This window comes from Enterococcus moraviensis ATCC BAA-383, from assembly GCF_000407445.1.
GTDB classification, from domain to species: Bacteria; Bacillota; Bacilli; order Lactobacillales; family Enterococcaceae; genus Enterococcus_L; species Enterococcus_L moraviensis.
The window spans coordinates 807,402-865,072 of sequence record NZ_ASWB01000002.1 but is presented as its reverse complement, the minus strand read 5'-3'; the positions used below and the strand labels follow the sequence as shown (position 1 = coordinate 865,072).

Sequence of the window (57,671 nt, the reverse complement as noted above, 5' to 3'; positions counted from 1 at the left end):
TCGTTCGACCGATGTTGCTAATTATGCAAACGCCACCAGAAATAATTGATGATGCTCAGATTTTTATCTCGATTATTTTTTTCGGAATTTTTGGTGCAATGGCATTTAATCTACTATCAAACGTGATTCGTGCTTTAGGAGATAGTCGAACGCCTTTGTTATTTTTGATTATCGCTAGTATTATTAATGTTGTATTAGACTTGATTTTAATCATCAATTTCCATATGGGGGTTGCTGGTGCTGGTGTTGCGACTGTTACAGCACAAATCGTCTCAAGTATTTTGTGTGTAATTTATATTCGCAGAAAAATACCGAATCTTCAATTACGAAAAAAAGATTTCTCACTTGATAAACAAGAATTTCGAGCGCATTTAGCTATTGCTTTACCAATGGCTTTTCAATCTTCGATCATTGCGATTGGTGCGATCATTTTACAAGCGGCATTAAACAGTTTAGGGACAGACGTCGTTGCAGCTCAAGCCGCAGCTGGAAAAATCGAGCAATTTGCAACCCAACCAATGATGTCATTTGGTATTGCAATGGCAACTTTTACAGCACAAAACTATGGCGCAAAAAAATACAAGCGGATTCTCCAAGGGGTGAATCAATGTTTAGCAATGAGCATTGGGTTTAGTCTCTTGGCAGGAGGCATCGTGGTATTATTTGGTCAAAATTTGGTAACTCTTTTCATTAGCGGGAAAGAAACAGAGGTTCTGAATCTTTCACAAACGTATTTTAACGTTAATGGAAGTATGTATTGGTTGCTTGCAATTTTATTTATTCTTCGCTATACGTTACAAGGGCTTGGCCAAAGCGTTATTCCTACTTTAGCTGGAATTATGGAATTAGTTATGCGTTCATTTGCTGCAATCTTTTTGACTGCTTCATTAGGATTTGTTGGTGCCGCTTTAGCTTCCCCTCTTGCTTGGGCAGGTTCGGTGATTGTTTTACTGGCTTCTTATTTTAAATCAATAAAAAGATTAAAAAAATTAGACTATGAGCAAATGAGTACATCCTCAAAGATTTCATCCTTATAAAAAAACGATCCTCATACGAGGATCGTTTTTTTATACAGATTGTTTTCTTGGAAAATATTGACGCCATTTGGCTTTTAGAGAATTGGTCATTGGCTCTGACGCTTCTTTGACAGCACAATATTTATCGACCATAGTAACAATGTAACTTTCTTTGTACTTAGGCGGCGCAATTGTTGCACCCCACATATGCTTAATAATGATATCACGTTCTAAATCTGATAGTTCCGTTAGTTTCTCCGCATTTTTTACCGCAATTCTTGGATGCATATATGCATGAGATCCTTCGTCGAACTTAGTTGTACGCCAATCGTAGTAGAACAGATCATGTAGTAATCCAGCGCGAGCAGTTGCTCTTGCATCGCCATTCCATCGTTTAGCTAATTTATAACTATTATAAGAAACACTGATTGAATGATCTAAACGAGTTGAATGAACATGTTGCGTATAGTTCCCTAGACGCTGTACTTCTTCAGTTTCCAGTAAATCTTCCACATAAGACATATATTCTTGATCTGCACGCCATTTTTCAGTCATTAATTCTGGTTCCACCTTTTTAAAGAGTTAACATTTTTATTTTTACAAATTAAGAGAACGTCTTTTTTTAACTTGAAGAAAGTATAGCACCTTGATTTTACAAATACTAGGTATTTTGAATTCCGTAACGAAACTTTAATATTTCCTTTATACTTTTTCTACTACGAACGTCTATTTTTCATTTTGATGTTTTGCAAATTCAGCTTTGATTTCTATAAAGGATTGAAATAGTTGTAAAAACTGAAATAACTGCGCTCGATTTTCAAATTCTTCTCTTGTTTTCGGTAATTCTTTTTTACGATATACTTCATATACTTGATCAATTCGATCTAAAATGTCCTGTCCGTCATTATTTTCTGCAAAAGTTTCAGCAGTATATAATAATAACTCTTGAATATTCCCAACTTGTTCTGGCTCAACTGTGATATTTTCTAAAATTCGCAACATATCTTTTAAGCTGTTACTTTGTAACCGTCGCATTGTAAAATACTCGATATAATAATGATTAGAGGACATCAGTTGATTTTCTGCATGATTTTTTGCCCAATTCTCACCTGTCCGAATAAAGGCTTTTAAATCATTACATTTTTCAAATAGATTTCGTTCTTTAATGTGTTGATTCAGATACGCTGCCATATTGTTTAAAATTTTACGAAACATCGTCTCTATCACTTCTTGGTCTTCTTTTAGACGTTTTTCAGTATCCGGCATATAAAGATTCATCAATAACGCAAACCCAACGCCTATCGTCATTAATAAAAATTCATTTCCGATGATTATCCATGATAAGTCTTGTTCCACTAAATATTGTGTCACCAAAACTGAACTTACGACAATTCCGTCTGAAAGTTTAAAGTAGACAGCACTGGGAATAAATAAAAGTAAGTAAACACCAAAAGCAATCGCATTAAAGCCAAATAGCGTAAAACAAACATAGGCAATAAACGTAGCCAATGCTAAAGAAAGTAAGCGATACAATCCAGTTAATAAAGATGTTTTTTTCGTATTCGTAACGCTCAAAACAGAAATGATTCCAGCAGAAGCTGGGTATAATAAACCTAAACTTCCTGCAACGATCATTGATAACGTTGCACTTACGGCGGTTTTGACTGTTCGTAATCCAATTTTCATTTGACTGCTCCTCATAAAATGATTAATCTTTTGTTTTAATACTAGTAATTTTACCTCTATTTCGGTTATGATTAAATAGAAAACTGATTAAATGTTGATTATAGGAGAGAAAGCTCATGGAAGTCGGTCCTTTTCGTTTAGGTATGCGGACATTAAAAACGGCATTAGCCGTTATGTTATGTATCATTTTATTTAAAGTACTTGATAGAGGTGCTCCGATGATTGCAGCACTCGCTGCTGTTTTTTCACTACGACAAGATTTAACAACTAGTCTGACTTTTGGTAAATCTCGAATTCTCGGAAATACTTTAGGTGGCGGTTTAGCTATCGTGTACTTTTTAGTGAAGGATCTTTTTTCTAATGATTTTTTGGTAGAATTGTTTTTCCTTCCCTTTTTGGTAATCATCGTAATCGTTATTTCTGACGGTATGAACAACAATTCTGGGATCATCTCAGCAATCGCAACGCTATTACTGATTTCTTTAAGTATCCCACAGGGGGAATCGTTTTACTTTGCACTCTCAAGAGTGATTGATACATTTATCGGAACGTTTATTGGAATCGGGCTGAATTTTTTCTTTAAACCTAAACCAATTGAAGAAAAGCATGAAATTGATGAAGATTTAGCTGAGCTTGCAAAAAAAGAAAAGGAATTAGAGGAGCTCAAAAAGAAAGTACAAAAACAAGCAGAGATAGAAAAAGAACATACTGAGAGTAAAAAGTAAAAGAAGTGGCTAAAATCATACACGATTTTAGCCACTTTTTATTATTCTTTATCGCTAGATGTATCTTCACCATAAAAATTCACATTACTGTTTGTTCCTTTTTTAGAGAAGTTTTCGATCAATTCTTTAACATCTAAGCCTGTTGTTTCTTTTAATGTTTCTTGTGTTCCTGCTAATAAGTTTGTAGCGTAGTTTGTGATACGGTTTGCTCCCGCATTTTCACCACCGCCACCTGTATCAACAACTGAAATTTTATCAATATTGCTAAGTGGTTGCGCAGCTTCTTTCATTAATTGCGGTAACATTTCCATAACCATACTCAACACAGCTGCTTCGCCATATTCCTTGAAAGCATCGGCGATTTTTTGTTTCGCTTCGGCTTCGGCAGCACCACGCGCTAAAATCGACTCTGCTTCAGCTTGACCTGCAAGACGTGTTTGATTGGCTTCTGCTTCTGCTAAGGATTCTACACGGAAACGTTCAGCTTCGGCTTCGGCCACTTCACGGGCTTTTTGTGCTAAAGCTTCTTGCTCTTTCGCATAACGGTCCGCATCCGCTTTTTTCTTCACTTCTGAATCGTATTGTTTTTCACGACGAACGATTTCTTTTTCTTCCAACTCGATTTGTTTTTGACGCTCGATGACTTTAACTTCCATCTCTTGTGCAATAACTTCTTGTTGGGCTTTAGCTGTCTCTAAATTGTAGGCTTGGTCAGCTTTTGCTTTTGCGATATCTTGTGCTTCTTTATAGGTTGCTAGTTTTAATTCTTTTTCTTTTGACGCTTCTGCGATTTCAGTTTGACGTTGTAATTCTGCTTGTTGTGACTCTTTTTCTGCTTCGGCTTTTTTGATACGTGTTTCTTTCCATGCTTCTGCTTCAGCGATGTCTGCATCACGTTTTACTTGAGCGATCCTTGGTTTACCTAGGGAATCTAAATAACCATTTTTATCGCGCACTTCTTTGATCGTGAAGGATACAATGATCAGACCCATTTTAGCTAAATCTACACTGGCAACTTCTTGTACGCTTTGGCTAAATTTATCACGGTTTTGATAAATTTCTTCAACAGTCATTGATCCTAAGATCGAGCGTAAATGTCCTTCTAATACTTCTCGCGCTTCATTTTCAAGTTCTTCTCGTGTTTTACCTAAGAATTGCTCTGCAGCTGTCGCAATTTCTTCAACGGATGAGCCAATTTTGATAATCGAAGTACCATCACACATCACTGGAACTCCTTGTTCTGTATAAACCTCAGGCGTTGAAACATCCAACTTACTTGATAACAAGCTAATACGATTTGAACGTTGGAAGACTGGTAGCACAAATGCTCCGCCACCACGAACGATTTTTATTTTATTGCCACGCTCATCGGCATGTACATTTTTGTTTCCTAAGTAACTCCCACTAATAATCAATGCTTCATCTGGTTTTGCTGTTTGATATTTTGAAATAAAGACAATCAACATCATCAGTAAAATGAATACAACTAAAACAATTGGTCCTAAAATCCCTAACTCCATCTTCATCTACTCCTTCTTTTTTTATAATTGTAAACTTCCTTTGTAAGGAACTACATAACAAACCCGTTCTTTGATCTCAATGATTAAGACTTGCGCCCCGCATTCGATTGGTTGCTCTTGCGGTGCATAGAAAGCAGCTGGTCGGCTGATCGATCCTGTGACACTTTTCAATTGGATTTCACCCATTCCACTGACGGGAATCGGTGTTACAACCGTCGCTATATTCCCTTCCATATCTTTCTCTGAAATCGAAATGGTCGATTCTGCATTTTTCATTGGCATAAGTAGATAAAAGTTTAAGAAAAATACAAGAATAGACGCTAATACTGCACTAACAACAAATAGTGTTAAATGATTCCACCCAAGTAAATATTCTCCTAAGTAGCCAAATAATGAAGTAAATGCTAACCAAGGAATAGCTAACATTGGGTCGATCGGTCCGTCAAAATCAAAGACATCCCCAAAAATCACAAGTAAAACAGCAATTCCAGCACAAATGAACAATGTATATAGATAGATTGTTTCAATCGGAATACCTCGTATCACGTTCTCACTTCCTTTCCTCAATCCTTAGAGATACTTATATTTTACCAATATTTTGTACAAAAGGATAGCAAATCTTATAAAATCAGCCCAAGGATGTAGCTGAAAAAAATGAAACGAATAAATCTTATTAAAAAGATCATTCGTTTCATAGATTATTTTGTCTTATTCATTTGATTTCAATGCTTCGATCATATCAACTTTTTTTAATTTTCTATGCATGAAGCCCATCACTAATAACGTAAAGAACAAGGTGATCAAAGCAGAATAAAGGTAACTCAACCAATGAATGGTTGGTGAAAACATTAGCATATCAACTTCGACTGTTGTCAATACATAGCTGTGGACTAGTTTCCCAAAGAAGCACCCAAAGAAAATACCGATAAATGTTAAGATAATATTTTCTCGATAGACATACATTGTGACTTCGTTATCGTAAAACCCTAATACTTTAATCGTCGAAAGCTCTCTGATTCGCTCGGAGATATTGATATTCGTCAAATTATATAAGACGATAAATGCCAATAGACCAGAAACTGTAATCAAGACCCACACGACAATGTTCAAACTGTGGATCGTATCATCCAGTGCATCACTTGAAAACGACAAGAAGGAAACATTTAAGACTTTTGGATTTTCCATCAACTCTTTGCCGACACTACCTTCAACTTTTTCACTTGGCGCCTTATCAAAGAGTAGAAATTCTGTGTTGTAAACAGGTGTTTTTTTGACTATTTTTTCATAATAAGCTGGTGACATATAGGCAAAATGTCCCGTATAATTTTCAGCAATTGCGCTGATTTTCAGCTTGTATTCTTTATTATCACTGTCTTTCAAGACAAGTGTGTCCCCTGTTTTATAGTGGAATAAATTGGCTAATTTTTCGTTGATGATCACACCATCATCCGTCAATTGATATTTTTCACCAGATTGTCGATCATTGAATAAAATAAATTGATCGATTTCTTTTGGTTTTTCAGGCACATAAATGGACACATCTTGTTTTGCATTAGACTTGTTCGTTGTTTTTAATGATTCCACATAAAGCGGCATCGTTTCTTTCAAGCCGTCCACTTTATCTAAGACTGCCCGATATTTTTGCGTGTCTTTTTCAGCAGCCTCTTCTTTAAATGTAACGATCGCTTGATAGTGCCAAATCTTATTAAATTGAACTTCAACGATATCTGAAATGGAATCTTTCAAACCAAATCCAGTAATGATCAGCGCCATACATCCGGCAATCCCTAAAACCGTCATCAACATTCGTTGTTTATAACGGAACAGATTTCGTGCTGTAACTTTTTGAATAAAACTTAATCGATTCCAAATCGGTTTTATTCGTTCCAACCAAATTCGTTGTCCTGCTTTTGGCGCTTTAGGACGTAATAAGCTAGCTGGCGTACTAAATAAATCGATCCGTAATACAACCATAGCAGCTCCTGCTGTACATAACACTGCAACAAGTATTCCAATTAAACTGTAGCTTAAATACCACGGCGTAATAAAATCAGGAATATTGTATAACTGGCCATATGCATCAAAAATAATCGTCGGGAATAGATAATAACCCACAAACAATCCTAAAACTGCTCCGCATACACTGGCAATTGTCGCATACACCAAAAATTTAAAGGCAATTTCGCCATTTCGATACCCTAGTGCTTTCAAACTACCAATTTCCATCCTTTTTTCTTCAACCATACGTGTCATCGTTGTTAAGCTAACTAAAGCCGCAATTAAGAAAAAGAATATTGGAAATACGGTTGATAGTGAAGAAATTCGATTCGCATTGTCTTCATATTCCGAATACCCAGGGTTGTCGTCTCTTGTAAAATAATAATAGTCAGCTGCTTTTAAGTCAGCTAATTCTTTTTGTTTTTTTTCTAATTTTTTCTTTGCATCATTTAACTTAGGAAGTGTTTCTGCTTTTTTCTTTTGAAATTCAGCTAAGCCTTGATCGTAAGCAGCTTGGCCTTCATCAATTTTTGCTTGAGCTTCGTCTAATTTAGCTTGTCCTTCCAGTTTTGACTGTTCTAATTGTGCGCGTCCAGCTGCCAATTGTTCTTTTCCAGAGGCTAATTGGGCTTCTGCTTGCTCAATTTGAGCTTCAGCTTGGGCTAGTTGTTGTTGTCCTTGTGTATATTGTGCAATCGATTGATTAATAGTAGCAATTGTTTGGTCTAATGTTTGCAATCCTTGTGTAACAGGTGCTTGCTGATTAGACAACTCAGCCATTGCGCCATTGATTGTACTCATGACCACTGCAATGTTTCCTCTTTCGGGTTGGGCAATCAATTGATTTACAGCTGCAGAGATTTCATCAGGCCCACCTAGTGCTTGGACTCCCGCTTGAAGTTCTGGAGCAGCATCTGCAATACTATCTGCTAATGATTCATCTGGTACACGATCCAAAATTGCAACTGATGCACCTAAACTTTGATACCCATTTACCAATTGATTCAATGATTCATTCGATACCGCTAATTCATCCCGTTGTTGTTGTAAACTCGGTAATGTATTTTGACCTTCTGTCACTTGAGCTGCCGCTTGGGCTAATTCATTTTGTTTTTCGATAAGTAAATTTTTTTGTGCTGTGAGCTCATTTTCACCGTTTGTAATTGTCGTTTGGTTCACAGTAAGTTCATTCTCTGCTGCAGCTATTTGCTGCGTATAATCTGTTTGCGCTTGTGTTAATGCTTGTTTACCTGAGGCCAATTCCTGTTCGCTCGCCAACAACTTTGCTTCAGCTTCTTTTAACGCAGCCTCACCATCATCAATTTCTTTTTGGGCTTTTTCAAAAGCTGTTTTTGATTCTGCGCGAATTTCTTCCACTCGTTGTTCAGGACGTTTTTCCATTATCTGTTTTACAGAGGCAACGTCTTTTTCACGTTGTTCTTTGTATTCCGATGAATAGCTGTCAATTGCACTCAGCCCCTTAAAGGATACAAGAATTTCTGTATATGTCGAAAGATCCATATCTTCTTTAGGAACCACTGCAAAAAAATCTAATGAGCCTTTGCCAACTGTTGTGTTCCCTCTTGATGTATTTTCGATATACTCTGGGGATTGGACAAAACCGACGATTTTAAATTGCTCTTTTTTCAATGCCTTCTCTTTGTTATCTTCTTTAGAAAGCGTCAGTGTATCGCCAAGTTTGTAATGACCTCGCAATTGGGCAAGATCGTCCAAAACGATTTCTCCGCTTTTTTCAGGTAGATGACCGCTAACTACTTTGTAGTCAATCAAAGGTTGTTTTTGTTTTAAATCATAGCTAACAAATTTCACTGCTACATTGCGTTCGCTAACTGCAAGATCTTTCGTATATCTTGGATAAACAGTTTTTACATTTTTTACTTGTTTGATTGCCTCAATATCTTTATCAACTAAACCCAGAGTAGAGACAATACGAGCATCTGGCAATTTTTGCTTTTGATAGTAATTGGATGCTGTTTGCGTCATGTCAGGACCTGTGGCTTTTAGACCAACAAAGACCATCACACCAAGAAAAATAATTCCCATAATTGATATAAAACGTGCTTTTGATTGCTTGATTTCACGAAAACTTGTTTTTAGTAAGGCTGTTTTTTTCAACATTACCACCTACCATTCTATCTCTGATACAGGTTTTGGTTCTTCATTAATTGTCATACTGCGAACTTTTGCATCATTAATACGAATCACACGGTCTGCCATTGGAGCAATTGCAGAATTATGGGTAATAATAATCACTGTCGTGCCAGTGTTACGAGCTGTTTCTTGTAGTATCGTTAAAATTTGTTTTCCTGTTTCATAATCTAGTGCACCAGTAGGTTCATCACATAATAGTAATTTAGGGCGTTTAGCAATCGCTCTGGCAATCGTTACACGTTGTTGTTCCCCACCTGATAGTTGTGCTGGAAAATTATCTAATCGTGCTCCTAATCCAACAGAGGTCAAAACTTCTTCTGGATTTAACGCATCTGAGACAATTTGGGAGGCCAATTCAACGTTTTCTTTGGTAGTTAAATTGGGCACTAAATTATAAAATTGAAACACAAACCCTACGTCATTTCTGCGGTAGGTCGTTAATTGTTTTTCATTGAATTTTGCAATATCGGTCCCGTCGATGATGATTTGCCCTTCATCACAAGAATCCATACCACCTAAAATATTGAGTACTGTAGATTTACCTGCGCCACTTGGGCCTAAAATCACCGCAACTTCCCCCTTTTCTACAGAAAAAGTGATTCCATCGTTTGCAACAATTGTCGTATCTCCCATATGGTATCTTTTATATTCATTTATTACATCGATATAAGCCATGGTTATAAACTCCCCTCTCAAGGAAATTTTATCATAATAAGTGAAACAAGTCCTCTCACAAACAAAAACGTTTTTGATTTTTTATATTTTTTTCGTATAATAGAAGGATGACTTATTCACCATTTCAATTAAAGTCAGTTTTATTTCAGTTAGGAGAAAACCCATGGCAAGAAAAAAACAAAAACCGCCGTTTAGTCCTGCAATTATGCTTGGGGCAGTTCTAATCATTTTAGTATTAGGTGTATTCGGCGTCCAAGTTCCAGATAACATTCAAGAAATGTTTGGTATCCACACACAGCAACAAACGAAACCTAGCTCAACAAAACCCGTTACCTCTACAAATCCTGGTCCTAAAGAATTAGGAAAGGCAACTTTTTCAGCAAATGAGATGAAAGATAGCAAAAAAGGCTGGATTGATTACCATTCACTTGATTCGCTAAGTCGGGCAACTGGAGCGGATGCTTTATTAAAACCTGGGATGGTCAATACGGGAACTTCAGCGAATAAAGACATTCGTCCACCAGGCTTTGTCTCTGGTTTAGCACCAACAAACCACTCTCGTGGACACTTGATTGGTCGCCAGTTAGGTGGTTCAGGAGATGATGCTCGCAATCTTACGACACTATATCAAACTCCTGTCAACACCCCCTTTATGACTAAGTACGAGAACCAGGTTCGTCAGGCATTAGACAACGGTGAAACCATACGCTATCGGGTCACACCGATTTACGAAGGCACAGAATTGCTGTGCAAACAGATTGAGCTTGAAGCAAAAGGGCTCAATAAAAATACGACTGTTGATTTCCGAGTAACGATAGTAAATGAACAATAGCGCGTTATGATCTCTTTTAACGTTAATTCGAGGAGGCAACCTAATGGATTTTCAAAAAATCAAAGAAGAACTTACAGAAGCAGACCCACAAAGTTTTTTAGCTACGGTTTTAGAAAACGAACAGAATGAAGATGCTGTGGTTATTTTCAATCAAAATTTAGAGGAACAGTTCGAACAAAATGTTCAATACCTTGCTTCTGATGAGACCATTTCACTTGAAGATATTTCGACTTGGCAAGAAAAAGAATTTCTTGTTGTTGCCCAAACGATTGATGGCGATTATATAGCAGGTACCACTGAACAGACTTTTGTAATTCCTGTCTCATTATATAAGGCTGACATTGAAACATACAATCTTTTTTTAACCGATTTTTTTATTGATTATACAACTCATAAAATCGACTCTTCAATCTTACCAGGATACGAATAACACTAAAATAGAGTGAAAAACGAATCTAATTTCTTTCAGATTTGTTTTTCACTCTATTTAGTATGAATTCAACTTTTTATTGAATCCCTTTTGATCCAATATCCTTCCGATAAAACATTCCTTTTGTCTCTATTTTCCCCAATGCATCATACACAGTTTTTTGAGCCTCAGATAAAGTGTTCCCACTTGCCTCAACTAGGTAGACACGTCCTCCATCTGAAACAAGCTGTCCTTGCGTTTCTTTTACACCTGCATAATAAATTTGCGTTTCTTTTACATCAGAATAATCAGGAAGCGGATATCCTTTTTCATAAACTCCTGGATAACCTTGTGCTGCTACGCAAACACCTAAGCTATATCCTTCTTTTTTCCAATGAATAGTCGGCTGTTCGCCGTGTAACAATGTATCAATGATTTGGGCAAGATCGCTATCTAGACGTTGCAATACGACTTGTGTCTCTGGATCCCCAAAACGAGCATTAAATTCAATTACTTTCGGTCCGTTTTCAGTTGCAATCAATCCTGCATATAAAATACCTGTAAAAGGTCGATTTTCTGTGACCATTCCCTTAGCTGTAGGTTTTAGAATGCTCTCGATTGCTTCTTCTATCATTTCTTCGGGAATCTGGGGAACTGGGCTATAGGCACCCATTCCACCAGTATTTGGGCCAAAATCATTATCATATGCTCGCTTATGGTCTTGTGCAATTACCATAGGATACACTTCTTGATTTCGAACAAAAGCGAGTAAAGAAAACTCTTCTCCAACAAGAAACTCTTCCACGACAACTTTAGCGCCGCTAGCACCAAACTTATTATCTTCAAGCATATCCTTCAAAGCTGAAACGGCTTCTTCTACGGTTTCTGCCACGACAACACCTTTTCCCGCCGCTAATCCATCTGCCTTGATCACAATTGGTGCACCTTTTTCAACGACATATGCTTTAGCCGCTTCAAATTCAAAAAAAGTTTGATGATCTGCGGTAGGAATTTCGTATTTATTCATAATTTTTTTAGCAAAATCTTTAGAGCCCTCAATAAAAGCAGCGGCTTTTGTCGGTCCAAAAGCACGTAATCCTGCGGCTGTAAAATCATCCACAAGTCCATTTAACAAGGGGATTTCTGGACCAACGAATGTCCAATCTACTTTATTTTCTTTGGCAAAGTAGATCAATGCTTGATGATCATTTTCTTCAATATCAACTAACTGAATTCCCTCTTTTTTCATACCAGCATTGCCTTTGGCGCAAAATACAGTTGTCACTTTCGGACTCTGACAAAACTTTTGCGCGATTGCATGTTCTCTGCCGCCACTACCAATGACTAAAATCTTTAATCCCATCACAGTCTCCTTTTAATGTCTAAAGTGTCTAGTATCTGTAAACATCATTGCGATTCCATATTTGTCAGCCATTTCGATTGATTCCTGATCTTTGATGCTGCCTCCTGGTTGAACGATTGCTTTGATTCCGTGTTTTGCTGCGTATTCAACGCTATCACTCATTGGAAAAAAAGCGTCACTAGCTAGTACAGCTTCTTTAACCAATGGGCCAGCTTGATCAATGGCGATTTGAACTGACCCCACTCGATTCATTTGTCCAGCTCCAATCCCTAATGTCCGATGACTATTTGCAACAACGATTGCGTTACTTTTGACATGTTTGACCGCTTTCCAAGCAAAGTCTAAGGCCTTTATTTCATCATTGGTAGGTTGTCTTTTTGTTACAACTTGCCAATTTTCTGATTTTTCTTCCTTAATATCTTGATTTTGAATTAATAACCCACCTAAAACAGAAACTTTTTCGTCTTCTAGTGCTTGATGTTTTTTTGAGAAATCCAATGTCATCAAACGAAGATTCTTCTTACTGCTTAAAATACTAAATGCTTCTTCTGTAAAGCTCGGTGCAATAATCATTTCTAGAAATAGTTGATGCATTTTTTCCGCGGTTTCTTTATCTACCTCACAATTTAAGACAATGATTCCGCCAAAAATCGATACAGGATCTGCTTCATAAGCGGACAAATACGCTTCATTAATTGTTTCGCCCACTCCTATTCCACAAGGATTCATATGTTTGACTGCAACCACTGCTGGTTGATCGAATTCTCTTGAGATACGAATCGCTGCATCGGCATCTTTAATATTATTATATGATAATTCTTTTCCATGAAGTTGCGTTGCACTAGCAATTGAAAAAGAGACCGGCAATGCATCTTGATAGAAAGCAGCATTTTGGTGACTATTTTCTCCATATCGCAATTGTTGTTTCAAGTCATATGAAAGTGTTACTGTTTCTGGGGATTTTTCTCCAACTGCATCTGTTAAATAATTTGCAATCAATGCATCATAAGCCGCCGTATGACGAAAAACTTTCGCAGCTAGTTTTTGTCTTGTAGTCATTGTTGTTTCTCCTTCTACTATGATTTCTTCCAACACCGTTTCATAGTCTTTAGGATCTACAACCACCGTTACAAATTGATGGTTTTTTGCAGCACTTCTCAGCATGCTGGGTCCACCAATGTCAATATTTTCGATTGCTTCTTCTTGCGTGACATGCTCTTTTAAAATGGTTTCTTTAAAAGGATAAAGATTCACACAAACATAATCGATTGGTTGAATGTCATACGTCTCCATCGCATGCACATGGCTTTTTAAATCACGACGACCTAACAGGCCACCATGAATTTTAGGATGTAAGGTCTTCACACGACCATCCATCATTTCAGGAAAATCGGTTACCTCTTCAATCGAAATTGTTGGAATCCCTTCTTGATCTAAAACCGCTTTAGTCCCACCTGTAGAAATGATTTCTATCCCTTGCTCTACCAATCCTTTGGCAAATGAAATGACCCCAGTTTTATCGGAAACACTGATCAATGCTCTTTTCTTTATCATAAATGACTTTCCTCCAGTTGCGTTTTAATAAGTTTCGCCAAGACACTTGGAAACAGTTTATGCTCTAAAGCATGAATTTTCTCTTCTAATGATTCGAGTGTGTCAAAAGGTTCGATTTTCAGTTTTTCTTGCGCTATGATCGGTCCTGTGTCCACACCGTTATCAACATAATGGATCGTTACGCCAGTTTCTGTTACGTTTTCAGAAAAGGCATCTCTAATTCCGTGCAATCCGGGAAAATCTGGCAGGAGAGAAGGATGGATATTGATTATGCGATTTGAAAAAACTTCGAGCAATGTTGGCCCAACAATTCTCATATAACCTGCTAAGATTACCAAATCAACTTGTTCTTCTTCCAATAAGTGCAATAGTTCAGCTTCATACATCGCTTTTGACTCAAAGTCTTTAGGCGTAAATGAAAAAACTGGAATCGATAGCGTTTTTGCTCTTTGAATGACATACGCCTCTTTTTTATCACAAAACAACAACGCGATTTCTGCATCGATTTTCCCAGCCAAAACAGCTTCAGCAATTGCTTGGAAATTACTACCGTTTCCTGAGGCAAATAGTGCGAGCTTCATCATTACACCTCTTTAAAAACAATCGCTTGCTTCTTTCGTTTCGTGACTTTACCGATGATATAACTTGGCTCGTCTTGTTCCCTTAGAATTGTTTGAACAGCCGAAACTTTTTCTGGAGACACCGCTAAGACCATCCCGATTCCCATATTGAAAATTTCATACATTTCCATAGCTGGAATTTGACCATATTTCTCCAAGATTGTAAAAATCGGTAATGTCGGCCAACTGTTGAGTTGAATTTCTGCTGAGAAGTCTTCTGAAAACATTCTAGGTATATTCTCAATAAAGCCGCCACCTGTAATGTGAGCAATGCCATTCACTAATTCCTGTTTTATCAGTGGAAGTATTGCTTTCACATAAATTTTCGTTGGTGTCAAAAGCACATCTCCTAATTGCTGCTCATTTAATTCTGGAATAAGACTTTTGCCAGTAAATTGATGTTTTTCAAAGAGTATCTTTCTAACAAGTGAGTATCCGTTAGAATGAATGCCACTCGATGCCAACCCTAAAAGAATATCTCCTTCTTGGATAGTATCGCCTGTAACTAACTGACTTTTCTCGGCAATCCCTACCGCAAATCCTGCCAAGTCATAATCATTTCCGCTATACATCCCTGGCATTTCTGCTGTTTCGCCACCAATCAATGCAGCTCCAGCTTGAATACAGCCTTGTGCAACGCCTGCAACTACCTGTTCTAGTTTTTCTGGTTGATTTTTCCCTGTAGCAATATAATCTAGAAAATAAAGTGGTTCTGCACCTTGAGCAACGATATCATTCACACACATCGCGACACAGTCAATACCGATCGTATCATGTTTATTCTCTTGAATCGCGATCATCAATTTAGTCCCTACACCGTCTGTTCCCGAAATCAAGACGGGTTCCTTCACATCCACCGTACTTAAATCAAAGCAACCACCAAAACCACCTAATGATCCCATCACACCAAGGCGTTCAGTTCGTTTTACATGTTTTTTTATTCTTTCCACTACTTCATAGCCCGCTTCAACATCAACACCAGCTTTTGCATAGGCGTTTCCCATTATCCTACCTCCTATCGATTAATGAATGATTATTTTTTTTATTTTTGATCAGCTGTCACAAAACTGATTTTTTCTTGCAAGGATGATCGATATTTTTCTTCATAATCATATAACGGCGTTGGATAATCTCCATTGAAATATGCCATACAAAGGCCTGAATAAGGGGCATCGTATTTTAATCCAATTGCATTGATCAATCCTTGTTCACTTAAAAAGCTTAGTGAATCAGCTTTGATTAATGTCTCAATTTCCGAAACGGAATGATTTGCAGCAATCAATTCTTTTCTCGTTTGAATATCGATTCCATAAAAACAAGGATACTTTAATGGAGGAGATGCGATTCTTACGTGAACTTCTTTAGCACCTGCATCTTTAAGTAATTGTACAATTCGGCGGCTTGTCGTTCCCCGTACAATCGAGTCGTCTACCATAACCACGCGTTTTCCTTCTACAACGCCACGTACTGCCGAAAGTTTCATCCGAACGCCTTGTTCTCTCAGTTCTTGTGTGGGTTGAATAAAAGTTCGCGCAATATATTGATTTTTTACTAACCCCATTTCATAAGGAATTCCACTAGCTTCAGCATATCCACTAGCAGCTGAAAGGGATGAATTAGGGACTCCGACGACCATATCCGCCTCGACCGGTGCTTCTAATGCCAAGCGTTTCCCCATATTTTTTCTCGCTGTATGCACATTGATTCCAGCAATATTTGAATCTGGTCTAGCAAAATAAATATATTCCATCGAGCAAATCGAGTATTGTGTCGCTGTCGTATAGTGTTCAATTTTAAAACCTGAATCATCAATAATGATGACTTCTCCTGGTCCTACATCACGAACGAAAGTCGCCCCTATTACTTCCAATGCACACGTTTCACTTGCAATCACATATGCACCATTTTTCATTATCCCGATAGATAATGGGCGAAATGCATTAGGATCAAGCGCTGCAATCATTGCGTTTTCAGTTATCAGAAGATAGGCAAAACCACCCTTGACCGTTCGCAAACTTTCTTTTAGCTGTTCAATAAATGATGGTTTGTTACTGCGCCGAATTAAATGCATCAAAATTTCCGTATCAGAATTAGAATGAAAAATAGCCCCATCTCGCTCTAGTTCCGCTCGTAAGCTTTTCGCATTTGTCAGGTTCCCGTTATGGGCTAATCCGCATGCTCCATCGTAAAATTTAAATAAAAAGGGTTGAATATTATCTACACTGCCATTGCCTGCTGTGGCATATCGTACATGACCAATTGCTGTATTTCCTTTTAAAGAAGCAAGACATCGGTCATCTTTAAACACTTCTGAAAGCAAGCCCAACCCACGATGTCCATTTAACTTTCCCTCATCATTAGAAACGATCCCAGCTCCTTCTTGGCCACGATGTTGTAAACTATGCAACCCAAAATACGTTACTCGAGCAGCATCAGGATGTCCCCAAATACCAAAAATACCACATTCTTCATTTAAACTTTTTACTTCATAAGACATGGAATAGCTTCCTCCCACAACACCTTGGCTGTTTGCGTCAATACTTCTACTTTTTGATCCTCCATCTGAATAGTAAGCGTCTCGTCATCTGTAACAGTTCCAATCAGTTTCGCTTTATTGTTCATCAGCTTTTCAAATGCACATTTATTTTCTGGATTGACTGAGACTACAAATCGTGATTGGGATTCAGAAAAAAGAAATGACACCGGTGCATCTATCGCCACTTCAATTCCCAGCCCATTTTTAAATGCAGATTCTGCTAAAGTTACACCCAATCCACCTTCAGAACAATCATGCGCACTTTCAATCAAACCCTCTTTAATTGCCGTTAATACGAATTGTTGATTTTCTTTTTCGACAACTAAATTAAAATCCATTAGTTTTCCTTCAATAAATCCTAAAGTGATCTTTTGTAACTCACTGCCGTTAAAATCGGCTTTGGTTTCTCCTACGACATAAATCAAATCATCTGTTTGTTTAAACTCTTGTGTGGTAATATGCGCTAGATCTTCTATCAACCCAACCATTCCAATCACCGGTGTTGGATAAATCGCTTTGCCGTTTGTTTCGTTATACAATGAAACGTTTCCTGATATTACAGGTGTCTCTAAAACGTCACACGCTTTTGCGATCCCATCTGCTGAAGTCCAAAGCTCCCAAAACCCTTCTGGTTTATCTGGCGAACCGTAATTTAAGCAATCTGTAATGGCTAATGGTTGTCCCCCACTTGCTACAATGTTTCGAGCAGCTTCTGCCACCGCAATTTGACCCCCGATTTCTGGGTTCAAGTATAAGTATCGTGCATTACAATCTGTCGTCATTGCCAATGCTTTTTGCGTACCGCGAACACGCAATACTGCTGCATCACTTCCTGGTAAAACCACTGTATTTGTTCGTACTTGAGAATCGTATGTTTCATAGATCATTTTTTTAGAAGCAATTGTCGGTTGTTGCAATAAGTCCAACAACGTTTTTGTTCCATCAGTTATTTCTGGTTGAAAATCTGGAACTGATTTAAATTCTTTAATTCTCATTGGTTCTTGGCGTTCCTTGTTGTAAACGGGTGCATCTTCTGCCAATGCATCAACAGGCAAATTGGCCACTTCTATCCCGTTATGGTTCAAACGGTACAACCCGTCATCTGTTACTTTTCCAATGGTTACGGCATCCAATTCGTATTTTTGAAATAACGCAACAACCTCAGCCTCATGCCCTTTTTCAACACAAATCAACATTCTTTCTTGGGATTCTGAAAGCATCATTTCATACGGAGTCATTCCCGTTTCACGCTGCGGTACATCATCCAAATCTAAAATCAAACCCGAACCCGCCTTAGATGCCATTTCGGCGCTTGAGGATACTAAGCCAGCAGCGCCCATATCTTGGATTCCAACTAAAATATCTGAATGGTCTAAAATCAATTCCAAACACGCTTCTAGCAATAATTTTTCCATAAAAGGATCACCTACTTGGACTGCTGAACGCTGTTGTTCTTCACCTTCCACAAACTCTTCAGATGCAAAAGTTGCACCATGGATACCATCACGTCCAGTTTTTGCCCCAACATACATAATGGCATTCCCTACGCCTTTTGCCTGTCCTTTTTGAATATCTTTGTGATCGATTAGTCCAACACACATGGCATTTACTAACGGATTCCCTTCATAACACGGATCAAACGCCACTTCACCACCAACTGTGGGAATCCCAATACAATTACCATAACCACTTATGCCAGCTACAACTTCTTCTAAAAGATATTTAGTCCGTTCGTTGTTCAGCTCACCAAATCGTAAAGAATCTAAAATTGCAATCGGTCTTGCACCCATACTGAAAATATCTCGAATAATTCCGCCAACGCCTGTGGCAGCTCCTTCGTATGGTTCCACAGCAGAAGGGTGATTATGACTTTCCGCTTTAAAAACGACCGCTTGACCATCGCCAATATCAACAATTCCAGCACCTTCTCCTGGTCCTTGTAAAACATGTGGCCCGTCTGTAGGAAATTTTCTTAATACTGGTTTTGAATTTTTATATGAACAATGCTCACTCCACATTACAGAAAATAGGCCTGTTTCCGTATAGTTTGGCATACGACCTAATATATCTTCTTCAATCATTCTGTATTCTTCATCAGTTAAGCCCCATTGGGAATAGATTCGTTGATGTTTAATTTCTTTAGCCGTAGGTTCTTTCACTTGCATCATACGTTTGCCCTAACCTTTCCGTAGTTTTTAACAATTGATTGGAAAAAACGTAACCCATCTTCTGAACCGAGCAAACTTTCTACTGCACGTTCAGGATGAGGCATCATCCCTAAAACATTCCCTTTTTCATTGATGATACCTGCAATATTCTCAATACTGCCATTTGGATTTTCATCAGCATAGGTGAATACGATTTGATGATTTGCTTTTAACTTTTCGAGAGTGGATTCATCGCAATAATAATTCCCTTCTCCATGAGCAACTGGTAATTGAATTATTTCATCTTTTTGATAATCTGATGTAAAATTCGTTTGATTATTCACTACGTTTAACTGCACTGGTTTACAAACAAAATGCAATGACTCATTCCGCAACAAGGCGCCTGGTAAAAGTCCAGCTTCAGTCAATATTTGAAATCCGTTACACGTACCAAAGACAGGTTTTCCTTCATCAGCAAAACGGATTATTTCACTAATGATTTTTGAAAAACGAGCAATTGCACCACATCTTAGATAGTCGCCATAGGAAAATCCTCCTGGAATCAAAACACCATCAAAACCTGCTAAACTTTCTGCATCGTGTCGAACATACTCTGCCTCTTCACCTAAAATATTTTTGACAGCCCACAATAGATCCATGTCACAATTCGATCCTGGGAAAACAATTACTGCAAACTTCATCTTAGGCTTCCTCCTCGATTTCATAACGATAGGTTTCCATATTTACGTTAGCCAATAACTTGTCACAGATTTCCTCGATTACACGCTCAATTGGTTGCGTTGAATCGTTTACTTTGATTTCAAAATATTTGCCTATGCGGATCTCTGCGATTTCTTCAAAACCAAGTCGATGTACTGCTCCTTTAACGGCCTCACCTTGGGGATCTAAAACAGAATCTTTATACGTAACGTATACTTTAACATTGTGCATACTGAACAACTCTCCTTTTAGTTTTGGTTAAACACCTTTTCCAAACGATCTAAAACTTCTTGATATACCGGTATAAGTTCACCTAAGTTTCGACGATAAACATCTTTATCTAAGTGATCCTTTGTTTCTTCATCCCATAATCGACAAGTATCTGGTGTGATTTCATCTGCTAATAGTATTGTGCCGTCTGCCCGTTTACCAAATTCTATTTTGAAATCGATCAGTTGAATATCGATTTTCTTAAATAGGTCAATCAACGCTTGATTGATTTTATGTGCTTCTTGTTTGATTGTTTCAATTTCTTGTTCTGTTGCAATTTCTAAAATCTTAATATGATCCTCATTAATAATTGGGTCATCCAGTTGATCCTCTTTGTAATAAAATTCTAAAACGGGAAAAGCAAGGGGTAATCCTTCTGTGATAGCCAAACGTTTTGAAAAACTACCTGCTGAGACATTTCTAATAACAACTTCTAATGGAATCATTTCCAACGACTCCACTAATTGTTCGTGTTTAGATATTTTTTCAACGAAATGATTTTTAATTCCACTTTGATTAAATTGTTCAAATACAAGGGAAGTTATCTGATTATTTAATGATCCTTTCCCATCTACAAAGTCTTTCCGAACACCATTTAATGCAGTAGCCTGATCTAAATACTCTACTCTTAAAACGCCTGAATCCTTTGTTCCGTAAAGTTTTTTAGCCTTCCCTTCGTACAAAAGCGTGTTACTTCCTAACAAATCCCACACATCCTTTTCCGTATATTTTATCGTAGTAACCATATTTTAGTTCGTCTTTCTATTTGTTTATAGTTTAACAAGACTACTAGAACCCGTCAACATTTTATTAACTATATTAAACAACAACAACTAGATCGTTCGTGTTTAAACTTTAAAGTTTAAAAATATCTTGTAAGCATTTACAACTAATCAGAAAAGTGGTATGCTAATCGAAAATAGATTTTTAGAAAACTTCACTTTTGTTTTTGCTTTTGAGCAATGATTTTTTTAGGAGGGAACACAGAAATGACTAGCGATTATGACAGTTTAGCTCAGGATTTTTTGACAGGATTGAGACCTGAAGAAAGAACAAAATTGTATAATGATTTACTGGCATTAGAGACAGTTCACAAACTAAATCAACATAGTACTTACTACACATTTAAAAATTTAAAACGGGCTGTCCATCGTCGTTCAGAGCGACGAAAGCGCACATTCCGTTATATGAATAGCTTGAATAATGAATTGATCATACATCAAATTCATGAACAACATTTTTTCAAAAATAACTATTGTATCCATGTCTATTTTAATTCTCAAGAGTGCTCGTACTTATTGATAGATCAGCTGCTTTCTATGTTGAAAACTCCTACGTCTACACCCGTACGTACTTTCAAAGAAATTACCGTTTAATACTCAAATAAAAAAGAGACTAAATCTTCTAACGTTTTAGTCTCTTTTATTGCCCAAAGAAAGGAGTTTTTTCGTGGAAAAATTAAAAGTGATTGTAACCGTGGATCGTCCATTCGGCTATGTAGACTCATTTGGAAATACTTATCCAATCAATTACGGTTATATAGCTGGCGTTATCGGCGGAGATGAGGAAGAACAAGATGCATATATTTTAAATACTCCTCCTAAAAAATTGACTCACTTTATTGGTGTTGTGAATGCAGTCATTCATAGAAATGATGACAATGAGACAAAATGGATCGTCATCCCAGAAGGTACTACGATTACCGAAAAAGAAATCATTGAACATACGTATTTTGTAGAACAACACTTTGATAGTTACGTAACGATGCTTTGAGCAACAAAAAAGTAGCAGCTTCACCCTATAGTGAAGTTGCTACTTTTTGTTTTTTTATACTAGTCCGACACGTTCAAAAATAATGTCAACATTTTTCAAATGATAGTTATAATCAAACGCATCATCTAATTCTTCTTTTGATAAAATCGACGTGATTTTATCATCAGCTTCAAGCAATGGTCTAAATGCTGTTTGATTATCCCATGCATATGCTGTTTTCGGTTGTACCAAATCATAAGCTGTCTCACGAGCCATACCATGATCGATCAGTTTTAGCAAAACACGTTGGCTATAAATCAAACCATACGTAGCATCCATATTTCGTTTCATGTTTTCAGGAAAAACAGTTAGATTTTTTACGATCGTAGAAAAACGATTTAGCATATAATCAAGTAAAATCGTCGTATCTGGTATAATGATCCGTTCTGCTGAAGAATGAGAAATATCACGTTCATGCCATAATGTGACATTTTCATACGCGGTAACCATGTGACCACGAATTACACGGGCAAGTCCCGTCATGTTTTCAGAACCGATTGGATTACGTTTATGCGGCATTGCTGAAGACCCTTTTTGACCTTTTGCAAAAAACTCTTCCACTTCTCTTGTTTCTGATTTTTGCAATCCCCGAATCTCAGTTGCAAACTTTTCAATACTCGTTGCAATCAAAGCCATTGACGATAGGTATTCTGCATGTAAATCACGAGGCAATACTTGAGTAGAAATCTCTTGCGCTCTAATGCCTAAATGGTCACAAACATACTCTTCTACAAAAGGTGAGATATTAGCAAACGTTCCTACTGCACCACTAATTTTCCCCGCTTCTACACCTTTAGCTGCATGTTCAAAACGCTCAACATTTCTTTTCATCTCTGAATACCATAAGGCTAACTTCAATCCAAACGTTGTCGGTTCAGCATGAACACCATGGGTCCGACCCATCATAACGGTATGTTGATGTTCCTTCGCTTTTTCACCAATGATTGCTGTAAATTTCTTTAAATCGTCTCGCAAAATATCATTTGCTTGTTTCAATAAATAACCATAAGCTGTATCGACCACATCTGTACTCGTCAAGCCATAATGAACCCACTTACGTTCTTCACCTAACGTTTCAGATACCGCACGCGTAAAAGCTACTACGTCATGTCTTGTTTCAGCTTCTATTTCTAGTATTCGTGCTACATCAAATGATGCATTGTCACGAATTTTCTGCACGTCTTCTTTTGGAATATCTCCTAATTCAGCCCATGCTTCATCCGCTAAAATTTCCACTTCTAGCCACGCATTGTAGCGATTTTCATCTGTCCAAATTGCACCCATTTCAGGTCGTGTATAACGATCGATCATTGATTATTTGCTCCTTTTTTAATCCCAAATATTGGTTTGATATATGTCTTCTAATGTTTCAAAAATATCCTCTGTTAAAATTGTAATATGGCCCATTTTCCGATCTTTTTTAGCATCTGATTTACCATAATAGTGAAAATGCCAATCCGGTTTTTCGGCAATCACATCCATCGTTTCATAGATTTCGTCCCCTAAAATATTGACCATTACAGCTTCCGATAAAAGTTCAACTTCAGGTAGTGGCCAACCACAAATTCCACGAATATGAGCATCAAACTGGCTCATCGAGCACGCTTCAATTGAGTAATGACCCGAATTATGTGGCCTTGGTGCCAACTCATTAACATAAATACCACCATTACTTGTTAAAAACATTTCAACAGCTAATGTCCCCGCTAAATCTACCGCTTCCGCAATAACACATGCAATTCGCTGCGCTTCTTCAACTACATCTTCGTCTACTCTTGCCGGTGCAATTGTTTCATGTAAAATATTATTACGATGAATATTTTCAACGACTGGAAAAACCGTAATTTCCCCCTGTCCATTTCCGCTTACTAATACTGAGATTTCTTTTTCATATGGAATCCACGCTTCTAAAACACATGTTCCTTCTCTAAGGATATTCATCGAAGGTGCTAAGTCAGATGTACTATATAAAACAAATTGACCTTTGCCATCATAACCACCTCTAGTTGTTTTTAAGACACACGGATAACCAATTCCGTCGATTGCATCTTGAATGTCTGTTGGACTGACAATTGTAGCATATGGCGCAATCACAATATTATTTGCTTCTAAAAAAGATTTTTCAAGTAATCGATCTTGTGTAATCGCTAAAAGATCCGTTCCTTGAGGAATAGCCACTAAATCTTGAACCTGCATCAACGCCCCAACATCAACATTTTCAAACTCGTATGTTAAAACTTGTGCACGTTTTGCTAGTTCTTCTAAAGCTTCTATGTCATCATAATCAGCTAATAAATGCCAATCAGCGACTTGAGCCGCGGGACAATCAACTGTTGGGTCTAATACGCCTACACGAAAACCCATTTCTCGTGCGCTTAACGCCATCATTCTCCCTAGTTGTCCGCCACCAATAATACCGATCATCTGTCCTGGCAATAACGGTTTATTCAAGTTCATCACTACTTTCCATCACAGTTTCTTCAAGAAATTTTCGCTTAGCGTCTAATTTCCCTGCTAACTCTACATCATACATGGAAAGCATCTGAACTGCAAGTAGTCCGGCATTCTTCGCACCAGATTCTCCAATTGCAGTTGTTGCTACTGGAACACCACCTGGCATTTGAACAATAGATAATAATGAATCTAAGCCGTTCAAAGCTTTTGATTGAATTGGAACGCCAATTACTGGTAATGTTGTTTTAGCTGCTACCATGCCAGGCAGATGTGCCGCTCCGCCCGCACCAGCAATAATTACTTTGATACCACGGTCTCGTGCTTGCCCAGCAAATTCAAACATATAATCTGGTGTACGATGTGCGGATACTACCTTTTTTTCAAACGAAATACCAAATTCTTCTAAACAATCACATGCATGTTTCATTGTTGCCCAATCCGATGTACTTCCCATAACTACTGAAACCAAGATAGACATACTATTCTCCTTTACTTTCTCTACTATCTTTACATTTTATCAACGGCTAATGAATGTGTCAAAATAAAATCGAATATTATACTAATTTTTAATAATATCGTTCGTGTTTGTTTGACGAAAAAGAAAAACCGGAATTTTATCCGGTTTTTCTATCTATTATAATCCTTCAGCTGTTTCTTCACCTTTTAAGCCATTAAATAGTAAATTTAAAATGATTGCGGTTAAGCTACTCATTACAATGCCATTCCCTGTAAACATTCTAACTGTTTCAGGCATTTGTTGGAATAACGTAGGAATCATATTAAAGCCTAATCCAAACCCAATCGAAATTGCAATGATCAATAAATTTTTATCGTTGTTGTAATCTACTTTCGATAGCATACGCATGCCCTGAACAGCTACCATACCAAACATCACTAACATTCCTCCTCCTAAAACAGGTTCTGGAATGATTTGAGCAACTGCACCAACTTTTGGTAATAGGCCCAATGCAATTAAGAAGAAAGCCGAATAATAAATTGGTCGACGTGTTTTAATCCCAGAAAGCTGAACCAATCCAACATTTTGAGAAAACCCAGTATAAGGGAATGTATTGAATATCCCACCTAAAATTACAGCTAATCCTTCTGCTCGATACCCTTTTTTAAGCTCTTGTTCACCAATCCGTTTTCCAGTGATATCGCCTAAAGCAAAATAGACACCAGTCGATTCCACCATGCTAACGATAGAAATAATGATCATCAATACAATGGAAGAGACGTCAAATGTGGGCGTGCCAAAATAGAACGGTTGCGGAAAATGAAACCACGTTGCATCACCAACCGGAGCTAAATCCACTTGTCCCAGAATGGCAGCTAGAATTGTACCGCCGACTAAACCAACTAATACGGCAATTGATTTAATAAATCCTTTACCCCAAACCTGTACAACAATAATCAATCCAATCGTCACAAAAGCCAACAGTAAACTTGTGCTGTCACCAAAGTTAGAGGCGCTCGCTAGTCCTCCACCCATTTTTTCGACTGCTACAGGAATTAATGTCAACCCAATCACCGTGATTACTGTTCCAGTCACTAATGGTGGAAATAATTTTTTGATTTTAGAGAAAATACCAGAAACAAGAACAACGAAAATTCCGGACGCAATGATCGAACCGTAAATCGCCCCAACACCTTTATCATTTCCAATCATGATCAATGGCGCTACCGCCTGAATAGCACACCCCAAGACTACTGGCAACCCAATTCCAAAAAATTTATTGACTGTCAATTGCAGTAAAGTCGCAATTCCACACATAAAAATATCAATTGAAATTAAATAGGTCATTTGTTCAGAATTAAAATTTAATCCCGTTCCTATTAATAAAGGTACTGCCACTGCTCCAGCGTACATCGCCAAAAGATGTTGTAATCCCAATACAGCGGACTTACCATTACTTGTTTCTGGTTGAGTGTTCTGCTTTGTTTGATTTTCTTTTCCGTCCAAAGTTACGCATCCCCCTCAAGAAATTCGACTTCTCCATTTTGTAAAGAAGCAATACGCGCTAATGATACAACACGCATCCCCATTTCTTCCAGCAACTCTCGTCCATCTTGGAAAGATTTTTCAATCACGATCCCAATTCCATCTACTTGTGCTCCTGCTTGTTGGCACAGCTCAACTAATCCTTTAGCTGCCTGACCATTTGCTAAGAAATCATCAATTATCAATACTTTATCCTCACTAGATAGAAATTTTCTTGAAATGGATATTTGGCTTGTTACTTGTTTTGTAAATGAATAAACAGAAGAAGTCAGTAGCTCTTCATCCATCGTTAAACTTTTAGCCTTGCGGGCAAAAATCATTGGTACATTCAATTTTTTTGCAGCAAAAAGAGCGGGCGCGATTCCTGAAGCCTCGATTGTTACAATTTTTGTGATACCAGATTCTGCAAAAACCTCAGCAAAACGATAACCAATCGCTTCCATTAAATTTGGATCTACTTGATGGGTAACAAAACTGTCCACTTTCAGAACACCTTCACCCAAAACGCGTCCATCTTCTTTGATTCGTTGTACTAATTCTTCCATTTCATCCGACTCCCTCACCAATTTTTCTATCTAACATTTCCCATAAAAATAAAAAGACCTTTTCTGCGTAAGCAAAAAAGGGTCCTAGACTCTTTTTCACTTATAGACCAACATTTACGGTGTTGGGTAGAAACGATCATCCCTATCATGACCATATATAAGCTTCTTGTTATTAATATACAATAGTACAAAACTCTGAAAATTTCAATGAAAAAAATTATTTTTCATTGAAATCTTACAGAGTCTTTCTTGATTCTATCTTTTGTTTTCCAAATTTACGACTAATCCATTTCTACTTTTTAATGAATGCTGGTTTTCCACCAGTCGCTAATGGTGTATTTTTAGGTACTAATTTTATTTCAATGGCTTCTAAACGTTTAGATAAGCCTTGTGTTCCAGCAGATTGACCATTTCTTGTCCATGCTTGCCAGCCGTAATCTTGGGAATGTACACGATAGTGAACATCATATTTTGTCGCAACAGCTCCAGTTAACTGAATCTGAATAGCCTCTAATCGTTTTTTCTTTCCTGTAGTTCCGCTAAGTCCGTTATTAGACTTCCAACCTTGCCAACCAATATCTTGAATATGTGTCTTGTATTGGATAGTACCACTTAATGAAGGGTCAAGCTTCACTTGAATTCCTTCTAAGCGTTTTGATTTACCAACAGATCCACTTGTTTGACTACCTTGAACATAGTTTCCCCAACCAAAATCTTGTAAATGGGTTCTATAGTTTACTAGTTTTGCATTGGGATCAGGCGTTGTCGTAGTATTTTTTATTACTCTTACGGCAAAACTCGGCTTAAAGTACGTCGTCGAGTTGATTTTTACTTTTTCTTTTTCATTTGGTGCATGAATGTACTGACCGTTCCCAATCGCAATCGCTACATGATATGTATTTCCCTTGGCACCCCAAAAGTATAGATCTCCTGGTTGTGCTTGAGCAACACTGATTTGTTCTCCCGATTTTTCTTGAGGAATCGTATAATCACCAATATTTTTCCCTGTTACTTGTAAGAAGACATAACGTGTCAATCCAGAACAATCAAATACATGCGGTCCTTTTCCACCCCATGCGTAAGGCTTACCTAAATGTCTTTTCGCCTCGGTTACAATTTGTGTTTTTTGTGAAGCCGAAAAGGCAACTGCACTTCTTGCAGCTGGTTCTTCTTGAATATTTTCTAATGAAAAGTCCGGCATTTCTTGGATTTGCTGAATTTGTTCAGCTGTAAACCCTGATTCGACTGCCGCTTGATAACTTTCTTCACTTAATACTTCGGTCGCTTCAGTAGATGTAGCAGACCCAACAGCTGCAAATAAAACGGCAGATGCAGCAACCATATAACAATATTTTTTCATCATTCACCCAACTCCTAATCCATTTTCCTTAATCATAACATAAAATAGTTTCATTTAACTTTAGTAAAATCAGCTTATTCTATTTATAATATTTTTGTAATAATACCTTTTTATTAAATCAAATAAAAAATAATCAAAGGCAGTATAAACTAAATTATGCCATTGATTATTATCATATTCAATACTAAGTTATTTAAACCAATCAAATATCATTCTTTTTTTCTATATTTCTATACTTGTCCATTTTGTGACTAAATAATTCTCCATTGCTTGGTGGCGTATATGTGATCGCATTCGCACCAGCTTCAATTGTTTCTGTTATAGATCCATCAGTCGGTCCACCCGTCGCGATAATTGGCAATTTTGGGTATTTATCTCGGAAAAACTTCACAGTCTTCGCTGTATCTTTCCCAGCACTAATATTAATCATCGTAATCCCGGCTGCTATTTTATCGTCAATCGGTGTATGGATCGATGTCACCGTGCTTACAACTGGAATATCAACCACTTCGCAAACCATCTCAACTGTTTCAACGGGTGTCGGTCCATTCAGTACAACACCGATAGAGCCTTGCGCTTCTGCAAATAAACTCATGTAGGCTGAGCGTTGCCCTTGCGTCAGGCCACCGCCAACCCCAGAAAAAACGGGAATGTCTGCAGCTTCAATAATACTTTTCGTGATAGCAGGATGTGGGGTGAAAGGATAAACTGCAATCACCGCATTTGCATCCGTATTTCTTATAATAGCAATATCCGTTGTAAAAATAATTGATTTAATTTTCTTCCCAAAAATTCGAATCCCACTTGCTTTCGCAATAACTTTTGGCACTTGAACAATGTCTTGTTTTAACGGTGTCACAATCTCCGGTACCCATTTTTCTTCCATTTAATCCACTCCCTTTTACTCCTTTGATTAATGATCATATTGGTTAAGGTCATAACTTTCGATTACATGTATTACCTTATCTGCGTATGTTGGATCAGTTGCATACCCTGCCTCTTGTAAGGCTTGTGCAGCTTGCTTATAATTTTTTGCTAGCAGAACATTTTCATATAAACGGGGATTCCATGTTACGCCATCAACAAACAAACGTGTATGATCATCCATCGATTCTTCCCATGTATCATATACTCTAAAATCACCTTGAATAACGATCCATTCTTCATTGATATATTCACGCGTCTCTAGATTTACTTTTTTTTGCTCTCCATACGCTTTGATCCCAAACAAATTATTATACTTAGAGGCAAGAGTACTTTGACCCCAATTCGATTCTAAAATGCCTTGACCGATAATAATACTCGGCAAAACGCCATATGAAGCTTGTAATTCTTTAGCATGAGGGCTGATCCTATCAATAAACTGCTCTTTGGATATTTCCTCTTTTTGTTGAGAAGTTTCTTCTACTGTTTTCGTGCTGTCTGACAATACATTGATTGAAAAAATAAACACAACGCCAACTATTAACAATCCCGCAAAAAGCGCAGGTAGGTTTGTTCTTCTCGTTTTTTTCTTTCTATACCTTGGACTATTCATACATTCCCTACTTTGTTTTGTATTCAATCTTTTACTAATTTTATTAGTTTAAGATAATGGCTGACTGATTATATCAGTTTTTTTTGTGATAATCAATCAACTGTTGTTGTAGTCGTAGTTGTCGATGTTTTTGTTTCAGAGGTCGTACTTGGTATTATTGTACTTGTTTCTTTTGTCTGTTCACTAGTAGGATTGTCTGTTTCTTTCGGCGCTTGATGTCCAAAAAAAACAAAAATCACAGCGCCTAAGACGATAATGACAGATAAAATTCCTAAAATTTGTTTCACAAAAAAACTCCCTTACTTACTTATTCACCAACGTAAGTACCCATCAAATTTTCATTCACCCAATCAAGTAATTCTACTTTTGAGCCCTCTAATTGACCTTGTAAGGTAGCGGGCAATCGAAAGGTCACGATATCATCAAAGCCCCATTCACCATACGAAACAGTTACTTTTAAATCAATAAAAGCTTGTTCTTTTTCTTCATGATTTGTTTTTGACGGAATCAATTCTGCAATTCCAACTCCAGATTGAAGCCATTTTTTTGCGATAACCGTTTTTAATCGTTTATACTCTGAAACAGCAATATTTCTTTTTTCTGGAAATAGGATCGTTTGACGTAATACTTTTTGTGTCAGCATCCACTCATAATCTGAGAATAAGTTTTTAATTTTTTGCATTTCTTCATTGGTTAAATTGATTCTTCCTTTTTTCCAATTCTCCCAATTTTCTTTTGAGGTTTGGAGATAATCTGTATAAAAGTTCTCTTCTGTTTCAAATTGCTCTATAATTGCATCTACAAGAATATCTATGTACATTTGGTGCATATCTTTCGCCTCCTTTCCCTATTTTACTGAAAATTCTACAAAATTGCACCTCTTTGAATCACTTATTTCTGTATTTTAATAAACATTAAACTTCTCACATAATAATAAGATAATTCAGAAGTTCTGTCCAAAATAAACCACTATTAAAGCCTTCTCATGTATAATTAGGTTTGTACAAAAAACGGCAACTAAAAATGTTGCTACTTATATTATACAAGGAGGATCATCCATGAACAATTATAATTGGGGCATCATAGGTCTTGGAGACATTGCAACTAGTTTCGTTGAGGGTTTCCAACAAGAAAATAGTCGAATCACAGCAGTTGCTTCAAGAACATTAACTAAAGCACAAACTTTCGCTAAAGATCACGCTATTCCACTTGCATACGGTTCATTTGATGAACTACTGACAGATGACACGATTGATATCATCTATGTAGCTGTTCCAAATAGACAACACATCGAGCACATCTTAAAAGCATTATCAGCAGGCAAACATGTTCTTTGTGAGAAAGCGATCACGATGAATAGTGCAGAATTATCTGAAGCGATGAAATTAGCAGATGAAAAAGGGTTGATTTTAGCGGAAGCTATGACTATTTTTAATATGCCGTTGTATCATGAATTACGAAGTCAAATCGATTCTGGACGTTTTGGAAAATTAAAAATGATCCAGGCTCCTTTTGGCAGTTACAAAGAACCGGATCCAACAAACCGATTTTTCAATCCTGATTTAGCAGGCGGCGCTCTTTTAGATATTGGCACCTATGCAGTTTCTTTTGCTCGTTGGTTCTTTACTGCTCAGCCAAAAGTCGTCTCGTCTGTGATGCAACCATTCTCGACGGGTGTGGATGAACAATCCGCAACTATTCTACAAAACGAAGCTCAGGAAATGGCAACTGTTTCATTAAGTTTTCAAGCTAAAATGCCTAAGCAAGGTGTCGTTGCTTTTGAAGATGCTTATATCGTGATCAATGAATACCCACGAGCAGATGAAGCAAAAATCTTTTTTAACGACGGGACCGTAGAAACGATTGTTTCTGGCGATAGCAGCAACGCCCTAAATTACGAAATCACAAACATGGTCAATATGATTGAAGGGACACAATCCAATCGTTCACTCTTTTTAACGAAAGACGTTATCAATCTTCTTGATCAAATGCAACAAGCCTGGACTAAATAATGTTTAAACAAAAAACAACTCCTTGATGCTCAGTCAAGGAGTTGTTTTTTTGTTAAATTAGTTCTTTTTTATTTTACGATAGTAATACAATCCAACAAAGCTAATGAGTAAAAAACCTAGCCAAATAATGACTTGATTAGCACTCTCATTCATTTTTGGATAATTCCCTTTTTTATCCGTTGGCTTTTCAGGTTCTTTGTTATTTTGGTAATTTCCTAAAGAAATAACTTTAGGTTTACCCGCATTAGTTTCTGGAACCTTAAATTCAACTTGTCGGTCACTCAATTGATAACCTGCTGGCGCTTTTGTTTCCACAAAGAAATACGTTCCTGGCACTAGATTTTTAGCCTGAACATTTCCTTGATCATTTGAAACAAGTTGTGTTTGGATATCTTTACCATTCACATCTACAACTTTAAATTCTGCACCAGCCAATGGTTCTTTTGTTTCGCCGACTTTCATTAATTCAGCTGACCCTTGATAGTTTACCAAGGTATCGGTAATGGTTAATCCAGTTTTTTCGTTTGTTTTCTCTGTAATGACAACTTTGATTGGATCGGTATTGATGATATACCCATTTGGCGCTTTTGTTTCCACCAAATAATAAGCCCCAGGAGCGATTCCTTGTGCTTTTATATGTCCATCAACTGCATGAAGTTCCTCAGTAGACTTACCATTGGCATCAAGGACAGAAATAGGTTCTTTGGCATCGATTCCGTCTGGATCATTATCATCAGATAATGTCGCTCGGTTAGTAAATGAAATATCTCCACCGTCAGCTGGTATAGCACTCTTATCAATATCTGTCTAATACACAATACGATAAGCATCAGAAGTATCGCCTAAGATTTTCACATTGCCGTTTGCGTCAACCGTGTATTGACTCGGATCTAGTTCTTCTGCAACTTCTTTTACTGTACCATCTAAATTCATTACTAATTTGTAAACTTTAACTGATTTATATTTAATTCCATTTGGCCAATGTTCTGTCACTTCAGGATTTGAAAGTTCATTCATTCCTTGATTGATATCAACCGTCCATTCAACAGATGTTGGGTTTGGCGTTCGGTCAAATTGTCCATCTTTAGAAATCGAAGTTTCTGTTGCCGGTTTTACTGTTACATCCACAGGTGGAATATTATCTTCTGTCGGAAATGTGATTTGGTGATCCCCAGGTCCATCGATATGTTGTGTATCAAATTTTGTTTCAAAATTAAAATCACCATTAATATCAATTTCTTTTGTAACATTCTCTGTAAAAGTGATCGTCACTTTTCCATTTTCATCAATTGTATATGTTGCGTATTCTACACCGTCTGGGCCTTTTAACGACCCACTTTGAGGACCATTTATTTTCACTTCAGGTGGTAATTGGAATGTAAAATAATCTCCAGCTTTGATTTGTTCGCGGATCTCTTCTGGAATCGCCCAATCATAGTGAATATTTACATTTGCATCTGCTGGGATAGGAGATGTTAAGACGTTCCCATCTTTATCTGTATAAACAACATCCGCTCCAGTGATGATCGTGCCGTCTCCGCCTGGAAAATAATCACGAATATCTGTAGGCGTATCTGCTTTTGGAGAAACGTCTTCTTTTTTGGCTTCCTCTTTTACTGAAGTAGTTGTTTTTGTCTCTTGTGTTTCCGTTGTTTTATCTGTTTCTTTAACTGGTTGTGTTGATGAGGTTTCAGTACTTGCTATTTTCGTAGTCAGAACTTGTTGCCCATTCGTTACTTGTTGTTGATCAATCGGTTCTATAATGGTAAACGCTCCGTCACTTCCAGAGGGAACAGTTAATTCTATTTTATTTTTGCCTGTCGTATACCGTAGTTCAGTGTTTCCTTGCGCTACTACTTCCCCTTGCTCAACAAGAGAAATACCATCTGAAATAGTTAATTCTTTTTTCAATTCTTGCGCTTGTTCGTTCGTTGCCGTTCCTTTTATTTCTAGTGTGAATTTATCAGATCCTTCTTTTTTCACTTCAACACTATTTAATTGGATTATTTCCTTTACGTCGGTCAGCGTTTCAGCAACACTGATTATTGGAATAAAATATTGAATAAAAATCAATACCGTCATTATTCCGTAAATTATTTTTTTTCCATGTTTTCCAATCATTTCGATTCCCCAAAAAATGTCAGTAATATAGAGTATAATACTATGTGAAAAAAAATACTAAGGAAAAAGATATTTTTTCAAAAAAAGTACATTTTATTTAAATTAGAATTAAAAAAACGCTATGTTCATCATCATTTTCTTATAAATAAGCAAAAAAACAAGAATATAGTATTCTTGTTTTTTTGTTTATTATTCTTTTATTTATACAGCTTACATTTCATTTGGTGCATGCAACCCTAACAGACGTAAATCTTCTTTGATAATCGTTGCCATTGCATATACTAATGCGAGACGAGACTCTTTTTGTTCGTCATCCGTTAAAATTTTGACATGTGCATAGTATTTATTAAAAGCTTGGGCAACTTGAATTGAATGTTTTGCAATTACAGATGGTTCATATTTTTCGGCTGCTTGCATGACGACATCTGGGAATTTTTGTAATAACTTCACAACTTCCCAACTCTCTTTATCATTCAATGCATATTCTTTTGTTTCATCAATAACAAAATCAGCTTTTCTAAGAATGCTCATCGCACGAGCATGGGTATATTGAACATACGGCCCAGTTTCACCTTCAAAGCGAACCACTTCTTCTAAAACAAAGTCAAAATTATTCAAACGATCATTTTTTAGATCATGGAAAATAACAGAACCAATTCCCACTTGTTTCGCAACTTCTTCACGGTCTGGCAAATCAGGATTTTTTTCCATGATTTGTTTGTTTGCAAGTTCAACTGCTTCATTCAGCACTTCTTCAAGTAAAACGATTTTCCCTTTACGAGTTGAAAGTTTTTTACCCCCTTGTGTGATCAAACCAAAAGGTATGTGGTGCATATCTTTTGACCAATCAAAGCCTAGTTCATTTAAAACTGCCTTCAATTGTTTGAAATGGTTACTTTGTTCATTTCCGACAACATAAATAGCCTTGGCAAAGTCATAGTTTCGTTTACGATAGACAGCTGCTGCTAAATCGCGTGTGATGTAAAGTGTTGCACCATCTGATTTTTTAATCAAAGCTGGATTTAGGTCATACGCTGTTAAATCAACGATTTCTGCGCCTTGATTTTCTTGTAATAAATGCTTTTCTTCAAGCATCGTTACGATTTCATCCATTTTATCATTATAGAAAGCTTCACCATTATAAGAGTCAAAAGTAACTTCTAACATTGAATAAATTTTATCGAATTCTTTTAATGATTCTGTACGGAACCACTGCCATAATTCAGTTGCTTCTGCGTCGCCTTCTTCTAGTTTCTTAAACCAAGCACGCGCTTCTTCTTCTAACTCTGGTTGTGTTTCCGCAACTTCATGAAACTGTACATATAAGCGTAATAGTTCAGTGATAGGTGCTGTTCTCACAGCTTCTTCTGTACCCCATTTTTTATAGGCTACGATTAATTTACCGAACTGCGTTCCCCAATCACCTAGATGATTGATGCGAATTGGATTGTACCCAATTTTTTCAAGAATAAACGCAATTGAATTTCCAATAACTGTTGAACGTAGATGCCCCATTGAAATTGGTTTGGCAATATTTGGAGAAGACATATCGATTGGAACATTTCCTTTAGCTCCGACAGTACTGTCTCCATAGTTGCCTTTTTCTTTGGCAATTTGACCAATGACTGCTTGGCTGACCATTTCTTTGTTCATAAAGAAGTTCAAGTAAGGTCCTACTACTTCGATTTTTTCAAAGGCCGTTCCTGCAATTTTCTCAGCTAAGTCAGCAGCAATTTGTTGCGGGGCTTTACGATACACTTTAGCAAGTGAAAACGCTGGAAAAGCAACATCCCCATGATCGACTGATTTAGGGTTTTCCAATAATTGTGTAACCGTTTCTAAAGATAAATCTTCTTTTACCACGTCAAAAATGGCTTGTGCTACGATTTCTTTGTTGTTCATAGATATCCTCCTAATGGTTTAAGGCATAAACAGCCCTTTAGATCTTTTTTTATTATTTTTTTGTTGATGGTTGACATGCGCTGTACTAAAGATATCAATTTTATGCCAAGTATTGTTCGTCATCTGCTACTCGTCGTTCTTCAAGTCTTAGAGCCTTAGATATTGATGCGTTCAAGGTGGCGCGTGGTGTGGCTAGTTTATGGCCGAGCCAATCATCGTGATTCACAACAAAAAGTCCCTGGTGTTTAAAAACACCAGAGACGAGATTTTCCCGCGGTACCACTCTAATTGTTCGTTCTTCTAAACGAACCCACTTAATCTATTAACGGTAGATAGCCGTCTGCTTGTGCAGATTCTCCAAAGTACGCTTCCTTCATTTAATTATTTTCGGCTCTCACCTGCCCGAAATCGCTTTGACAATTTAGTATGAAGTACTCTCTTTTTCATTGAATCACTATTAAACTGCGTTCATTATAGCAAATATTTTAGTTCATGCATAGTCTTGTCTATCACTTTTTTACTCTTAAATCGACATAAAAGTCAAACTAGGGTCAGCATTTAAATGATAATCAGCAATATGCCCTTTTTCCGCTTCGACAAAAGCAGCTGCCCCAATCATAGCTGCATTGTCACCGCATAATTTAAGAGGTGGTACAATAAACGTTACACCTGGAAGTTCTTTGGCAACCTCTTCACTAAAACGATCACGCAGTCCTTTATTGGCTGCTACACCGCCAGCCATCACTAATTGTTTCACAGGATATTCCTTACACGCTCGAATCGTTTTATCGACTAATACATCGATTACACTTGCTTGAAAACTAGCCGCAAGATCTTTGACACTTAATTCTTCATCACGCTGTTGGGCATTATGAACTGTGTTAATAAATGAACTTTTCAATCCACTAAAACTAAAGTCATAATTGTCTTCTTTGATCATAGCTCGAGGAAAATGGTAAGTGTCTTGCCCAAGATGGGCTAACGCATCGATTTCTTTTCCACTCGGATATGTCAATCCTAAAACTCTTCCTACTTTATCATAGGCTTCACCAGCTGCGTCATCTCTTGTTTCACCAATAATTTCAAAAGAACCCGTTTCTTTCATATAGACTAATTCTGTGTGACCACCACTAACTAATAAAGCCATCAAAGGAAACTGTAGCGGTTCAACAAAATGCGCAGCATATATATGCCCAGCCATATGATTGACTGGTATCAACGGTAAATCATGAGCCCAAGCAAATGCTTTTGCCGCAGAAATGCCAATCAATAATGCCCCCACTAAACCCGGTCCATAAGTAACTGCAACACCACTCAACTCTTCTGGCTCTATCTGCGCTTCAACGAGCGCCTCTTCAATACATACTGTCATTTCTTCCACATGATGACGACTCGCAACTTCAGGTACGACACCACCAAAGCGCTGGTGGCTTTTTACTTGAGATGCTACGATATTCGACAAAATTTTTGAACCGTCTTCAATAACCGCAACACTTGTTTCATCACAGCTACTTTCAACAGCTAAAATCAACTTTCTTTCCTTATTAAAAAAAGTCATTGGTTCACTTCCTTAACGTTTAAACACATTACAATGCCAGCTTCTTTAGGATGATTGTAATAATTTTTCCGACGATTGATTGTGTTGAATCCTTTTTTTTCATATAACGATTTTGCCTGTACATTTGATTCTCGGACTTCTAAAAATACCTGAGAAACTTCTTGCTCAAGGACGTAACTAATCATTTGATCAATTAATTGACTACCATATCCTTGCTTTTGAAACGCTTTTTGGATGGCCACATGTGTGATCTCTACTTCATCTAAAACTAAATGAAAACTGATAAAACCAACCCACTGATCCTCCATTATCAATACTAGGTATTCACTTGATTTTTGAGCCAAGTCATCAGCAAATTGTGTCAGTGTCCAAGGTGATCCATGCTTATATGCAGACTCACTCAAGTTCCAAATTTGTTCCGCCAATTGATACTGCGGCATTAGCTCTTCTTTAAAATAATACATTCTCTCACTCTTCTTTTAAAAATAAAATCATCTCTAGTGCATCTTCATTGTCTTCTGTGTAATATCTAGGCTTGATTGTATTGGAGACAAATCCTAGTTGCCGATAGACACGTTGCGCATTTTTGTTGCTAATCCGGACTTCTAAAGAAATCGTGTCACATTCATTACTTTTAGCAAACTCAAGCACTTCTCTTATCAAAAAACTACCGATGCCACTTCCTTGATGTTGGGTTGCGACCGCAACATTTGTAATATGAGCATCTTTACCGAAAATACGACAGCCGATAAATCCAATCGTTTTTCCCTCTTTTTGAATGAGTAGATAGAGATGTGGATCAGATGATTGAAGCTCAACTAAAAATGCCGTTTTAGTCCATGGCAATTCCCCCGCATAAACTTCTCTTTCAATAGAGAGTAAGTCTTTGATATCATCGAGAATGATCGCGCGCACAAAATAGTCCTGATCCGAAATTTTTATGCTTTTTTCATCATATGGACGGTTTTTAAAAAATATTCCCAAAATGCTATGAAGAAGATTAAATTTTTTCAACATAATTTTCTACCTCAGGTGTATGGTCTTTTAGCCAATTCTCTTCCGCTTCTACTCGTTTTAAATAATCAGGTAAAAAGTTGTGGACATCTACTTCTGGCTCAGCCACTCTACCAAGCTCAGCAAGTACTGCAGCATTGGGTATTTGCCATTGAGGAATGGTACAAATTTCAGCATCAGGAAGACTTGTTTCAATCAAGTCTCTAAATTTCTCTACATCTTCTCCAACAAAATAAACCTGTTCAAATTCTTTCAACGCTTCAAGCAAAGCTTCCATCGAAATATGCTGGTCAGCGATAACAGTCGTTAAAACACCATCGATTGTTTCATACGCTCCAGCATAGACATTGTTTCTTCGTGCATCAAAAATCGGAACGATAACGCCTTTTTTATTGAGACAATTTGCAGCCAATGCTTTCAAACTCGATATCCCAACTAATTCTTTCTTTAATGTATACGCAAGGGTTTTGGCAGTTGTCACGCCAATTCTTAATCCAGTATAAGAACCCGGCCCTTTTGCTACGACGATTCGATCAATATCGGCTGGTGATAATCCGACATCTTTCATCAATTGTGTGATCGCCGGCATTAATGTCAGGCTATGATTTCTTTTCACCGTAATTGTATAGTGTCCTATTATTTTCTTCTCTTCACAAACAGCAATTGTTAAGGTTTGATTCGAGGTATCGATTGCTAAAATCCGCACAAAAAATCCCTTTCTTTCATCATGTAGTTGGTTAATTGTAGCATATTTTTATTCGTTCGTAAAAAAACGAGACATTAAAAAGAAAGTGGGACAAAATCGCAGGTTGCGTTTTGTCCCAATCTTGACATTTACTTTAGATTTGTCTCTAAATAATCGATCAATGGTTTACTGATATTAGTTGCTGTATCATTCTTTCTAGAATCTTCCACCATGATCATTGCTGAAAATTTGTTATGGCTTCTATCCATTGCTAACAGGAAACTATTTTCTTTCCCAACTGTATCTTGTTTATCCTTTATTTCGGCGGTACCCGTTTTGGCTGCTAATGAAAAATCAGGATTATACATATTATGGACATAGCCTGTTTCATCTTCAACACTGCCAAGAAGATCAGTTACGATCGTATTTGCTGCATTTGAACTAATAACATTTTCTTTGGTTTTGGTTTCTTTATTCAACTCGATTTTTGGATATACAAGTTTTCCTTCATTTTGGAATACAGTATACATTGCTGCTTGTTGGATCGGTGTTATTAATAATTGGCCTTGACCGTAACCTGTATCTGCTAGTAAAATATCCGAATTGAACGTTTTTTCATTTGAAATTTGAGCTGGATTCATTGGAATCGCTAGGTCTAATTTTTCACCAAAGATAAATTTTCCTAACCCTTTTCTAAAGGTATCTTCTCCCATACGCAATGTTTGTTCTGCAAAATAAATATTATCAGAATTGACTAAGGCTGTTCGTAAGTTGACAGGACTAGCTTCTTTCACACGCGTTACATAGTAGTCTCCCCAAGAAGCATCTTTTTGCCATTTCAATCCATTGATTGCAATCTCTTCATCTGGCTTCAACGTTCCTGCATCTAAGCCAATCCCACCAGTAATGGTTTTAAATGTGGAGCCTGGTGCATAGCCAGTTGCAAATCGTGCAGTGAATGGTAGATTTTCGTTATTCGCATAAGCATCATAATCAGCTTGGGAAATACCGTGTGTCATTTTATTAGGATCAAAGGAAGGGGAACTGGCCGCAGCTAATAGATCTCCTTGTTGTGGATCCATGATTACTGCGCTACCTGGACGATTCACAAAAATATCGTACGCTTGTGATTGCACATTTTTATCAATCGTTAGTTGAATTTTTTCACCATCTTTTTTATCGACTTTTTGAAGAATACTTTTTGCGTTTCCTTGCTCATCGGTAATGGTTATGTTTCCACCATCTTGACCTCGTAATTGCTTATCAAATGTTTGTTCCAAACCAACTTTACCAATAGTACCTGAACTACTCAACGATGGATCTTTTTCAATATCTTCTGCTGTGATCGTACCAACATACCCCACTAACTGAGCCCCAGCTTCTTTTAATGGATAGTAACGGACTGTCGCATCTTGAGATGCCGCCCCTTGTGGTAACGTTGTTACTGAATCAAATGAAATGGTTATCGGGACAAAGTCACCTGCCTTGACCCAATCTTGATCAAGTTTTTGTTCGATTTCATCAACTGGAACTTTGAATTGATCACTGAAAGCCTTGATATTGTTTGTTTTCTCTTGGCCTTCTCCAAGTTTACCAGGATCGATCCCTACCTGATCAAACGTTTGATTTACCGCTAGACCTTCACCATTACGATCGACGATTTCACCTCTTGTTGCAGTATCGATACCGATTGAAATTTTATCTTGTCCGGCCATTTCCGGGAAGATTAAATTAGGTGCCCATTCTATTTTATAACTTTCTCCCTCTTTTTTGATTGTGGTTTTATAAGCTAAATCTTTTAAATTGCCTAATGGCGTTGTCATGTCCAACTTATAAGTAAAGGTGTATTCTCCCTCTTTTTCTTGCGTTACCTTCACTTCTTTACTTTTGATTCCTTCAGCTTGAATACCAGAAAAAACGGTTTGGTATTTTTCTACAACTTTTGCATTATCATAGCCACTCTTTTTAACAGTTGCTTCATTTAATAATTTAGGAAATTGATCAAACTCTTGTTTTGAAAAATAGTTTAAAAAAGATTTCGCAGATTTTTCGGCTTTACTCAGCTCCTGATTTTTCTGCCACGAGCTATAAGCAAAATAACCACCTGCCAATGCCGCCACTACAACTACACCACTAATACCTAAAACTATTGGTTTGTTTGATTTTTTATTCTTTGCTCTTTTCACTGTCCACTCCCCCAAATCTCTTGATTCAATCACTTTTTATCTATTATACCTTATCCAACAGTTTCTACGATAGAAAAAGATAGGTTTTAGCAAAACTATAAAAAATAATGTCTAATTAATATATTTTTAGTTCTCTTATTCACTTTTGTTTCAATCTCAAGTGGTATTTATCTTCTCCCTACTTATGGTATACTATTTTTACTTATTACTTTTTATCTATGAGAGCTGAATAAGCTAACTAGGATCAAATTTTTAGGAGGAATTTAAGATGGGAATTATAAAAGCGGCAACAAGTGCGATGAGCGGCGGATTAGCGGATCAATGGATCGAGGTTATTGAACCTGATAATATGAGTGACACCACGGTTATGACCAAAGGAGTTTTTGTTCGCAAAAATGATAAACGTGGCTCTAATCGTAAAGGAACTGAGGATGTGTTAACTGATGGCTCTGTGATCCATGTTTATCCAAACATGATGATGATTTTAGTTGATGGCGGAAAAATCATTGACTATTCAGCTGAAGAAGGCTACTACACAGTCAAAAACGATTCCGCTCCTTCTGCATTTAATGGCTCGATGAAAGAAGCGATTTCTGAAACATTTGATCGATTTAAATTTGGTGGCGTAACACCTCAAAAACAACAAGTTTTTTACATCAACTTACAAGAAATCAAAGGAATCAAATTTGGTACCTCCTCACCGATCAATTATTTTGATAATTTTTATAATGCTGAACTATTCCTACGTGCACATGGGAATTACTCAATCAAAATCACTGATCCATTATTATTTTTCTCAAATGCAATCCCTAGAAATAAATCTCAAGTAGATATCAATGATATCAACGAACAATATTTAGCAGAATTCTTAACCGCCTTGCAATCTGCCATCAATAAAATGTCTGCTGATGGCGAACGTATTTCTTATGTGCCTTCTAAAAGCTTAGAACTAAGCAAATATATGGGACAAGTACTGGATGATCAATGGCGCGAATTACGCGGTATGGAAATCGTTTCTGTTGCTGTCGCAAGCATTTCTTATACTGACGACTCTACAAAACTAATCAACATGCGGAATCAAGGTGCCATGCTTAGTGATGCCAGTGTTCGCGAAGGATATGTTCAAGGATCGATGGCTCGCGGAATGGAAGCTGCTGGAAATAATGAAGGCGGTGCTATGAATGGCTTTATGGGCGTCGGCATGGGCATGAATACAAGTGGAAACTATTTTGCACAAGCTTCTCAAACCAATCAACAACAACTGCAAGAAAAACAAAATCAACAACATGCACAAGGTTCTGAAAACACATGGACGTGTCCGCAGTGCGGGACTGAAAATAACGGTAAATTCTGTTCTAATTGCGGAACGCCAAAACCAACGAATGAAAAACCAAAATTAGAAATGAAATGTAATGAATGTAGTGAAATCGTTGATCTATCAAATGGTATTCCAAAATTCTGTCCACATTGTGGCAAACCGTTCCAAGGAATCCCTTTGTAAAGGAAACATGATTAGGGCTGGGCAACCGTGTCCTGTCCTTTTTCTACTTGTAAAACAAAATACACACGCGCAAATTGATGATGTACATTAGCTATTTGAAGAAAGGAATACTCATGACCGATACATTTACACACAAATGCCCAAATTGTGGCGGTCCTTTATTATTTGATCCTAAAGACCAAAAATTTCATTGCGAATACTGTTTAAGTGTCTATACAGAAAATGAAGTAACTGCCTATGAAAAAGCGCAACGAGAAGCACACATCGAAGAAGACATTGGTCAAACTTCTGAACCTGAATTAACTTTCACCGATGAATCGCAGGCCAATGAAATGACAGACGAAAACAACAATACATTTGAAGAGTCTGATACTTCTGATCCTGCAGCAGATGATGCTATGGAAGTATTCGATTGTCCCAGTTGCGGTGCACAAATCGTCACTGATGCAACTACTGCTGCTACTTATTGTTATTATTGCCATAATCCAGTAGTTTTAGCAGGTCGATTGACGGGAAAATTTCTTCCTGAAAAAGTCTTACCATTCTCTATTGAAAAAGAAGAAGCAGTTGAAAAGTTTTTAGCATGGACAAAGAAAAAATGGTTTATCCCAAAAGATTTTTTCAACAAAGAACAGATCGACAAAATGACAGGTGTCTATTTTCCTTATTGGGTGGTCGATGCTGAGGTGGATGGTCAAATGAATGGTTTAGGAACGACTATCCGAGTTTGGCGTGTTGGCGACTTAGAATATACGGAAACAAAACAGTTTGATATTGAACGTCGCGGAAAAATCTCATTCAAAGAATTGATCAAAAACGCTCTTTCTAAAAACGTACAACAAAAAATGGTCGAAGCTGTTCAGCCGTTTTTACTAGATAAAGCCGTGTCTTTTAAGAGTCAATATTTAGCAGGATTTCAGGCTGAAAAACGTGATATCGAATATGAAACGATTCAAAAAGCAATCCATGATGAACTGGAAGATTATTCTGAATCCTTGTTACGCGACACAGCTTCTGGCTATACCACACTGACAAAACTACGAACAGACATCGCCTTTGATACTGAAAAAAACAACTACATGTTACTACCGATTTGGGTAGTGACATACCGTAGCAATGAACAATCTAAAAAAGTTTATTACTATGCCATGAATGGCCAAACGGGTAAAGTTAGTGGTATTTTACCTGTCAGCTATAAACGATTAGGCTTGTTTACACTAGGTATCTTTGCTACAATCTTGGCAATTTTCTTGATTGGAGGCTGGTTTATATGAGAAAAATCGGTTTTAGTCTTTTGACTTTCATTTTTCTATTATTGAGTTTTTCTGTCCAGGTTCAAGCAGCTGAAAATTCAGTTGACGATCAGGCTTCACTGTTCACATCAGAAGAGGTCGCTCAGTTAAAAGATGCCATTACACCAATAGAAGCGAAAACAAAAGCAACTGTTTTTGTAGTAACCAATACTGACAACGATCTCGATTCTACACGATTTGCAGATTATTATATGCTAGATCGTATTGGAAAAAATCAAAACGGCATAACATTTTATATCGACATGAACCAAAGAAAGTTTATTATTTCTACATCTGGAAATATGATTGATTATTTGACTGATCAAAGAATTGAACAGGCGTTAGATGATATTGAACCAAGTATGAAAAGTGGAAATTATTTCCAAGCAGCGCAAAGTTTTTTGAGTAATACTAGTTACTATTTTGACCAAGGGGTTCCTGGTGGTCATTATCGTATTGACACAGAAACGGGCAAAATCACTCGTTACAAAGTGTTGACTACATCAGAAATTGCGATTGCATTTTTTGCGGCAATCGTTTTAAGCGGTCTTTTCTTTGCTATTAGTATTTCAAAATATCAGTTAAAATTTGGTACTTACAAATACCCATTCAGAGAGAAAACAACCCTTAATTTAACGAAGCGAAATGATGTATTAGTTAATTCCTTTGTCACAACTCGTCGTATTCCGAGAAACAATTCTAGTGGTAGCTCTGGCGGCGGTGGTAGTGGCGGTAGTAGTACACATTCGTCAGGTGGTGGAACATTTGGCGGCGGTGGTCGTAGCTTTTAAATAAAGGACAGCCAAAAGAGGCGTAACACACCTCTTTTGGCTTTTTTGTTTCAATTTGTACTATTTTGAAAGAAACGAATGAAAGAATATATGAAGACAGTTAGTCTTTACTATTGGGTAACGTCCTGCTCTTTACAATCGAAACAATATTTTCTTAAAGTTATGCTATTAACTGTTAAAGTCATCTTGTCATTTGACCTTATTCAAGGTAGTATAGAGTCAAACATCCCTACAATTAATTTGATTCAGCTATTATTTTATTAGGGGCTTTTATAACTATTATTATATAAAGTGAGGATATATTGATGAAAAAATTACTAAGTTTAGGTGTATTAACAATATGCAGTGTTGCATTAGTGGCTTGCAGCGGGAATAGCAACTCCTCGAAAGACAAAAAAGAAGAGCAAGCGACATCTGAAAAGAAAAAAAGCAGCGCCTATTTTAAAGACGATACCTTAAAGATTGACATGGCAACACTAAAAATACTATCCACTGAAGTCTTACCTTCAGATACAACTTTGTATAGAGAAAAACCACAACTTGTCATCACTTATGAAGTAACAAATGATAGCGATGAACCCATTTCTGCTTCCACCGTTTGGATTGCTTGTATGGACATAACGCAAGAAGCTGAAAACACGATCAATAAATTAACTGTTGGTATGACACCGCAAGATGAAAAGTTCGCTGAATATACTGAGCACCAATTAGATGATATTAAACCTGGCGGTACTGCAAAAGCAATCATCTCGTACGACCTAGATGATACAGAAACACCTGTCAATTTAAAAGCCACTCAAGGCATGGCAGGAAAAGAACTTGGCCAGAAAAAGATCGAGTTGAAATAAGTTTATATTTAACTTAGTAATTAAAAAAATGTGCCAGCAATTAAAACTGCTAGCACATTTTTTTAACAATAGACTGTATAAGAGCTGTAGTATAAAATCTTTTCTTATTTAAAGACTTATTCCAATCTTCTTTTCATGCCTATAAAATCATTATAAAAAAGACTTTTAATCACTTTATTAATAAACTTGATAAAAATCTCGCATAAAATCCCCAGTGCAAAAATCACTACTATTAGTATCAGCATGTAAAATAGACCTAATTTGACTCCTCTATCTTCAAAAACTTGACTGATATTTAGATAATCTTTTAGGTTAATCCAACTTTCTGCATTATCTATTGGAACAACTGAGCCTTTGCCAGGGTTATCGCTCAAGACTTTCGTTGAAACATCTTTTAATATACCTAATCTATTGGGTAACGGAATTCCTTTAAATTGGATCCCTCTAAAAAAAGAAGACTCATGTAAAAGATAGACGGTAAATGTAGTAGCTGATATAGCATTGATCAGTCTGTTATTCCCTAACTTTAAGCGACTAACAAGCTCAAAAATACTAACACTACATAGCGTAAAGAGGATACTTGGAGAACGTAACACATTTGTAAACGGAGACCTTGCAAATTGCATACTAGGATCCTTATAAAAATCTCTCATACTTATATTTAAATTTACTTTATACTGAATCACTTGAATAAAGAAAAAAGCCAATAGACAAATGATCAGGGTGGTCGCTTTTACATCTTTTAATGGATCATATAGCCGAATAAAACCACCTATAGAATATACTAGAATCCCAATCGCAAAATTTTGTACTTTTAAATTTGTAAGAATATTAAAAAATTCGGTAAAACTTAAAAGTAACGTAACGACCAAAAGGAAATTCAGATAATTTCTTTTGGTCAACCCAGCAAGGAAGTCATTCAAGACGTATTTGGCAAACACAATAATAAAAATATAATATCCGATAAACCACCAACCATTTAATGCCATGTGAATATTAGAATTCGACGACACTGGCATATCAAATCGATCAAATACAAATGAAAGACCCAATAAAATAATTGCTAAAAAATAAGAACGATTCAATAACTTGATTCCTGGTTTCACAACATTGATATTTTTTTTACTAATCAAAAAATATCCAGTTATTAAAATAAATAAGGTATTTCCAATTTGGCCAAAAGTATAAATAATTTGAATTGTCTCTAAATGATAAAAATTAGAACCATCTTCAGGATTAACTAATGCGAATCTATTATAATCCATATGATGTAATACTAAATGGTACGCAATAATCCCTACCATAGCTACTATTCTCAAGAGTTCAAAATTCGACTCACGCGTTTTTTTTACGTTCCCTTCCATATGCATCTCCCTCAAACAAAAATACCACTTAATCATTGTTGATTATAACATACCAAAAACGTAAAATCTATTTCTAATAGAATTCTTTACCTAACACTAATTAGCGTCCAAGAAGAGGAATTGACCAGTTCAGCCCCCCATAGGATCTCGATTTATCTTATTCGCCTTCTTCGTTTTTTGGCAAATAAAAAACAGACTCGGAAGTCTGTTGTAAACTATTTCAATCAGACACATGGCGGCACCTACTTAGTGCTGCTTCCTTCCGGATCTGACACGCTTCGTAAGCCCACCATTGTCCTAGCCTTTCGGCAAGATTTAGTATACCGCATTTTTAAGTGCTTGGCTAGTCTTTCTTTTGATTTTTTAAAAGTTTCTTTTCTTCTCTAAGTTTTTTAAAGAAATTGGAAAGTAACTCGCCACATTCGTTTTCCAAAATGCCTGATTCTACATAAGCCACATGATTAAAGCGTTCGTCTTCCAATAAGTTCATTAACGTTCCCGCGGTCCCACCTTTAGGATCGTTTGCTCCATAGTATACCTCATTGACTCTAGAAAGGATCATTGCACCACTACACATTGGACAAGGCTCTAATGTAACAAAGAGTTGGGCACGTTCTAAGCGCCAGTTTTCAATTGCTGCACAGGCTTCTCTAATGGCATACATTTCTGCGTGAGCACTGGCATCTTGGCTTTGTTCTCTCAAATTATGCCCGCGACCAATGATTTGTCCATCTAACACGACAATTGCACCAATGGGAACTTCGTTCATTCCCTCTGCTATTTTCGCTTCTTTGATAGCCTCTAGCATAAATTTTTCTTTTTCTTCTATTGTTAGACTACTCGTCTTTTCATTCAAGCGATTTCCGCCTTTCATTCTTTATACTTTTGTCTTATTCATGGTACAATAAATCAGTGAGGTGTGTCTATGACAATTGAAGAATTACTTGAATTGTATCCTACAGGGAAAATTCAGCAAACAAAAGCAACAAACGAAGCTCTGTCACTACCAATTGATGGGCGCTATTTTATTCTTGATAAAAAAGAATTACAGGAAACTGAAATCCGTTTATTAGATTCACTATTCCCTTCCAAAGAATATTTCGTAGATCAAAAAAAACATCCTTGGTTCCGTTACTTATTTGATCAAACGCCGATTGACATTGAAGGTAGTTTTCGTATTCTGCAGTTTCAAATCAAAAAACCGAAAGCATTTTTGCAATCCGAATGGGAAAATAGTATTCATGACATCTTTCCTAATTTAGATGACTTCTTTTTCACAAGTGAAAATGATGGCGCTTTAATTGAAAAATACGCTAAAAATCATTTTAACTTAGAAGAATTACAAAGTATATTTTTAACATTGGATGCTGATTTTGATTCTTCGACAACCGTTTTTGTTGGAAACTATTTCTCAGCCAATGAACAATTGCCGTTATTATTCCAAGAAGAACAGCATATTTTTAAAACTGAAGCCGAAACTATACGCGGAAAATCAACATTTTCTTTGACTGATGTCGCATTGCATTACTTTACAAGCGACGCTATGAATCGAAGTAACATCATTCAAAATTTCTCTAAAAAACTTGTTTTAACAGCTGAAATTCAACAAATCGTTCTTGCTCTTTGGCACAATCAAGGAAATATCAGTTCAGCGGCTAAAGCTTTATACATGCATCGTAATACGCTTCATTATCGAATCGAAAAATTTTATGAGCAAACCGGTCTATCCTTAAAACGAATGGATGATCTTGTATTTTGCTATTTACTGATCACGAAATAAAAAAAGCAGACAAGACATCTTAACGATGCTTGTCTCCTTTTTACATCATTTCTTCAACGAAATTAACGAAACGGTCTTTTAAATTCTCTGTATTATCTTTTAAAGATTCTCCGTAAGAAGAGATTTTTTTTCTGCCGTCTTTGACTTTGCCTAAAACAGTCATCATAGAATCAAGCTCATCATCAGATAAATCATCGACAATCCCCAGCAATTTTTCATTACCGCCGAATTTATCGTTCACAAATTTTTTCGCTTTGAAGCGATTTGAAACGTGATATACTTTTTTGACGATTTTCTCAGAGGCAATTACCGCTACTGATACACCTGCTACTGCAGCAATACTTAGACCAATACTAATTTTTGTTGATGTTTTCATTCTTTTCAGCTCCTTCTTACTCTCTATTCTTATGATAACATACTCTTAAAAATTGAGGTAATAAAACAAAATATTCGCTACTTTTAATCGCGGCGATTGTTTCCACCAAATAAAATAATTAAACGAAGCAATTGTAAAAAAGTAGCTAAAGCTGCTGCTACGTATGTCAATGCGGCCGCAAATAGAACTTTTCTAGCCATCGGCACTTCTTCTTCTGTTAAAATATTGCCATCAGATAAAATTTTCAAGGCTCTGCGTGATGCATTAAATTCCACTGGCAAAGTAACTAGTTGAAAAAGCAACGCCAATGAAAAGGCAAATATCCCAATATTGATTAAGGTTTGATTCCAGCTAAATAATACACCAATCAAAATAATTGGAAACGATAACGCAGAACCAAAATTTGCGACTGGAACAATCGCAGCACGGATTTTTAAAGGACTGTATCCAGTATGGTCTTGTACGGCATGCCCACATTCATGCGCTGCAACACCGATTGCTGCAACAGATGTTGATTGAGCCGTTGCTTCGGATAAACTTAATATTTTAGTACCAGAATTGTAATTATCTGTTAAATCACCCGCAATTTGTTGGACGCCAACATTGTTGATTTGTTCTTGTTGCAAAATATATTGTGCTGCTTTTGTCCCTGTTACATTGTTTTGACTTCTAATTTTATCATATTTTTTAAACGTACTATTCACGTAAGCTGATGCAGCCATTGAAATCAACAAGCCTACAATGACTAAGATATACGTTGGATCAAATATTGCATAAAAAGGCATCATTCTTCATTCCCCCTACTCTTTTTTATATTGTATCATGAGTTTCTAAAAAAAGTGTAACTATACCTTGACGAATTTATGAACTCTTCAATTGCGTCTCTAACAAAACTGTCACATTATTTTAAGCTAATTCTATGGCATCTTTCTTAAAAAAAAGGCATACTACAATCAAGAGGTGACGATATTGAAAAAAATGCTATTTTTTATCCTTCCATTCATTCTTTTAACTGCAGGTGTCTGGTTTGGGTATGATTATTATTATGGTGGTAAAGATTATTATACGCGTGTTGGAGCGCCCGATGAAGTGAAAGCTGGAAAGTTTTCTAATGGCGAAAAATATACGGAATACATATACACACAAAACGCTTTTAATAGTAAGGGTGAAAAGACCGTTCAAAAAACACATGAAATAAGAGATGCACCATTGCGGATCAATGCCTATTTGAAATTAAAGGTCAATCCTAGAAAAGGCGTACTTAGTTGGGAAGAAGTTTCCGAAAAAGATATCCCAAAACAGGCGCTAGCAAAAATGGATAAATGATCATCATAAAAAACCCCTTCATCAAGTTGATGAAGGGGTTTTACTATAACTGATTACTGATTTTTTCGATATTTTTCAAAACAATCGATACCGTTCCATCAGGATTATTGACAAATTCAATCAAATCACCATTTCGATAAACCTCAATCGGTACAATCAATTCTATGCCGTTACTCATTTTCAATTTTTGTTTACCAAATTTCTTCTCTGATATTTCTCTGGCCTCACGAACTGGTGGTGTTTTGTCTACGAATTTTGATTCGTTGACCTCTTCTTGATACGCCATCCGAGCAGAAATATTCTCTTTAAACACTAATTCCGCGACTTGTTCGTTGTCGATTGTCCCAGTCTCTTCAATACTTTCATATACAGCTTCTTTTACCGAGGCAATCAACTCAAATTCATCCTCATTGAATTTTTTCCCAATTCTTTTCACTGCTTTTTTTATTTCTTTCATATTCTCTTCAATCGACGGTGCAGGTTGTGACTCGATGACTTTTTCTGAGAAATACCACACTTTTTCACCTGAAAACTCATAACGCTTTTCTAGCAATTCATAAGCTAGCGTGTCTAAGTTCACAGTCATTCCTTCATCAGGTTTCTGTGTTTTCGAAGGTAAAATAGCTCTATTGATAATCAATTTATTGTATACTGCTTCATCTTCATAATCTACATAATGCGTATAGCTTTCTTTGTAGTTTAGTTTGATCATAGCTAAATGCATCACCGTATCTAATTCATATAAAATAAAAAGAACATCCGCACTTGGCGCATCTTCACTACCTGAGTAGACATCATACCAATGTTGTGCTAACTGCTGACTTTTTTGAACAAAGTCATTTGGAATTCCTCGCATTTTATCAACAAATGCACTTTCTTCAGCTAAAATCCCTGTTTTGGTTTGGGCTGTCGAAAGCTTCGTAATTTTACTAGTTAAATAAACACGAATATATTCTGTCGTTAAATCTAGTTCTTTTGCTGAAAATACCGGCGTTCCGGTTTCACGATCAATGATGTGTAAAATTGCACTTTTTAAATAAATATCCATCTGTCATTCTCCTTTTAGTAAGCCCTATTTAGTCTACCTGAAAGAGGCCAAAAAGCCAACTATTTTATGAATAAAAAAGGATTAGGACATTTCTGTCCCAACCCCTGTACAACTTACATCGATTCAGTTTTTCTTATTGATTTTCTTCTACAAATAATTTTCCTGTTGCTTCATCGACAGGATCAAGTTTATTGAAAATACCTTTTACTCTAAAAATGTACGTCAACACAAATGGTACAACTACAGCGATGAGCATTGCTCCTAAAAATGGTACATAATATTGTGGAACGATGGATAAGATACCTGGAAGTCCTCCTACACCAATACTGATTGCTTTAACATCAAATAGTGTAGAAAATAGTCCTGCGCATGCAGACCCAATCATTCCAGCAACAAAAGGATAAATGTATTTCAAATTAATCCCAAACATCGCTGGCTCTGTAACTCCTAAGTAACAAGAAATCATCGCTGGAATCGATACTTGTTCTTCTTCTTTATTTCCTCTATGCATAAAAACAACTGCCAAAACAGCAGATCCTTGCGCAATATTAGACAAGGCAATCATCGGCCATAAATTTGTTGATTGAAAATCGGCAATCAATTGTAGATCGATCGCATTCGTCATGTGATGCAGACCGGTAATCACTAATGGCGCATACATAAAACCAAATACAGCACCAAACAACCAATTAAGTGACGATGTTAAACCGGCATTCACGATATCTGAAATCCAACTTCCAATAGCCCAGCCAATTGGACCTAAAATTACATGAGCTGCCAAGACTGTTGGAACTAAAGCAAATAATGGGACAAAAATCATTGAAACGGCTTGTGGTATAACTTTTCTGAAAAATATTTCTAAATAAGCAAGTAAAAATCCTGCCAACATTGCTGGAATAACTTGGGCTTGGTATCCAATCATATTCACATGAGCAAAACCAAAATCCCAAAACGGAATATCCGCTGCTGCAGTACTTGCAACAGAATAAGCATTTAATAATTGCGGTGAAACTAATGTAATCCCTAAAACAATCCCTAGAATTTGAGTTGTTCCCATCTTCTTAGTGATACTCCATGTAATACCAACTGGCAAGAATTGGAAAATAGCCTCACCGATCAACCATAGAAACGAATTTACGCCACTCCAAAATTGCGAAACCTCAACAATTTTCTGACCATCTAAAAAGCCAAATGGAATCCCTTCCAAGACATTGCGAAATCCTAGAATCAATCCTCCAATAACTAAGGCAGGTATCAGCGGTGTAAAAATTTCAGCTAAAACCGAAATTGCTCGTTGTACTGGATTAAGATTTTGTTTTGCGGCCGCTTTCCCTTGTTCTTTGGAAACGCCTTCAAGTCCAGAAATAGCAGAAAACTCATTATAAAATTGCGGAACCTCATTTCCGATAATTACTTGAAATTGCCCTGCATTTGTAAATGTCCCTTTGACCGCAGGAATTTTTTCAATTGCTGTTGTATCAGCTTTACTTGGATCATTTAAAACAAAACGCATGCGTGTAGCGCAATGTGAAACGGCGGCTATATTCTCTTTTCCCCCTACATCTTCTAACAGTGCTTTTGCATCTTCTTGAAACTTACCCATTTCCTTTGCTCCTCTCTTTTTAACTTGTATATACAATTCAGCTGTATTTGTATAATACTTTATTATTTAAAATTTTACAAGCGTTTTCTTTTTAAAACAAAAAATTTTTTTTGCTTTTAATTTAGACTCTAATTCCAAATCTTTCTATCTTTAAACTAAAACGAAAAGATCCTTTTTCAAATTACTGGAAATTATTCTACAAAATGGTACACTTGGATTTATAAAATAAAAAAATAAAACTGTTTTTTTGACAGTTTTTATAACAGAGGAAAAGATGAAAAAAAATAAAATCGCAAATAAAATAAAAAAACGGTTATCTGCTGTTCAAGTTTTGGCTTTAGGATTTATTGTGTTGATTTTCGTTGGGGGAACACTTTTATCTTTACCGATTTTTTCACGTAGCGGTACTGCAACACCATTTATCGACGCCTTATTTACAGCCGTCTCTGCTGTTTGTGTAACAGGCTTAACAACGCTGAATACGGCTTTACATTGGAATGCGTATGGTCAATTGATCATTATGATTTTGATTGAAATCGGCGGTTTAGGTTTTATGACAATGCCTGTAATTTTGTATTTTATTTTACGAAAAAAAATTACTTTGAGCACTCGTATATTGTTGCGAGAAGCGCTTAATTTAGATGATATGTCTGGCGCTTTCCGTTTGATGATGTATGTTGTTAAGTTAGCAACCTTGATTCAACTAGCTGGAGCTATTTTACTTTCAATTGAATTTGTTCCTGAATTTGGTTGGAGAAAAGGCCTTTTCTATGGTCTTTTCCATTCCATCTCAAGTTTCTGTAATGCTGGCTTTGATTTATTGGGTGACAGTTTGACCCCTTACCAAGCGAAACCGTATGTTTTACTTGTTGTTGCGGCTTTAATTATTTCTGGTGGGCTAGGCTTTATTGTTTGGCAAGATTTACTACAGTTTAAAGAGCGACGAAAGTTTTCCCTACACACAAAAATTGCATTGATCACTACTGGATCGCTATTGCTTGGTGCATTTATCATTTTTTTCCTTACAGAACATAACGCTGCTGATTTAACAACTGGAACGAATTTTTTCGACCGTCTAGCGAATACTTTCTTCATGTCAGTCACACCGCGAACGGCAGGTTATTACTCAATTGATTATATGCAAATGACGAACGCAGGATTGATCACAACCATTTTCTTGATGTATGTTGGTGGTACATCAGGATCAACTGCCGGCGGGCTTAAAACAACAACATTTGCTGTATTGGTTATTCAGATCGTATCTATTTTCAAAGGCCGTACACGAGCTGAATTTCAAGGCAGAACGATTCGAAACAGCACAGTTTTTCGTGCGTTGACGTTGTTTTTTATTACATTGACCTTATGTGTAGTTTCAATTATGCTTTTAACGATTACTGAAAATATTCCAGAATCGTCTGGCATAGAATATGTTGCCTTTGAGGTATTTTCGGCTTTCGGCACAGTGGGACTGACAATGGGCTTAACACCTGATTTAACTGATATAGGCAAAATTATTATTATGTTATTGATGTATATTGGGCGTGTGGGCATTTATACTGTTGGTTTTTCATTATTAACAAGAAATCAAAAACAACAAGCTAAATTTAAATACCCTGAGGAAAGTGTTATGATTGGATGATAGTCAACATAAAAAAAGAGCCTGGGACATAACTAAAATAGTTATGTTTCAGGCTCTTAGTATTCGAATAAACGGTGAGCTCAGAAGTAACTACTACACTTTTCTTCGATCAAATCAAACCTAAGTGCTAAAGCACTAAGATTTGAAGGCTTCTTATCTTTTTTGCTAACAAAAAAATCCCACCTTCTAATGAAGATGGGAAAAGGAGTTTTACTCTAAAAGAGTAAAATGAAAAAATAAAAAGGGTTGTTGTTGGTATGAATTTATAATACTATTTTTTAAAATAATAATCAAATAATAAGCTCTTTTAAATACAACAAAGAAAAATAAACATTATAATTTTCATCAAAAAATCCCATCCTCTAACGAGAATGGGAAAAGGAGTTTTACTCTAAAAGAGTAAAATGAAAAAATAAAAAGGGTTGTTGTTGGTATGAATTCATATTAACTTCAAATAAAAAAAATATCAACTAATAACCCTCGAAAAGTCGAAACTTTTTTTATTCAATATATTCCAAAAAAATAGAAAAAAGCGATCCAATAATTATTGGATCGCTTCTGAAGTCTTCAATTAGTTTTTAACGATGTTTACTGCTTGTGGTCCACGTTGACCTTCTTCAACATCAAATGATACGCTTTGGCCTTCATCTAATGTTTTGAATCCGTCACCTTGGATTGCTGAAAAATGTGCAAACAAATCAGTTCCGTTATCTTGAGTGATAAAACCAAAACCTTTATCTGAGTTAAACCATTTCACTGTACCTGTATTCATAATTATGTTCCTCCTAGTGCTTTTAGCACGATTAATTTTTTGCAATACCTTTGTGATAAAAAAAAGAGGAATTAAAACACCCTTACGAATGAAATGACCTATTAATTTAAATTACAATTATACTACATTTCTTATTATACGATGTTGTACTATGGATGTATAGCTATTTCTTCATTTATGAGAAAACACTAATATTGTAATTACTTTAGGAAAAAGAAAAACCCACCTCTGTTGAGATGGGTTAAGGATAGTTATTTGTTAAGGTATTGATTTTTCAGACTTACTAAGTCTACTATAAAATACACGTGCATGCAATCACATATTTATTTTATTTAAGTCCATTTTCTTTCATTCACGCTTCGTTTCATACCTAGCATAAAAATAAGATTTCTACTCTTTTAGCGTTTCGTATAGTAAATACGATCTAACGCGATTGTTGTTAATAGAAATGCTTTTTGATCTTGTGCATCATCAATTTCAATGTGGTATTCATCTCCACCTAAGGTCAATTTTCTTTTATCGATATCACAAAGAATTTTATCATCTAACGTAAACTGATGACTACCTGTCATGCCATATCCAAGTTTTACTTCCCCGATGGGTGATTCTATATTAAACTTGTAACTAAAAATATTTAAAGAACGAGACATAGAGACAACTTTCTCTTCTTGAACTAAAATATGGTATTTTTTGAAATTGTATCGTAGGAATGAACCGATAATACTTAAAAAGTTGACATTCGTCTCACATTTCGCTAGTGTCTGATCTTCTAGATCCGTTATTTCAAAACGCTCTCTACCAAGAAAACTTCCTTTGACTTTATATAATGGACTACCTGATCCATCTAAGATTTCGTATGTCGGTTTTAGTGCTACCAACTTTTGTTTAATAATATATTTCATCTAAAAACTCCCTTTTTAAATTTCATCTACTATAGCGATTTCTGTGCAGTTTAATAAATTATATTCATCATCATAGACATACAAGCGAACAGGATTGTCCGTATCAATTAATTTAAACGCCTCATAATAAGGCATTTCTTCACCAGCCTCTAACGTATCTCGATTAAGCGCTTTCGAATCTAATTTTTCATTATTTGAATCTAAGATCGTCGTTTGTAAAACCTCGTTATTCTGCTTAAAAACAACATACGTTTTCACTGGCGAGTCCGCCATATATTTTCTTTTATTTTTGAAATTATAATAGACTACTAAACTAGGTTCCTTATACACATCCGTTATAATGTCCGTATTTGTAAATTCTATTTTATAATGCATGGTCTCAACTACTTTACTCTCTGGAATATCTTTATTTTTCAAAGATAGTATCTCAATAGATTTTGCTTCAACATCTAATAAATCAAGCCGCTCATTATTGAAACTCGTATATAAATAGCCAATTGGGCTTCCTTTAATTCGAATAATATCACCATGTTTCGGCCAGTCTTCCTTTTTGATAGCCGATAGATTCAGATAGATTGGTGTCTGTTGATTTCGCATCAAAAATACTGAAATATACCACTCCCCATTCAATGTTTCATCTTTAGACTCAACTTGTCGCGCCTCCCCTTTTGCTTTTGCAACAAAACTGATTTGCCGTTCAAATTGATCTGAGTGTTTTAGCATCTTAGGGGACATAACGTTACCAGCTAATTCTCTATACAGGTTATCTAAGTCATCAGAATTTACATTTGAGTTGACCTTTTCATCGTTTGGTATAGATTTTGTTTCATTCTTGGCTATTGAACATGCACTTAAAAAAGCCAAGCCGATCAGAAGAAACAATCCAAACAAATGTCTTCTTTTCACATAGTTTCTCCTTTTTATTTTCATTTTTAGATGTAAATGCATTGCTGATTAGGATCGTTTGAAAGTACTTTCTTTTTATACCTACATCATGT

At 36.5% G+C, this 57,671-nt stretch carries 56 protein-coding genes, 1 other RNA gene, 1 pseudogene, 1 riboswitch and 1 other annotated feature (1 of these 60 only partly in view); of the genes and pseudogenes, 14 read left to right on the top strand and 44 right to left on the bottom strand.

The window, feature by feature from the left end; genetic code table 11:
• Positions 1-1,037: the 3' portion of an MATE family efflux transporter gene (locus I586_RS10025; RefSeq protein ID WP_010765243.1), read on the top strand. The gene continues 334 nt to the left of window position 1, outside the view; the window shows 1,037 of its 1,371 coding nt (coding positions 335-1,371); the start codon falls outside the window, past its left edge; its stop codon occupies positions 1,035-1,037.
• Between the two features lie 30 nt (positions 1,038-1,067).
• On the opposite strand, the gene I586_RS10020 is transcribed toward I586_RS10025, so the two are convergent.
• On the bottom strand, positions 1,068-1,571 hold the full coding sequence (locus tag I586_RS10020; protein ID WP_010765244.1) for an HD domain-containing protein: 504 nt from the start codon (positions 1,569-1,571) through the stop codon (positions 1,068-1,070).
• 171 nt (positions 1,572-1,742) lie between these two features.
• On the bottom strand, positions 1,743-2,702 hold the full coding sequence (locus I586_RS10015; RefSeq protein WP_010765245.1) for an aromatic acid exporter family protein: 960 nt from the start codon (positions 2,700-2,702) through the stop codon (positions 1,743-1,745).
• Between the two features lie 116 nt (positions 2,703-2,818).
• Between I586_RS10015 and I586_RS10010 the strand changes: the two genes are divergently transcribed.
• A complete protein-coding gene (locus tag I586_RS10010; RefSeq protein ID WP_010765246.1) occupies positions 2,819-3,427 on the top strand; it encodes an FUSC family protein in 609 nt (202 codons plus the stop codon).
• Positions 3,428-3,468: 41 nt separating this feature from the next.
• Here I586_RS10010 and I586_RS10005 read toward each other — a convergent pair whose 3' ends face one another.
• From I586_RS10005 to I586_RS09990, 4 genes are all read right to left on the bottom strand, one after another.
• Positions 3,469-4,947: a flotillin family protein gene (locus I586_RS10005; protein WP_010765247.1), complete on the bottom strand. Its 1,479-nt coding sequence runs from the start codon at positions 4,945-4,947 to the stop codon at positions 3,469-3,471.
• A 21-nt stretch (positions 4,948-4,968) separates the two neighbouring features.
• Positions 4,969-5,493 carry an NfeD family membrane protein gene (locus tag I586_RS10000; protein ID WP_010765248.1) on the bottom strand — a complete coding sequence of 175 codons (525 nt, stop codon included), beginning with the start codon at positions 5,491-5,493 and terminating at the stop codon, positions 4,969-4,971.
• Positions 5,494-5,655: 162 nt separating this feature from the next.
• On the bottom strand, positions 5,656-9,084 hold the full coding sequence (locus tag I586_RS09995) for an FtsX-like permease family protein (RefSeq protein ID WP_010765249.1): 3,429 nt from the start codon (positions 9,082-9,084) through the stop codon (positions 5,656-5,658).
• A 6-nt stretch (positions 9,085-9,090) separates the two neighbouring features.
• The gene (locus I586_RS09990) at positions 9,091-9,792 is read right to left on the bottom strand and encodes an ABC transporter ATP-binding protein (RefSeq protein WP_010765250.1); all 702 of its coding nucleotides are present in this window, start codon (positions 9,790-9,792) and stop codon (positions 9,091-9,093) included.
• A 163-nt stretch (positions 9,793-9,955) separates the two neighbouring features.
• Between I586_RS09990 and I586_RS09985 the strand changes: the two genes are divergently transcribed.
• Both I586_RS09985 and I586_RS09980 read left to right on the top strand, forming a co-directional pair.
• Entirely contained in the window at positions 9,956-10,624 is a 669-nt protein-coding gene (locus I586_RS09985) for a DNA/RNA non-specific endonuclease (RefSeq protein ID WP_010765251.1), read from the top strand.
• 43 nt (positions 10,625-10,667) lie between these two features.
• The gene (locus I586_RS09980; protein WP_010765252.1) at positions 10,668-11,054 is read left to right on the top strand and encodes a hypothetical protein; all 387 of its coding nucleotides are present in this window, start codon (positions 10,668-10,670) and stop codon (positions 11,052-11,054) included.
• A 76-nt stretch (positions 11,055-11,130) separates the two neighbouring features.
• Here the strand turns inward: I586_RS09980 and purD are convergent, their stop codons facing one another.
• The 9 genes from purD to purC are packed head-to-tail and all read right to left on the bottom strand — an operon-like array spanning position 11,131 to position 20,989.
• A complete protein-coding gene (gene purD, locus I586_RS09975; protein WP_010765253.1) occupies positions 11,131-12,396 on the bottom strand; it encodes a phosphoribosylamine--glycine ligase in 1,266 nt (421 codons plus the stop codon).
• Between the two features lie 12 nt (positions 12,397-12,408).
• Positions 12,409-13,950 carry a bifunctional phosphoribosylaminoimidazolecarboxamide formyltransferase/IMP cyclohydrolase gene (gene purH, locus I586_RS09970; protein ID WP_010765254.1) on the bottom strand — a complete coding sequence of 514 codons (1,542 nt, stop codon included), beginning with the start codon at positions 13,948-13,950 and terminating at the stop codon, positions 12,409-12,411.
• Complete coding sequence (gene purN, locus I586_RS09965) at positions 13,947-14,531, bottom strand: phosphoribosylglycinamide formyltransferase (RefSeq protein ID WP_010765255.1); 585 nt, start codon at positions 14,529-14,531, stop codon at positions 13,947-13,949. Before purN ends, purH begins: the two co-directional genes overlap by 4 nt.
• 2 nt (positions 14,532-14,533) lie before the next feature.
• On the bottom strand, positions 14,534-15,574 hold the full coding sequence (gene purM / locus I586_RS09960; RefSeq protein WP_010765256.1) for a phosphoribosylformylglycinamidine cyclo-ligase: 1,041 nt from the start codon (positions 15,572-15,574) through the stop codon (positions 14,534-14,536).
• A 38-nt stretch (positions 15,575-15,612) separates the two neighbouring features.
• A complete protein-coding gene (gene purF / locus I586_RS09955; RefSeq protein ID WP_010765257.1) occupies positions 15,613-17,067 on the bottom strand; it encodes an amidophosphoribosyltransferase in 1,455 nt (484 codons plus the stop codon).
• The gene (gene purL, locus I586_RS09950) at positions 17,052-19,274 is read right to left on the bottom strand and encodes a phosphoribosylformylglycinamidine synthase subunit PurL (protein ID WP_010765258.1); all 2,223 of its coding nucleotides are present in this window, start codon (positions 19,272-19,274) and stop codon (positions 17,052-17,054) included. The genes purF and purL overlap by 16 nt, the downstream gene beginning before the upstream one ends.
• Complete coding sequence (gene purQ, locus I586_RS09945; protein WP_010765259.1) at positions 19,271-19,954, bottom strand: phosphoribosylformylglycinamidine synthase subunit PurQ; 684 nt, start codon at positions 19,952-19,954, stop codon at positions 19,271-19,273. The genes purL and purQ overlap by 4 nt, the downstream gene beginning before the upstream one ends.
• A gap of 1 nt (position 19,955) precedes the next feature.
• A complete protein-coding gene (gene purS, locus I586_RS09940; protein WP_010765260.1) occupies positions 19,956-20,204 on the bottom strand; it encodes a phosphoribosylformylglycinamidine synthase subunit PurS in 249 nt (82 codons plus the stop codon).
• Between the two features lie 17 nt (positions 20,205-20,221).
• Positions 20,222-20,989, bottom strand: coding sequence for a phosphoribosylaminoimidazolesuccinocarboxamide synthase (purC, locus tag I586_RS09935; RefSeq protein WP_010765261.1), 768 nt, complete (start codon positions 20,987-20,989; stop codon positions 20,222-20,224).
• Positions 20,990-21,232: 243 nt separating this feature from the next.
• Here purC and I586_RS09930 point away from each other — a divergent pair, with 243 nt between their 5' ends.
• Together I586_RS09930 and I586_RS09925 are read left to right on the top strand one after the other, a co-directional pair.
• Positions 21,233-21,619, top strand: coding sequence for a hypothetical protein (locus tag I586_RS09930; protein ID WP_010765262.1), 387 nt, complete (start codon positions 21,233-21,235; stop codon positions 21,617-21,619).
• Between the two features lie 73 nt (positions 21,620-21,692).
• Positions 21,693-22,016, top strand: coding sequence for a hypothetical protein (locus tag I586_RS09925; RefSeq protein ID WP_010765263.1), 324 nt, complete (start codon positions 21,693-21,695; stop codon positions 22,014-22,016).
• A gap of 54 nt (positions 22,017-22,070) precedes the next feature.
• On the opposite strand, the gene purB is transcribed toward I586_RS09925, so the two are convergent.
• The 11 genes and pseudogenes from purB to I586_RS09875 form a co-directional block, all read right to left on the bottom strand.
• On the bottom strand, positions 22,071-23,366 hold the full coding sequence (gene purB / locus I586_RS09920) for an adenylosuccinate lyase (RefSeq protein ID WP_010765264.1): 1,296 nt from the start codon (positions 23,364-23,366) through the stop codon (positions 22,071-22,073).
• Between the two features lie 18 nt (positions 23,367-23,384).
• Entirely contained in the window at positions 23,385-24,515 is a 1,131-nt protein-coding gene (gene purK, locus I586_RS09915; RefSeq protein WP_034702177.1) for a 5-(carboxyamino)imidazole ribonucleotide synthase, read from the bottom strand.
• Positions 24,499-24,987 carry a 5-(carboxyamino)imidazole ribonucleotide mutase gene (gene purE / locus I586_RS09910; RefSeq protein ID WP_010765266.1) on the bottom strand — a complete coding sequence of 163 codons (489 nt, stop codon included), beginning with the start codon at positions 24,985-24,987 and terminating at the stop codon, positions 24,499-24,501. The genes purK and purE overlap by 17 nt, the downstream gene beginning before the upstream one ends.
• Positions 24,988-25,143: 156 nt before the next feature.
• The gene (locus I586_RS09905; RefSeq protein ID WP_010765267.1) at positions 25,144-26,472 is read right to left on the bottom strand and encodes a nucleobase:cation symporter-2 family protein; all 1,329 of its coding nucleotides are present in this window, start codon (positions 26,470-26,472) and stop codon (positions 25,144-25,146) included.
• Positions 26,473-26,474: 2 nt separating this feature from the next.
• Positions 26,475-27,056: a xanthine phosphoribosyltransferase gene (locus tag I586_RS09900; RefSeq protein WP_010765268.1), complete on the bottom strand. Its 582-nt coding sequence runs from the start codon at positions 27,054-27,056 to the stop codon at positions 26,475-26,477.
• Positions 27,057-27,139: 83 nt separating this feature from the next.
• Positions 27,140-27,237: riboswitch (purine riboswitch) on the bottom strand.
• Between the two features lie 111 nt (positions 27,238-27,348).
• Positions 27,349-27,837, bottom strand: a complete 489-nt coding sequence (locus tag I586_RS17470) for a hypothetical protein (RefSeq protein ID WP_244147882.1) — start codon at positions 27,835-27,837, stop codon at positions 27,349-27,351.
• Positions 27,838-28,221: pseudogene (locus I586_RS17465) on the bottom strand (C40 family peptidase); the annotation flags it as partial.
• Positions 28,222-28,618: 397 nt separating this feature from the next.
• Positions 28,619-29,302: a beta/alpha barrel domain-containing protein gene (locus I586_RS09890; RefSeq protein ID WP_010765270.1), complete on the bottom strand. Its 684-nt coding sequence runs from the start codon at positions 29,300-29,302 to the stop codon at positions 28,619-28,621.
• A gap of 27 nt (positions 29,303-29,329) precedes the next feature.
• The gene (locus tag I586_RS09885) at positions 29,330-29,953 is read right to left on the bottom strand and encodes a glycoside hydrolase family 73 protein (RefSeq protein ID WP_010765271.1); all 624 of its coding nucleotides are present in this window, start codon (positions 29,951-29,953) and stop codon (positions 29,330-29,332) included.
• Positions 29,954-30,045: 92 nt separating this feature from the next.
• Entirely contained in the window at positions 30,046-30,240 is a 195-nt protein-coding gene (locus I586_RS09880) for a hypothetical protein (RefSeq protein WP_010765272.1), read from the bottom strand.
• Between the two features lie 20 nt (positions 30,241-30,260).
• A complete protein-coding gene (locus I586_RS09875) occupies positions 30,261-30,782 on the bottom strand; it encodes a hypothetical protein (RefSeq protein WP_010765273.1) in 522 nt (173 codons plus the stop codon).
• Positions 30,783-31,011: 229 nt separating this feature from the next.
• Between I586_RS09875 and I586_RS09870 the strand changes: the two genes are divergently transcribed.
• Positions 31,012-31,965 (top strand): Gfo/Idh/MocA family protein, encoded by a 954-nt coding sequence (locus tag I586_RS09870; protein WP_010765274.1) that lies wholly within the window; start codon positions 31,012-31,014, stop codon positions 31,963-31,965.
• 57 nt (positions 31,966-32,022) lie between these two features.
• On the opposite strand, the gene I586_RS16955 is transcribed toward I586_RS09870, so the two are convergent.
• The 8 genes from I586_RS16955 to pbp4 form a co-directional block, all read right to left on the bottom strand.
• Positions 32,023-32,661 (bottom strand): LPXTG cell wall anchor domain-containing protein, encoded by a 639-nt coding sequence (locus I586_RS16955; RefSeq protein WP_279615038.1) that lies wholly within the window; start codon positions 32,659-32,661, stop codon positions 32,023-32,025.
• A 111-nt stretch (positions 32,662-32,772) separates the two neighbouring features.
• A complete protein-coding gene (locus tag I586_RS09865; protein ID WP_010765276.1) occupies positions 32,773-34,086 on the bottom strand; it encodes an Ig-like domain-containing protein in 1,314 nt (437 codons plus the stop codon).
• A gap of 210 nt (positions 34,087-34,296) precedes the next feature.
• Positions 34,297-35,988, bottom strand: a complete 1,692-nt coding sequence (argS, locus tag I586_RS09860; protein WP_010765277.1) for an arginine--tRNA ligase — start codon at positions 35,986-35,988, stop codon at positions 34,297-34,299.
• A gap of 253 nt (positions 35,989-36,241) precedes the next feature.
• Positions 36,242-36,444 (bottom strand) — a binding site (T-box leader).
• Between the two features lie 67 nt (positions 36,445-36,511).
• Positions 36,512-37,546, bottom strand: a complete 1,035-nt coding sequence (gene tsaD / locus I586_RS09855) for a tRNA (adenosine(37)-N6)-threonylcarbamoyltransferase complex transferase subunit TsaD (protein ID WP_010765278.1) — start codon at positions 37,544-37,546, stop codon at positions 36,512-36,514.
• Positions 37,543-38,010 (bottom strand): ribosomal protein S18-alanine N-acetyltransferase, encoded by a 468-nt coding sequence (gene rimI, locus I586_RS09850; RefSeq protein WP_010765279.1) that lies wholly within the window; start codon positions 38,008-38,010, stop codon positions 37,543-37,545. Before rimI (I586_RS09850) ends, tsaD begins: the two co-directional genes overlap by 4 nt.
• Positions 38,011-38,014: 4 nt before the next feature.
• A complete protein-coding gene (gene rimI, locus I586_RS09845; RefSeq protein ID WP_010765280.1) occupies positions 38,015-38,563 on the bottom strand; it encodes a ribosomal protein S18-alanine N-acetyltransferase in 549 nt (182 codons plus the stop codon).
• Positions 38,547-39,266 (bottom strand): tRNA (adenosine(37)-N6)-threonylcarbamoyltransferase complex dimerization subunit type 1 TsaB, encoded by a 720-nt coding sequence (gene tsaB, locus I586_RS09840; RefSeq protein WP_010765281.1) that lies wholly within the window; start codon positions 39,264-39,266, stop codon positions 38,547-38,549. The genes rimI (I586_RS09845) and tsaB overlap by 17 nt, the downstream gene beginning before the upstream one ends.
• A 128-nt stretch (positions 39,267-39,394) precedes the next feature.
• Positions 39,395-41,431 carry a penicillin-binding protein PBP4(5) gene (gene pbp4 / locus I586_RS09835; protein WP_010765282.1) on the bottom strand — a complete coding sequence of 679 codons (2,037 nt, stop codon included), beginning with the start codon at positions 41,429-41,431 and terminating at the stop codon, positions 39,395-39,397.
• Between the two features lie 268 nt (positions 41,432-41,699).
• Between pbp4 and I586_RS09830 the strand changes: the two genes are divergently transcribed.
• The 4 genes from I586_RS09830 to I586_RS09815 all read left to right on the top strand — a co-directional run bounded on the left by I586_RS09830 (position 41,700) and on the right by I586_RS09815 (position 45,863).
• On the top strand, positions 41,700-42,932 hold the full coding sequence (locus tag I586_RS09830) for an SPFH domain-containing protein (RefSeq protein WP_010765283.1): 1,233 nt from the start codon (positions 41,700-41,702) through the stop codon (positions 42,930-42,932).
• 113 nt (positions 42,933-43,045) lie between these two features.
• Positions 43,046-44,206: a TFIIB-type zinc ribbon-containing protein gene (locus I586_RS09825; protein WP_010765284.1), complete on the top strand. Its 1,161-nt coding sequence runs from the start codon at positions 43,046-43,048 to the stop codon at positions 44,204-44,206.
• Positions 44,203-45,015: a TPM domain-containing protein gene (locus I586_RS09820; protein ID WP_010765285.1), complete on the top strand. Its 813-nt coding sequence runs from the start codon at positions 44,203-44,205 to the stop codon at positions 45,013-45,015. Before I586_RS09825 ends, I586_RS09820 begins: the two co-directional genes overlap by 4 nt.
• Before the next feature lie 305 nt (positions 45,016-45,320).
• Positions 45,321-45,863 (top strand): DUF5067 domain-containing protein, encoded by a 543-nt coding sequence (locus I586_RS09815; protein WP_010765286.1) that lies wholly within the window; start codon positions 45,321-45,323, stop codon positions 45,861-45,863.
• 116 nt (positions 45,864-45,979) lie between these two features.
• Here the strand turns inward: I586_RS09815 and I586_RS09810 are convergent, their stop codons facing one another.
• The 3 genes from I586_RS09810 to tadA form a co-directional block, all read right to left on the bottom strand.
• Entirely contained in the window at positions 45,980-47,227 is a 1,248-nt protein-coding gene (locus tag I586_RS09810) for an acyltransferase family protein (RefSeq protein ID WP_010765287.1), read from the bottom strand.
• Positions 47,228-47,444: 217 nt separating this feature from the next.
• An RNA gene (gene ffs, locus I586_RS17115) (signal recognition particle sRNA small type) lies at positions 47,445-47,531 on the bottom strand.
• Between the two features lie 39 nt (positions 47,532-47,570).
• A complete protein-coding gene (gene tadA, locus I586_RS09805; protein ID WP_034702171.1) occupies positions 47,571-48,101 on the bottom strand; it encodes a tRNA adenosine(34) deaminase TadA in 531 nt (176 codons plus the stop codon).
• Between the two features lie 51 nt (positions 48,102-48,152).
• Between tadA and I586_RS09800 the strand changes: the two genes are divergently transcribed.
• Positions 48,153-49,007, top strand: coding sequence for a helix-turn-helix domain-containing protein (locus I586_RS09800; RefSeq protein ID WP_010765289.1), 855 nt, complete (start codon positions 48,153-48,155; stop codon positions 49,005-49,007).
• 40 nt (positions 49,008-49,047) lie between these two features.
• Here I586_RS09800 and I586_RS09795 read toward each other — a convergent pair whose 3' ends face one another.
• Entirely contained in the window at positions 49,048-49,383 is a 336-nt protein-coding gene (locus I586_RS09795; RefSeq protein WP_010765290.1) for a hypothetical protein, read from the bottom strand.
• Positions 49,384-49,466: 83 nt separating this feature from the next.
• Positions 49,467-50,171 (bottom strand): zinc metallopeptidase, encoded by a 705-nt coding sequence (locus tag I586_RS09790; RefSeq protein ID WP_034702168.1) that lies wholly within the window; start codon positions 50,169-50,171, stop codon positions 49,467-49,469.
• A 190-nt stretch (positions 50,172-50,361) separates the two neighbouring features.
• On the opposite strand from I586_RS09790, the gene I586_RS09785 reads away from it, so the two are divergent.
• Positions 50,362-50,709 carry a YxeA family protein gene (locus I586_RS09785; protein WP_244147880.1) on the top strand — a complete coding sequence of 116 codons (348 nt, stop codon included), beginning with the start codon at positions 50,362-50,364 and terminating at the stop codon, positions 50,707-50,709.
• A gap of 43 nt (positions 50,710-50,752) precedes the next feature.
• On the opposite strand, the gene I586_RS09780 is transcribed toward I586_RS09785, so the two are convergent.
• Together I586_RS09780 and treP are read right to left on the bottom strand one after the other, a co-directional pair.
• A complete protein-coding gene (locus I586_RS09780) occupies positions 50,753-51,757 on the bottom strand; it encodes a nucleoid-associated protein (protein ID WP_010765293.1) in 1,005 nt (334 codons plus the stop codon).
• A 133-nt stretch (positions 51,758-51,890) separates the two neighbouring features.
• Positions 51,891-53,360: a PTS system trehalose-specific EIIBC component gene (gene treP, locus I586_RS09775; RefSeq protein WP_010765294.1), complete on the bottom strand. Its 1,470-nt coding sequence runs from the start codon at positions 53,358-53,360 to the stop codon at positions 51,891-51,893.
• A 274-nt stretch (positions 53,361-53,634) separates the two neighbouring features.
• On the opposite strand from treP, the gene I586_RS09770 reads away from it, so the two are divergent.
• On the top strand, positions 53,635-54,999 hold the full coding sequence (locus I586_RS09770; protein ID WP_010765295.1) for a TrkH family potassium uptake protein: 1,365 nt from the start codon (positions 53,635-53,637) through the stop codon (positions 54,997-54,999).
• 571 nt (positions 55,000-55,570) lie between these two features.
• On the opposite strand, the gene I586_RS09765 is transcribed toward I586_RS09770, so the two are convergent.
• The 3 genes from I586_RS09765 to I586_RS09755 form a co-directional block, all read right to left on the bottom strand.
• Positions 55,571-55,771 carry a cold-shock protein gene (locus I586_RS09765; protein WP_010765296.1) on the bottom strand — a complete coding sequence of 67 codons (201 nt, stop codon included), beginning with the start codon at positions 55,769-55,771 and terminating at the stop codon, positions 55,571-55,573.
• Positions 55,772-56,169: 398 nt separating this feature from the next.
• The gene (locus I586_RS09760) at positions 56,170-56,673 is read right to left on the bottom strand and encodes an LURP-one-related family protein (RefSeq protein WP_010765297.1); all 504 of its coding nucleotides are present in this window, start codon (positions 56,671-56,673) and stop codon (positions 56,170-56,172) included.
• A gap of 15 nt (positions 56,674-56,688) precedes the next feature.
• Positions 56,689-57,579, bottom strand: coding sequence for a DUF5067 domain-containing protein (locus tag I586_RS09755; protein WP_010765298.1), 891 nt, complete (start codon positions 57,577-57,579; stop codon positions 56,689-56,691).
• Positions 57,580-57,671: the final 92 nt, after the last annotated feature.

Excerpts from the sequence above, each read along its gene's own strand:
- I586_RS09930 (WP_010765262.1), top strand. The coding sequence starts at position 21,233 with ATGACTAGCGATTATGACAGTTTAGCTCAGGATTTTTTGACAGGATTG.
- tadA (WP_034702171.1), bottom strand. The coding sequence starts at position 48,101 with ATGAAAGGCGGAAATCGCTTGAATGAAAAGACGAGTAGTCTAACAATA.
- purL (WP_010765258.1), bottom strand. The coding sequence starts at position 19,274 with ATGATGCAAGTGAAAGAACCTACGGCTAAAGAAATTAAACATCAACGA.
- I586_RS09825 (WP_010765284.1), top strand. The coding sequence starts at position 43,046 with ATGACCGATACATTTACACACAAATGCCCAAATTGTGGCGGTCCTTTA.
- I586_RS09765 (WP_010765296.1), bottom strand. The coding sequence starts at position 55,771 with ATGAATACAGGTACAGTGAAATGGTTTAACTCAGATAAAGGTTTTGGT.
- I586_RS10010 (WP_010765246.1), top strand. The coding sequence starts at position 2,819 with ATGGAAGTCGGTCCTTTTCGTTTAGGTATGCGGACATTAAAAACGGCA.
- I586_RS09780 (WP_010765293.1), bottom strand. The coding sequence starts at position 51,757 with ATGGATATTTATTTAAAAAGTGCAATTTTACACATCATTGATCGTGAA.
- tsaD (WP_010765278.1), bottom strand. The coding sequence starts at position 37,546 with ATGACTTTTTTTAATAAGGAAAGAAAGTTGATTTTAGCTGTTGAAAGT.
- I586_RS09830 (WP_010765283.1), top strand. The coding sequence starts at position 41,700 with ATGGGAATTATAAAAGCGGCAACAAGTGCGATGAGCGGCGGATTAGCG.
- argS (WP_010765277.1), bottom strand. The coding sequence starts at position 35,988 with ATGAACAACAAAGAAATCGTAGCACAAGCCATTTTTGACGTGGTAAAA.
- I586_RS09815 (WP_010765286.1), top strand. The coding sequence starts at position 45,321 with ATGAAAAAATTACTAAGTTTAGGTGTATTAACAATATGCAGTGTTGCA.
- I586_RS09900 (WP_010765268.1), bottom strand. The coding sequence starts at position 27,056 with ATGGAAGAATTAGTACAACGAATCAAAGAAGATGGACGCGTTTTGGGT.
- I586_RS09770 (WP_010765295.1), top strand. The coding sequence starts at position 53,635 with ATGAAAAAAAATAAAATCGCAAATAAAATAAAAAAACGGTTATCTGCT.
- I586_RS09890 (WP_010765270.1), bottom strand. The coding sequence starts at position 29,302 with ATGGAAGAAAAATGGGTACCGGAGATTGTGACACCGTTAAAACAAGAC.
- I586_RS09795 (WP_010765290.1), bottom strand. The coding sequence starts at position 49,383 with ATGAAAACATCAACAAAAATTAGTATTGGTCTAAGTATTGCTGCAGTA.
- I586_RS09865 (WP_010765276.1), bottom strand. The coding sequence starts at position 34,086 with ATGATTGGAAAACATGGAAAAAAAATAATTTACGGAATAATGACGGTA.
- I586_RS09790 (WP_034702168.1), bottom strand. The coding sequence starts at position 50,171 with ATGATGCCTTTTTATGCAATATTTGATCCAACGTATATCTTAGTCATT.
- I586_RS09760 (WP_010765297.1), bottom strand. The coding sequence starts at position 56,673 with ATGAAATATATTATTAAACAAAAGTTGGTAGCACTAAAACCGACATAC.
- I586_RS10005 (WP_010765247.1), bottom strand. The coding sequence starts at position 4,947 with ATGGAGTTAGGGATTTTAGGACCAATTGTTTTAGTTGTATTCATTTTA.
- I586_RS09985 (WP_010765251.1), top strand. The coding sequence starts at position 9,956 with ATGGCAAGAAAAAAACAAAAACCGCCGTTTAGTCCTGCAATTATGCTT.
- purE (WP_010765266.1), bottom strand. The coding sequence starts at position 24,987 with ATGTCTATCTTGGTTTCAGTAGTTATGGGAAGTACATCGGATTGGGCA.
- purH (WP_010765254.1), bottom strand. The coding sequence starts at position 13,950 with ATGATAAAGAAAAGAGCATTGATCAGTGTTTCCGATAAAACTGGGGTC.
- rimI (WP_010765280.1), bottom strand. The coding sequence starts at position 38,563 with ATGTTGAAAAAATTTAATCTTCTTCATAGCATTTTGGGAATATTTTTT.
- I586_RS10020 (WP_010765244.1), bottom strand. The coding sequence starts at position 1,571 with ATGACTGAAAAATGGCGTGCAGATCAAGAATATATGTCTTATGTGGAA.
- purB (WP_010765264.1), bottom strand. The coding sequence starts at position 23,366 with ATGATCGATCGTTATACACGACCTGAAATGGGTGCAATTTGGACAGAT.
- purS (WP_010765260.1), bottom strand. The coding sequence starts at position 20,204 with ATGCACAATGTTAAAGTATACGTTACGTATAAAGATTCTGTTTTAGAT.
- I586_RS10015 (WP_010765245.1), bottom strand. The coding sequence starts at position 2,702 with ATGAAAATTGGATTACGAACAGTCAAAACCGCCGTAAGTGCAACGTTA.
- purC (WP_010765261.1), bottom strand. The coding sequence starts at position 20,989 with ATGGTTACTACGATAAAATATACGGAAAAGGATGTGTGGGATTTGTTA.
- I586_RS09885 (WP_010765271.1), bottom strand. The coding sequence starts at position 29,953 with ATGAATAGTCCAAGGTATAGAAAGAAAAAAACGAGAAGAACAAACCTA.
- I586_RS09810 (WP_010765287.1), bottom strand. The coding sequence starts at position 47,227 with ATGGAAGGGAACGTAAAAAAAACGCGTGAGTCGAATTTTGAACTCTTG.
- I586_RS09820 (WP_010765285.1), top strand. The coding sequence starts at position 44,203 with ATGAGAAAAATCGGTTTTAGTCTTTTGACTTTCATTTTTCTATTATTG.
- I586_RS09995 (WP_010765249.1), bottom strand. The coding sequence starts at position 9,084 with ATGTTGAAAAAAACAGCCTTACTAAAAACAAGTTTTCGTGAAATCAAG.
- I586_RS09980 (WP_010765252.1), top strand. The coding sequence starts at position 10,668 with ATGGATTTTCAAAAAATCAAAGAAGAACTTACAGAAGCAGACCCACAA.
- purQ (WP_010765259.1), bottom strand. The coding sequence starts at position 19,954 with ATGAAGTTTGCAGTAATTGTTTTCCCAGGATCGAATTGTGACATGGAT.
- I586_RS09870 (WP_010765274.1), top strand. The coding sequence starts at position 31,012 with ATGAACAATTATAATTGGGGCATCATAGGTCTTGGAGACATTGCAACT.
- purF (WP_010765257.1), bottom strand. The coding sequence starts at position 17,067 with ATGTCTTATGAAGTAAAAAGTTTAAATGAAGAATGTGGTATTTTTGGT.
- I586_RS09875 (WP_010765273.1), bottom strand. The coding sequence starts at position 30,782 with ATGCACCAAATGTACATAGATATTCTTGTAGATGCAATTATAGAGCAA.
- rimI (WP_010765279.1), bottom strand. The coding sequence starts at position 38,010 with ATGTATTATTTTAAAGAAGAGCTAATGCCGCAGTATCAATTGGCGGAA.
- I586_RS09990 (WP_010765250.1), bottom strand. The coding sequence starts at position 9,792 with ATGGCTTATATCGATGTAATAAATGAATATAAAAGATACCATATGGGA.
- I586_RS09800 (WP_010765289.1), top strand. The coding sequence starts at position 48,153 with ATGACAATTGAAGAATTACTTGAATTGTATCCTACAGGGAAAATTCAG.
- treP (WP_010765294.1), bottom strand. The coding sequence starts at position 53,360 with ATGGGTAAGTTTCAAGAAGATGCAAAAGCACTGTTAGAAGATGTAGGG.
- purM (WP_010765256.1), bottom strand. The coding sequence starts at position 15,574 with ATGGGAAACGCCTATGCAAAAGCTGGTGTTGATGTTGAAGCGGGCTAT.
- purD (WP_010765253.1), bottom strand. The coding sequence starts at position 12,396 with ATGGGATTAAAGATTTTAGTCATTGGTAGTGGCGGCAGAGAACATGCA.
- purN (WP_010765255.1), bottom strand. The coding sequence starts at position 14,531 with ATGAAGCTCGCACTATTTGCCTCAGGAAACGGTAGTAATTTCCAAGCA.
- I586_RS09785 (WP_244147880.1), top strand. The coding sequence starts at position 50,362 with ATGCTATTTTTTATCCTTCCATTCATTCTTTTAACTGCAGGTGTCTGG.